Source organism: Verrucomicrobiota bacterium (assembly GCA_021413925.1).
Taxonomy (GTDB): domain Bacteria; phylum Verrucomicrobiota; class Verrucomicrobiia; order Chthoniobacterales; family UBA6821; genus UBA6821.
The window spans coordinates 1-42,301 of record JAIOPL010000027.1; the positions used below are offsets into that span (position 1 = coordinate 1).

General features: G+C 56.4%; 37 protein-coding genes and 1 tRNA gene. 19 read left to right on the forward strand and 19 right to left on the reverse strand.

Annotated elements, in window-relative coordinates; translation table 11 throughout:
* Positions 1-355 precede the first annotated feature (355 nt).
* On the reverse strand, positions 356-2,890 hold the full coding sequence (locus K8R57_10510) for an O-antigen ligase family protein (protein ID MCE9588728.1): 2,535 nt from the start codon (positions 2,888-2,890) through the stop codon (positions 356-358).
* Between the two features lie 269 nt (positions 2,891-3,159).
* On the opposite strand from K8R57_10510, the gene K8R57_10515 reads away from it, so the two are divergent.
* Positions 3,160-3,432: a hypothetical protein gene (locus tag K8R57_10515; GenBank protein MCE9588729.1), complete on the forward strand. Its 273-nt coding sequence runs from the start codon at positions 3,160-3,162 to the stop codon at positions 3,430-3,432.
* A gap of 92 nt (positions 3,433-3,524) precedes the next feature.
* A complete protein-coding gene (locus K8R57_10520) occupies positions 3,525-4,544 on the forward strand; it encodes a PEP-CTERM sorting domain-containing protein (GenBank protein ID MCE9588730.1) in 1,020 nt (339 codons plus the stop codon).
* A gap of 328 nt (positions 4,545-4,872) precedes the next feature.
* Here K8R57_10520 and K8R57_10525 read toward each other — a convergent pair.
* Positions 4,873-4,957: transfer RNA gene (locus K8R57_10525), tRNA-Leu, on the reverse strand.
* 112 nt (positions 4,958-5,069) lie between these two features.
* On the opposite strand from K8R57_10525, the gene K8R57_10530 reads away from it, so the two are divergent.
* On the forward strand, positions 5,070-5,450 hold the full coding sequence (locus K8R57_10530) for a rhodanese-like domain-containing protein (GenBank protein ID MCE9588731.1): 381 nt from the start codon (positions 5,070-5,072) through the stop codon (positions 5,448-5,450).
* A 560-nt stretch (positions 5,451-6,010) separates the two neighbouring features.
* Here K8R57_10530 and K8R57_10535 read toward each other — a convergent pair.
* From K8R57_10535 to K8R57_10560, 6 genes are read right to left on the reverse strand one after another with little or no spacing between them, the layout of a single operon-like run.
* Positions 6,011-6,802: an MlaD family protein gene (locus K8R57_10535; GenBank protein ID MCE9588732.1), complete on the reverse strand. Its 792-nt coding sequence runs from the start codon at positions 6,800-6,802 to the stop codon at positions 6,011-6,013.
* Between the two features lie 28 nt (positions 6,803-6,830).
* On the reverse strand, positions 6,831-7,589 hold the full coding sequence (locus tag K8R57_10540; protein MCE9588733.1) for an ABC transporter ATP-binding protein: 759 nt from the start codon (positions 7,587-7,589) through the stop codon (positions 6,831-6,833).
* On the reverse strand, positions 7,589-8,380 hold the full coding sequence (locus K8R57_10545) for an ABC transporter permease (protein ID MCE9588734.1): 792 nt from the start codon (positions 8,378-8,380) through the stop codon (positions 7,589-7,591). Before K8R57_10545 ends, K8R57_10540 begins: the two co-directional genes overlap by 1 nt.
* Before the next feature lie 25 nt (positions 8,381-8,405).
* The gene (rimO, locus tag K8R57_10550) at positions 8,406-9,800 is read right to left on the reverse strand and encodes a 30S ribosomal protein S12 methylthiotransferase RimO (protein MCE9588735.1); all 1,395 of its coding nucleotides are present in this window, start codon (positions 9,798-9,800) and stop codon (positions 8,406-8,408) included.
* 24 nt (positions 9,801-9,824) lie between these two features.
* Positions 9,825-10,304 carry a helix-turn-helix domain-containing protein gene (locus K8R57_10555; protein ID MCE9588736.1) on the reverse strand — a complete coding sequence of 160 codons (480 nt, stop codon included), beginning with the start codon at positions 10,302-10,304 and terminating at the stop codon, positions 9,825-9,827.
* Positions 10,305-10,334: 30 nt separating this feature from the next.
* Positions 10,335-12,836 (reverse strand): DNA translocase FtsK, encoded by a 2,502-nt coding sequence (locus tag K8R57_10560; protein ID MCE9588737.1) that lies wholly within the window; start codon positions 12,834-12,836, stop codon positions 10,335-10,337.
* 110 nt (positions 12,837-12,946) lie between these two features.
* Between K8R57_10560 and K8R57_10565 the strand changes: the two genes are divergently transcribed.
* The 6 genes from K8R57_10565 (at position 12,947) to K8R57_10590 (ending at position 22,543) form a co-directional block, all read left to right on the forward strand.
* Positions 12,947-13,864, forward strand: coding sequence for a class I mannose-6-phosphate isomerase (locus K8R57_10565; GenBank protein ID MCE9588738.1), 918 nt, complete (start codon positions 12,947-12,949; stop codon positions 13,862-13,864).
* Positions 13,865-14,012: 148 nt separating this feature from the next.
* Positions 14,013-17,240, forward strand: a complete 3,228-nt coding sequence (carB, locus tag K8R57_10570; GenBank protein MCE9588739.1) for a carbamoyl-phosphate synthase large subunit — start codon at positions 14,013-14,015, stop codon at positions 17,238-17,240.
* A gap of 108 nt (positions 17,241-17,348) precedes the next feature.
* A complete protein-coding gene (locus tag K8R57_10575; GenBank protein MCE9588740.1) occupies positions 17,349-17,618 on the forward strand; it encodes an antitoxin in 270 nt (89 codons plus the stop codon).
* Positions 17,615-18,043 (forward strand): PIN domain-containing protein, encoded by a 429-nt coding sequence (locus K8R57_10580; protein MCE9588741.1) that lies wholly within the window; start codon positions 17,615-17,617, stop codon positions 18,041-18,043. Before K8R57_10575 ends, K8R57_10580 begins: the two co-directional genes overlap by 4 nt.
* Positions 18,044-18,596: 553 nt before the next feature.
* Positions 18,597-19,253: an exopolysaccharide biosynthesis protein gene (locus K8R57_10585; protein ID MCE9588742.1), complete on the forward strand. Its 657-nt coding sequence runs from the start codon at positions 18,597-18,599 to the stop codon at positions 19,251-19,253.
* A 539-nt stretch (positions 19,254-19,792) separates the two neighbouring features.
* Positions 19,793-22,543 carry an HAD-IC family P-type ATPase gene (locus tag K8R57_10590; protein MCE9588743.1) on the forward strand — a complete coding sequence of 917 codons (2,751 nt, stop codon included), beginning with the start codon at positions 19,793-19,795 and terminating at the stop codon, positions 22,541-22,543.
* A gap of 266 nt (positions 22,544-22,809) precedes the next feature.
* Here K8R57_10590 and pgl read toward each other — a convergent pair whose 3' ends face one another.
* Together pgl and pgi are read right to left on the reverse strand one after the other, a co-directional pair.
* Complete coding sequence (pgl, locus tag K8R57_10595) at positions 22,810-23,526, reverse strand: 6-phosphogluconolactonase (GenBank protein ID MCE9588744.1); 717 nt, start codon at positions 23,524-23,526, stop codon at positions 22,810-22,812.
* A gap of 21 nt (positions 23,527-23,547) precedes the next feature.
* The gene (gene pgi, locus K8R57_10600) at positions 23,548-25,170 is read right to left on the reverse strand and encodes a glucose-6-phosphate isomerase (GenBank protein ID MCE9588745.1); all 1,623 of its coding nucleotides are present in this window, start codon (positions 25,168-25,170) and stop codon (positions 23,548-23,550) included.
* A 100-nt stretch (positions 25,171-25,270) separates the two neighbouring features.
* Here pgi and tsaE point away from each other — a divergent pair, with 100 nt between their 5' ends.
* From tsaE to mrdA, 3 genes are read left to right on the forward strand one after another with little or no spacing between them, the layout of a single operon-like run.
* Positions 25,271-25,726 carry a tRNA (adenosine(37)-N6)-threonylcarbamoyltransferase complex ATPase subunit type 1 TsaE gene (gene tsaE, locus K8R57_10605; protein MCE9588746.1) on the forward strand — a complete coding sequence of 152 codons (456 nt, stop codon included), beginning with the start codon at positions 25,271-25,273 and terminating at the stop codon, positions 25,724-25,726.
* 7 nt (positions 25,727-25,733) lie between these two features.
* Complete coding sequence (gene tsaB / locus K8R57_10610; GenBank protein MCE9588747.1) at positions 25,734-26,366, forward strand: tRNA (adenosine(37)-N6)-threonylcarbamoyltransferase complex dimerization subunit type 1 TsaB; 633 nt, start codon at positions 25,734-25,736, stop codon at positions 26,364-26,366.
* The gene (mrdA, locus tag K8R57_10615) at positions 26,363-28,288 is read left to right on the forward strand and encodes a penicillin-binding protein 2 (protein MCE9588748.1); all 1,926 of its coding nucleotides are present in this window, start codon (positions 26,363-26,365) and stop codon (positions 28,286-28,288) included. The genes tsaB and mrdA overlap by 4 nt, the downstream gene beginning before the upstream one ends.
* 216 nt (positions 28,289-28,504) lie before the next feature.
* Here the strand turns inward: mrdA and K8R57_10620 are convergent, their stop codons facing one another.
* The 8 genes from K8R57_10620 to K8R57_10655 all read right to left on the reverse strand — a co-directional run bounded on the left by K8R57_10620 (position 28,505) and on the right by K8R57_10655 (position 33,656).
* Entirely contained in the window at positions 28,505-28,699 is a 195-nt protein-coding gene (locus K8R57_10620) for a hypothetical protein (protein MCE9588749.1), read from the reverse strand.
* Between the two features lie 33 nt (positions 28,700-28,732).
* On the reverse strand, positions 28,733-29,368 hold the full coding sequence (lexA, locus tag K8R57_10625; protein MCE9588750.1) for a transcriptional repressor LexA: 636 nt from the start codon (positions 29,366-29,368) through the stop codon (positions 28,733-28,735).
* 145 nt (positions 29,369-29,513) lie between these two features.
* On the reverse strand, positions 29,514-29,870 hold the full coding sequence (locus K8R57_10630) for a PIN domain-containing protein (protein MCE9588751.1): 357 nt from the start codon (positions 29,868-29,870) through the stop codon (positions 29,514-29,516).
* Between the two features lie 27 nt (positions 29,871-29,897).
* On the reverse strand, positions 29,898-30,137 hold the full coding sequence (locus tag K8R57_10635; protein MCE9588752.1) for a ribbon-helix-helix protein, CopG family: 240 nt from the start codon (positions 30,135-30,137) through the stop codon (positions 29,898-29,900).
* Positions 30,138-30,410: 273 nt separating this feature from the next.
* Positions 30,411-31,337, reverse strand: a complete 927-nt coding sequence (gene lipA / locus K8R57_10640) for a lipoyl synthase (GenBank protein ID MCE9588753.1) — start codon at positions 31,335-31,337, stop codon at positions 30,411-30,413.
* A 61-nt stretch (positions 31,338-31,398) separates the two neighbouring features.
* Positions 31,399-31,950, reverse strand: coding sequence for a gamma subclass chorismate mutase AroQ (gene aroQ, locus K8R57_10645; GenBank protein MCE9588754.1), 552 nt, complete (start codon positions 31,948-31,950; stop codon positions 31,399-31,401).
* A gap of 17 nt (positions 31,951-31,967) precedes the next feature.
* Positions 31,968-32,603, reverse strand: coding sequence for a recombination mediator RecR (recR, locus tag K8R57_10650; protein ID MCE9588755.1), 636 nt, complete (start codon positions 32,601-32,603; stop codon positions 31,968-31,970).
* A 93-nt stretch (positions 32,604-32,696) separates the two neighbouring features.
* Complete coding sequence (locus tag K8R57_10655; protein ID MCE9588756.1) at positions 32,697-33,656, reverse strand: J domain-containing protein; 960 nt, start codon at positions 33,654-33,656, stop codon at positions 32,697-32,699.
* A 154-nt stretch (positions 33,657-33,810) separates the two neighbouring features.
* Here K8R57_10655 and K8R57_10660 point away from each other — a divergent pair, with 154 nt between their 5' ends.
* The 6 genes from K8R57_10660 to K8R57_10685 all read left to right on the forward strand — a co-directional run bounded on the left by K8R57_10660 (position 33,811) and on the right by K8R57_10685 (position 39,787).
* Complete coding sequence (locus K8R57_10660; GenBank protein MCE9588757.1) at positions 33,811-34,122, forward strand: twin-arginine translocase TatA/TatE family subunit; 312 nt, start codon at positions 33,811-33,813, stop codon at positions 34,120-34,122.
* A 52-nt stretch (positions 34,123-34,174) separates the two neighbouring features.
* The gene (locus K8R57_10665) at positions 34,175-35,119 is read left to right on the forward strand and encodes an endonuclease/exonuclease/phosphatase family protein (protein ID MCE9588758.1); all 945 of its coding nucleotides are present in this window, start codon (positions 34,175-34,177) and stop codon (positions 35,117-35,119) included.
* A complete protein-coding gene (locus K8R57_10670) occupies positions 35,116-36,186 on the forward strand; it encodes a TlpA family protein disulfide reductase (GenBank protein ID MCE9588759.1) in 1,071 nt (356 codons plus the stop codon). Before K8R57_10665 ends, K8R57_10670 begins: the two co-directional genes overlap by 4 nt.
* 123 nt (positions 36,187-36,309) lie before the next feature.
* On the forward strand, positions 36,310-37,770 hold the full coding sequence (locus K8R57_10675) for a circularly permuted type 2 ATP-grasp protein (protein MCE9588760.1): 1,461 nt from the start codon (positions 36,310-36,312) through the stop codon (positions 37,768-37,770).
* Positions 37,771-37,868: 98 nt separating this feature from the next.
* On the forward strand, positions 37,869-38,885 hold the full coding sequence (locus K8R57_10680; protein ID MCE9588761.1) for an alpha-E domain-containing protein: 1,017 nt from the start codon (positions 37,869-37,871) through the stop codon (positions 38,883-38,885).
* Positions 38,882-39,787: a transglutaminase family protein gene (locus K8R57_10685; protein MCE9588762.1), complete on the forward strand. Its 906-nt coding sequence runs from the start codon at positions 38,882-38,884 to the stop codon at positions 39,785-39,787. The genes K8R57_10680 and K8R57_10685 overlap by 4 nt, the downstream gene beginning before the upstream one ends.
* Positions 39,788-39,791: 4 nt before the next feature.
* Here the strand turns inward: K8R57_10685 and K8R57_10690 are convergent, their stop codons facing one another.
* Positions 39,792-40,916 carry a glycosyltransferase family 4 protein gene (locus tag K8R57_10690; GenBank protein ID MCE9588763.1) on the reverse strand — a complete coding sequence of 375 codons (1,125 nt, stop codon included), beginning with the start codon at positions 40,914-40,916 and terminating at the stop codon, positions 39,792-39,794.
* A 236-nt stretch (positions 40,917-41,152) separates the two neighbouring features.
* Between K8R57_10690 and K8R57_10695 the strand changes: the two genes are divergently transcribed.
* Positions 41,153-42,094 (forward strand): tyrosine recombinase XerC, encoded by a 942-nt coding sequence (locus K8R57_10695; protein MCE9588764.1) that lies wholly within the window; start codon positions 41,153-41,155, stop codon positions 42,092-42,094.
* Positions 42,095-42,301: the final 207 nt, after the last annotated feature.

The window sequence follows — 42,301 nt, forward strand, 5'->3', positions numbered from 1 at the left end:
CGCTCGAAGCGCAAACTCTGTTCTCTGGCTCATTAGGTCTAGGTGTTGCCACGGCATAGTCTCTTACCCTGCCAGTAAGAGCCCCATGGTGTTACCTATGTCCTGAACCTAAAGCGTTACCCATGTCCTGAACCTGTACCAGTAAGAGCCCCAAGGTGTTACCTATGTCCTGAACCTAAAGTGTTACCCATGTCTTGAACTTGTACCGGATGGGAAACCTGAACCAAGCTCCTGGGAAGGAGCGCGGTAGACTGTGAGCGTAGCGAACAGCCCTGAAAGGGCGGCACGGCTTTGCGGGAGCAAAGTGCCGTCAATGCCGAGGGTCAGCAGGAGCCCCAGAGCCCCAATTACTTCTTCACAACTCTCCCTTCGCATGCAGGTAGGCAAGGAGGTCGTTTAGAGCCGCCTTCCAATCCTCGCCACGCATCGCGAGCACGGCTCTGAGTCGGAGAGCCTCTGACCTATCCCCTCCCCTCATCGCCTCGGTCAAAAGCCGAAGCGCGGCGCGCTTATTACCCCGCTCGATATAGTAACGAGCAGCAGCCAGCGGGTCATCGGGAACGGAGTCATCGCCCCCGCGAATTCCCTGCGTTCCCTCAAGATCCAACTCAGGAACAGGAATACTGAAGGTATCGAGGAGGAGACCGCAAGCCCACTCCGGGGAACCTGTGGCAGCGGCGATCACTGCACGGGTGGCAGCCGCCGCCCGATCATACCGTGGATGATCACGCAGGAAGGCTGTGATCGTTGGCCAATCTCCCTTACTCCACCAAGCCTCAAAGAAGCGCCTCTGTTCTTTCGAGGACAATCGATCCAAGCAGTCGGGATGGGCATCCAGGAATGAGCCAATCCCCGCTTGATTGGCTTGCCTGCACCAGAGTTGGAGTACGATTGAGAGGTCTTTAGAGGTCAACGAATTCATCCAAGCCTCATCATTCACCGCGTCGTTGATTTGTTCGGCAGTGCAGAACCTTTGGGAAAGCCAGCTCAATCGCAGTTCCGATGACAGGATTAAAAGCCGGTACATTCCCTCCATGAGAGAGGGGTTCTTGGAGGCGATGGTGAGCATTGAGCCATAGAGATCCCGCGCGCGGGCACCGTTACAGTTCGGCGAATGATCAATTGCCAGTCGGCGTCGCAACGCTTCTTCCCAGTATCTCAATGTCGCTTCGCTGTCCAAGTTAGCCAGCGCGGATCCCGCACGGTAAGGAGACTCCGCATACCTGGGACGTAGTGCATTCTCGACATCAAAGCACGCCGCGGCTTCCGGTACCGGACGGCCAAGCGCCACCAGCATCATGCCCCGTAGATAGGAAAGCTCCCACGCCATCGGGTATTGAACCCGAAGGCTTTCGGAAAGATCGGCAGCCTCTTGAAAGCGAACGGATTGATTAAGCTCGGAAAGACGCTTTAGACCATTGTCCACAGCATAAGGAGGCATGGAAGCTCCCCCTCCCCACTGGCCGTAAATCAAGAAACCGCCAAGGAAGATGGAGAAGACTCCGGCAAGAATGAACAGGAATCGCTGAAAACGAAACCGACCTGCCGACTCACCCCGTCCTACCGCTAGGTTTACCGGCACCGTCGCCAGAAAAAGCATCCACCACCTGAGTTCGGGACTATGCGCCGGAACATCCACGAATCCGTGACAGACCTCGGCAAGAAAGGCGCTGAACATTCCCCATCTCAAGGGCCATGAGAGGGCCCCTCGCGACTGCCTGATTCCACCGATCAAGAGGGACAAGAATGCAAAAGCCCCCAAAAGGGCCAGCGGCCCGGCTTCTTCAAGGAGGGTCAACCAGTCGCTTTCGGCATGAGCGGCGGTATGCTCGGAGAGGCTTTTTTTGGCGTAAAACGGGTAAACATATTCATAGGTCCCCAGTCCACTCCCTGTCATCGGGTGATCGGCAACCATGCTCAGCGTATCGGCAAAGATCATGAGGCGACCATCCTGAAGGACTTGCGGGAGAGGTTCGGATGCCCCGTCGGCAGTGGGGCGTCCCCCGGCGAGGCTTTCAAAGATGCGATCCCTGGCCCCTTGAGGTGAGGCCAGGAAAAGAACTGCAGCCACCATTATGACTAATCCGAAAACAGGCAGGGCAAAGGCGAAGCGCTTCCGATCGAGGCCCAGGATCCAAATGACAATGCCCAAAACGAGAAAGAGAATACCACCCCGGGATGTCGAGAAAAACAAGACGCCGGAAGCAAGGATCGCCGCTGAAATACCGGCGATGGTTCCCGTGATAAAGCTCCTGGAAACAAAACTCTGCAAGACAAGAGCCACAGCCACGATCGTGGATGTCAGCATCAGGCTGGCCGTCTGATTTCTGCTTGGAAAAAAACCGAAGCACGACGGCACTGACGGATCACGATCGAAGAAAGGATAATTCCAACCCGTTAACCAAGCATACATTGCCACCACGGTATAGGCGGAGCAGCCGACCACGGCGATCAGGGCCAGAAATTGAAGCCCCCTGCCAGAGAGAGGTTGTGAGAGCGTGGCCAGGCCGATCAGGAGTGAGAGCGCCATGAGCACGATCCAGTAGGCTGTTTCCCTCGGCGATAAGGAGAAGAGGGATCCTGCATGAAAGGCCGGAAGCGCTTCCAGGGACTGGCGCCATGAGGTAGGCCCGAGGATCGATACCGGGAGCATTGCGAGGCAAAGCGACCCCAGAAACAGAATGGAGCAAACCCAGTAGGGCCAGGGGGGCGATACCCTAGGTTTACAGAGTAGCAAGCCTATTCCAGAGATCAGAAGGAAGGCACCGGAAGCCCCCTGACGGGGCCCACCCGCCAGGAAAAAGAAGAGCAAAACGGCACAAAGAAAAAAACCTGCAAAGGTGCGCCAGGACACCCCGCCACCACCCGATTCCTCTTTGAAAGCGGACATGAATCCCGAAGGCTCACTCGGCGACTTACTTGATGACTTACTTGACGAATTATCGATTTGGAAGGATGCGTCTTTACTCATATGAGGTCGATCAGGGGATCACAACGATGCAGTCAACTCTCACTTCTAGCCAACAAAAACTTGCAGAGAACCATTGTCGGGGAGACGAATGTTTCCGCGCAGATATTGGACAGGAGCAAAGAATCCAGCAGTTTCTTAAAAAAGCCTATTGACAATGGCTTTTGAGTAGAGGAAAATCAAAACAGAATATGAAAAACTGCATCCCCCGAGCACTGGCATTGAAAGCAGCTATGACACTGGTTGCACTACTCTCATTGACCGCTCCATCCCTCACCCAAGCCCAGAGCCGCCCCAGAGCAACCCCCCCGAAGTTTGTCATGCCAACTCCGTCGCCGACGCCAGCTCCGGCGCCGGCACCGGCACCCGTGACTCCCTCCAACGTCTACACGAATGCTACCACGGCCACCCCTGCACCTATTTCCACGAACCCTCAGACCAAGTTCACAACGACAAAGAAATAGGCCATAGCATCATCCCAAAAGGCCAATACTCCTCCCCGTTAATCCTACTCTGACTTAGTCAAACCCCTCCAACCATTCACCCCCCGAAAAAAATGAAACTACTCAGACTTGCCGTAGCAACATTGACTCTGACCGGACTCTCAGCACTTCATGCTCAGACCTACACGACGACAACCAATAACCTTTACAGCGTCGATTTCAATACAATGGACGCAGGTCCCATTATTAGTGGCACCACCATTACTAATAGCACCAATGGATGGGTGATGAATGTCCCCGACGTTTCACCGTACAATACAGTACCCGGACCAGCAGCCATCAACGCCTATCCCGTCATCTCCCAATACTACGGGAACGTTCTGAACCTTGGTGGTTTAGACGGGTACAGTGTAAAAACCAATACTGCGAACACCCTCCCTCACAACCAGTTCAACTATATCGCCCATCCTTTTACCTTCGATCAGACCGGGGGCAAGATCATCACCGGCGTCCAACTCCAGTCTCAATTTGCCATCTCACCCTCCTCGAATCAATATGCCGATTCGACCAGCAGCCGGATGGATAACTTTGGTTTCACCCTGCAGGATACGAACGGCAACTCCCCCATCAGTTTTGACCTGAATGCTTACAACAACTCCACTCTTTCGATGGGTTATACTGTGTCTGGAGCCAACTCAGGGAATGGCTCCTACACAATCGGAACTGGCAATCAGGCTTCAGATTTTTATGCCAACACGATTCCTGAGAATGAAATCCTATTTTGGAATTATAGTGATATCAACACCCTACAACTCACGTTCAGTGGACTCAATACTGATACAGTAAGCATGGATGTGACCATCAATGGGATTCAACTCTTCTCCAGCGCACTGAATGCAGATTTCCATGGCATTGACCTCACCTCCATCGCATCTGCTGCTCCAACATGGATCCTCTATGACGGTACGTCAGATCCTGATACGGGAGTCTACACGGGTTATGGCAATAACCAGATGGCTATGCTGAACTACTCGGTAAATCAACTGAGTGTTCCCGAGCCCCAGACATGGATACTTTTTGGACTTTCCGGTCTGATCATGGTGGTTGCTATCCGCCGCCGGGCTAATTCCTAAAAAATAGACTCTTCTCTCAAAGGCCGTATCGCATCAGCGATACGGCCTTTTTGTTGTTAAAAAGTGTCCGGAAGCAAGCCGCTATGCAAAGGCGTAATCAGATCGAGGCATTGAGTTCCTTCATCAGAGAGGCAAAACAACAAGCCCCGCGTTTCAACCCTTCAACCCTTCAACCCTTCAACCCTTCAACCCTTCAACCCTTCAACCCTTCAACCCTTCAACCCTTCCACCCTTCAACCCTTCAACCCTTCAACCCTTCAACCCTTCCCCTTCAACCCTTCAACCCTTCAACCCTTCAACCTTTCACCCTTTCAACCTTTTAAAAACCTACCGGCGGTCGGGTTCGAACCGACACATCTTTAGAGGATACCGGATTTTGAGTCCGGCGCGTCTGCCAATTCCGCCACGCCGGCGCGGAGGATAAGAATATGCAGCATCTTCATTCCTCTGCCAAGAGGATCTTCCCTGAATCAATTCAAAAATCTTTCCGATGGCGAAACCAAAAGTTTGGTTTACGTTTAACCCATGAAGAAGTTCCTCGCCTTACTCGCCATCTCCCTGTTCGCCATCAATGCCTTTGCGGGATCCTATCCCGACATCAGTCTGCCTGACCTGAAATCGGCGATCGCCGCCAAGAAGGTGACCCTGCTTGATGTGAACGGCCCCGTCTCCTATAGCAACGGCCATATTCCTGGTGCAATCGACTACACGGCCCACACTGCCGATCTGGCTAAATTCCTGCCAGCCGACAAGGGCTCTCTGATCGTCGCCTACTGCGGCAATGAACATTGCGGAGCCTATGCCCGTGCCGCAGAAGCCGCACAGAAACTCGGCTACACGAACGTCCAGCACTTCAAGCCAGGTATCGCAGGCTGGAAGGCGGCTAACGAGCCAACTGAGAAATAAAGAATGGCTCCTCGCTGTTTTCAGTGGGTAAGAGGGAAGACAGAGAGAAAATATGGAACTCAGGAACTCAGGAAAAGAAACCGACGAGGAAGTTTGCCACTGAGAGCAATCTGATGCTGAGTAATGGTGGACCGAAGGAAGCAGAACAATCCGTCGAGAATGCAAAGTGACGGGCCGGCCAGCCAATGCATCAAGGATCACGAGAACTTATCACATCCATAACTATTCAGCTTTTCTTCCTGAGTTCCTGAGTTCCATATTCAAAAAACCCTGTTTGGTTCTTCTAAATCCTTTTCAAAACCAAAGGCCTAGGCGCTGATTGTTTTCGATCCAGCAGATTCACCCATTCCAAACAGCGGAGAGCCTAAAGAATCAAGGGAAGGTCTCCCGCAGCCGTAACGGATGCGAAGCAACGGCCGGGCAAGCAAACGCTGAGAGCGCAGAGTTTTTTGGCTCCTCGCCCTTTTGAGAGTGCACAAGGGTTAGGATCGCTAGTTTTTTATGACGAAAAACCGGTCACTATTCTTTTCCTGACCCGAATGGCTTGGTTCAACCCTGAATTAAGGCTGCTTTTTGAGAGGCCCCGCTGATGAGCCTGCGCTATCCTTGTAGAAGATGATCCCGTGCTGGCGCAAGTTCGTTACAAAGGCTTTAAGATCCCCTGTCGCTCCCTGAACGGAGTCCATCGCGCTGTTTCCCTTCTTCAAGAAGACATTGGCCTTGGCCATCACTCCCTTAAGTTCCCCTGAAGAAGCCGCCATGGCGTCGCTGGTGGTGCGGAAGTTCGCGAGCGTCATCTGCAGGTTCTGGACACCCTGCTTATTGAAGACATCATCATGGAGCGACTTGCTCACGGAATCGATATTGTCCAAGGCCGAGCTAAGCTTAGGCAGGATCTCGTCGTGAAGTTGGCGCTGGAGCTCCGAGATGCTGGATTCACTCTGCCCGTTCTTGATCACGGTACCAGGAGCTATCGGCTGTGGATTGCGGTTATGGTCATCCATTGTCACGGTCACGAAGTGGTCCCCGAGAAGCCCGGAACTTCCAATAGAGAAGATGCTGCCCTCCGGGATCTGGACTGTCTCCTCGATCTTCAGAGGAACTGCAACACCTCGCATGTTGGGCAGCACCGTGGGTGGTGTCGCTACTTCTCCGATCTTCGCACCTGCCAGCATGACATCCGCCCCCTTCAGGATACCACTGGCATTCCGATACTCGACAGTCAGGGTGTAATATTTCTTCACTCCTTCGCCGAATCGTCCGAAGTAGATGACAAGTGATCCTATGCAGAGGAAGCCGAGGATCATGAAAAATCCTGCCCGGAGCTGATTGGAGGTGTTGGTGGTGTCCATAGTGGAATAATGGGAATGTCTTGGTCTCTTAGTCGATTTCGCGGGAACGTCCTTCGATGAAATCCGTAATCACGGGGTCCGTCGAGGCGTGAAGATCCGCAAGTGAGCCGTCGAAATGAATGCGTCCCTCGCGGAGAAGGGCTACTCGGTCGGCAATATAATCGGTGCTGATCATGTCGTGGGTCACGACGATGGATGTCACCTTGAGCTGGGATTGCATGCGTCTGATGAGCTTATTGATCGTGTCAGAAACAATGGGATCGAGGCCGGCTGTCGGCTCGTCATAGAGAATGCAGGCGGGCTCGGTGATGATGGCGCGGGCAAGAGCGGCGCGCTTGCGCATGCCTCCGCTGAGATTGGACGGCATCTTCTGATCCTGTCCCTCCAGTGAGACAAGCTCCAAGGATCTGGCAACCTTCTCCCGGATGATTTTTTCACTCCGCTCGCCGCGTTCACGCAGGGGAAAGGCCACATTCTCAAAAACTGTCATCGAGTCGAAGAGTGCCCCATCCTGAAAGAGCATCCCGATCTTCCGACGGATTGGCTCGAGCTGACGCTCGTCGAGATGGGCAATTTCCTCACCGTCGATCTTAATGGATCCCGAGAGGGGGCGGATCAGTCCGATGAGCTGCCTGAGAAAAACACTCTTCCCTCCGCCACTCTGGCCCAGAAGCACGGTGGTCTCACCCCGGGGAATGTCGAGGTTCACACCGCGCAGAATCTCCTGTCCAGAGAAGCTCTGGCTCAGGTTGTGGACCTCGATCAGGTTCTCGCCCGCGGAGATCATCACAACTTCCCTCCGGCTGGAAAGATGATGTTCAGCCCCATCGTCAGGAAGAAGTTAATCATCAGGATGGTCAGGGAACTGATGACTACTGCCTCGGTCGTGGAGCGTCCCACGCCGACGGCACCATTGCTGGTCGTGAGTCCCTGCTGACATCCGACAAAGACAACGATCAAGGCGAAGACAAACCCTTTGGTCAGCGCCATCACTATGTCCTTGGTGTGCGTGTAGAACCACATGTGCTGCAGAAAGAAGACGCTGTTCACGTTCAGGATCCGTGTGGCCACGTAGTAGCTGGCCGTTAGGGCGAAGAAAATGCATTCCCCCACGAGAAGGGGCATCGATATCATCATCGCCACGGCACGGGGCACCACGAGGTAATCGATCGGATTGACAGCCAGGGCACGGAGGGCGTCGATCTGCTGGGTTACCTTCATCGTGCCGATCTCGGCACAGATGGCGGCTCCGACGCGCCCCGCCACCATGAGTCCGGTAAGGACAGGTCCGAGTTCACGGCAGAGGGCTATGGATACGACCGGCCCGACTGCCGTACTCATGTTCAGGGCGTTGAATTGGAAAAAGATCTGCGCGGTGAACACGGCACCCGTGAAAATCCCAGTGATGATGACGACGGCCTGGGAGCCGAATCCTATCTCGACAATCTGGTTCAGAACGAGACGCCAGCGGATCCTTCCGCGGAAGATTGACGAGAAGCTCTCGCCGGCCAGGAAAGCAATCTGTCCCAGATAGACGCTAAATGCCCGTGTCAGAGGGAAGGAATACGAAAACTTCATCTTACAGGGACCTCAACTCGGCTTGCTAATCAATGAGCGGCTCCGCCTCAAGATCATAGCCACGCGTGCCGGTGATCCTGACACGGTGGAACTCCCCCGACTTGACGGGCCTAGTGAAGTGGACTCGGCAATCGACATCGGGGGCATCCCCTTCGGTGCGCCCAAATCCAGCAGTGTCCGCAAGGACGATCATCTCCCTACCCACCTGCTCCAGTGCGAGTTCGACGGCAATCTCTTGCTGGACGAGCATCGCCTCGCGGTGACGGCGCTTCTTGGTACCGCCATGGATCTGACCCGGAAGCTTCGCGGCGCGGGATTCCTCCTCGCGGGAATAGTTAAAGACACCCAGACGCTCAAAACGACGGGCATTCATGAATTCCAAGAGACTCTCGAAATGCTCCTCGGCTTCTCCGGGGAACCCGACAATGAAGGTTGTCCTGATCGTCAGTCCGGGAATGCCGGCGCGCATCCGGTCGATCAGGCGTTCGATATGTCCGCGGTCCGTTTCGCGGCGCATAGCATCCAGCATCACGTCATGGATGTGCTGGAGTGGCATATCGACATAGCGGGCTACCTTGGGATTGCGGGCGATAGCGGCGATCATGTCGTCGCTCCAGTGGGCCGGATGGGTGTAGAGAAGACGGATCCAGAACTCGCCTGGGATCGCCGCCAAGGCGTCGAGCAGGGCAGGAAGTCCGGGCCCTCTGTCTTCATCAACCGGCTGACGCGGTCCGGCCTTCTCCTCCCAGAGATCCATCCCGTAGTAGGTGGTGTCCTGGCTAATGAGGTTGATCTCCTTCACTCCGGATGCCACCAGTCCCTCGACTTCCTTCACCACGGACTCGATCGTGCGACTGCGATGGCGGCCTCGCATCCTCGGGATGACACAGAAGGAACAGGGGTGATTGCATCCTTCGGCGATTTTCACATAAGCGGTGTGTGAAGCCGTGAGACGGACACGCGGAGTGTCGTAGTCGGGAATGTAGGCGGCACGGCGCGAAACCTCGACCAAGGCCCCTGTCTCTTCACGCTCGTCGTCAAGAAGGCGGTCAAAGAACGAGCCTGCGCTCTTGATCTCATCCAACCCCATGAAGGCATCCACTTCGGGAAGCTGAATGGCGAGATCGCTCGAATAGCGTTGGGAAAGACACCCCCCCACGACAAGCTTCTGTCCCGGTTTTGCACCATGGAGACGGCGGCGGTTAGCCTCCAGGATCGCATTGATACTCTCCTCCTTCGCCGGATCGATGAATCCGCAGGTATTGACAAGGACAACATCGGCCTCGTCGGTCTCGTTCGTGAGTTCGTAGCCGTGGAGCTTGGCATCTCCAAGCAGGATTTCGGCATCGACGAGGTTCTTGGCACAGCCAAGGCTTATCAAGCCGATCTTGCGGGTTTCAGTAATCTGGGTCGTGCTCATCGGTTGGAAATTATCGGCTAGAAATTATCGGTTGGAAAAGGCAGAGAGGCTGGCGTTGCTGGTGATCCAGGGAATAGATCGGACGCGCGATAGTTGGCGCATCACGCCCCAGGTACTCAGGAGTGTGGTCACCAGCAGAATATAAACGGCAGCACGACCCAGGGGAGCTAAAGGAGCCAGCAGTTCCAGACTCCATTCGAAGGGAGGTTTCAGAGGGCGTGCGTAATTGGAGAGATACTGACAGTTCTTAGGTGCCAGCTCCGGCATGGAGGGAAGGGAGTCGCGGATGGAAAGAGGATCCAAACCCAGGGCTCTCGCATAGGTCACGGCATGGATGCGGGCGACTTCGGGATTCAGGGATCCCCCCTCCTCCATCAGTTCGATCTCCTGTTCGGAAATTCTTGCTAACTGTGACGCCTCTCCAAGGCTCAGACCCAGATCCTGTCTCGCCTCACGGAGAAGAGGACCAAGCGGCCTGGCTGATGATGTCGGTTGAAAAAACATAAATGATGAAGGTCAGAAGGGATGGTCTGCTCAGTCGTCCAGACCATCCAGGTCGACTAGAATCTCGCGGTCCTTCGCCCCGTCCTTGGGTCCCAGAATGCCACGTTGCTCGAGAATGTCGACAATACGGGCAGCACGGGTGTAACCCAGCCGTAGACGACGCTGGAGCATGGAGGTGGAAGCCTTTTTCTCCTGACGGATGATCTCGAGGCACCTGTCGACAAGATCCTCCTCCTCGTCGGTGATCTCATCCTCCGGCATGGTGTTCGAGGCGAGCTTGGCCGAGATGCTCGGCTCGAAGACAGGCTTGGCCTGAGTGGCGAGATTGGCCACGACTCGGTGGATCTCCTCATCAGTGACTAGGACACCCTGAGCACGCGTGAGCTTCGCGCTCCCGGGTGGCAGATAAAGCATGTCCCCTTTACCGAGGAGCTTTTCCGCACCGTTCATGTCCAGGATCACCCGACTATCGAGACCCGAGGCCACCTGGAAGGCGATGCGGGAGGGAATATTCGCCTTGATGACTCCGGTGACGACGCTTGAGCGGGGCGTCTGTGTCGCCACGATCATGTGGATTCCGGCGGCACGCGCCTTCTGCGTAATACGGGCGATTGCCCCCTCGACATCGGCAGGAGCTGTCTGCATGAGATCGGCCAACTCGTCGACGATCACGACGATAAAAGGCATCTGGTCCGGAATGATCATGTCGTCGCCGGGCTTGAGCGGAAGTTCCGACACCGCTGGTTCCTCCTGATCCTCCAGATTGGCAACCGTGGTCGAAGCGAAGGGATCATGAGCGATCTCGCTCACTTCGGCAGTTTCCTCCCCTTCGGAGGAGCCATCCAGAACCACAGGCAAGGGAGCTTTCTCGGGCTTGGGGCGACTGTTGAAGCCGCTGATATTCTTGACTCCCACCTTGGCGAAGATGCCATAGCGCTTCTCCATCTCGTCGACCACCCAGCGCAATGCCAGCAGGACCTTCTTCGGATCCGTCACCACCGGAGTCACCAGATGGGGGAGATCATTGTAGACCTGCATCTCCACGACCTTCGGATCAATCATGATGAATCGGAGGGTCTCGGGCGTGTGCTTGAAGATCAGGCTCGTGATGATGGAGTTGATGCAGACGCTCTTGCCGCTACCTGTAGCACCCGCCACAAGGAGGTGGGGCATCGCGGCGAGATCGGCGATGATGGCATGTCCGTAGACATCCTTGCCGAGAGCAAGGGGCAAAGCGGCCTTGGTTGAGTGCCAAGCCTCGCTCTCAAAAAGCTCGCGGATGCTCACCTTCACCTTGCTGGAGTTGGCAATCTCGATGCCGACGGTGTCCTTCCCGGGAATAGGAGCAAGAATATTGATCCGTTCCGCACATGTGGCACGGGCAAGGTTTTTTTCCAGCGCCGAGATGCGCTCCACACGCACGCCGGTGGCGGGATAGACCTCGTAACGTGTGATTGTCGGACCCTTGGTGATGTCTCCGGGAGAAGCCTCAATGTCGAATTGGGCAAGCGTCTCCAGAATGATCTTCTGCACTCCTTGAAGCTCGGCCGGATCAGCGGGCTTGTGCCCCTCATCATCGTAGGTCTCCAGAAGATCAAAGCCGGGCAAGGTATATTCCTCCAAACTCAACTCGCCAAGGGCGCCGGCAGCAGGAAGCGAATCACTCTGCTTAGAGTTGGATTTGCCCTTCATTACTTCGGCCAGTGTCGGCTTGCGAGCCGGCGCTGGAACGCTGGCATCGATGATCTTGGGTGAAGGGAGATCCATAGGAAGAGGCGTTCCGAGGGAAACACCTTCATCCGACAATCCCTCGACCTTGGTTTCCGCGGTGGGAGATTTACGACGATTGCCCGTGCGGTAGCGTGGCGGCTCAACCTCCTCCGGCACCTCGGATTCCTTTTTCCGGTTGGCAAGATGCTTTTTGATAAACCCGATCAGGAACCCCGCGAATGTTCCCGTGATGGAAATGATTAAGGCAAAAACCCGGCGCATTGCCAGAATCGGATGGAATCCTGTTGCCAGGATCAGGCTTACCAGGGCGAGGGCCATGAAGATCAATCCCGAGCCGAGCGTGCCAAGTACATGTCGCCCGAGCACCAGATCAATCTGGTGTCCGAACCATCCTCCGGGCCCCGGAATGTTGAATTTCTCTTTCCAATCACCCAGGATTAAATGCTGCAAATCAAGCAGGGTCGACCAACTCAGGACAAAAACGAACGACCATCCAAGGCGGATACCGAGTCGGAAGTCCGGGGTCGTGAACTTGGCGATTCCGAGCCCCACCAAGGCTACTGCGGCAAAGTAGGAGGCGCCGCCGAAGAGAAAGTAAAACAGTCCGGCGATATCCGCTCCCACGCGACCGATAAAGTTCACCGGATATTCCGAGGAATGGGCGTGCTTTGCATAGGGCAACCAGGGGGAAACATCCCTTGTCTCGAAGGAGCAGAGCGCGAGAAAGAGCAGGATTCCCCCAAAAAGCAGAAGAACCCCCGTTATTTCATCCAAGGAACGTTTACGTCGTGTCGAGACCATCCCGGTTATCTTGCAGGATATCGTGTGGTCTTGGCAATCGCAGGCATCTTGGGAATACTAGTTGATCGCACATGAATCTATCATCTCCGATCACTTTCGAGCCCCTGGCCATGGAACGCGTCTGGGGGGGGCGCCGCTTCGAGACCCTTCTGGGTAAAACACTGCCCCACGCGGTTCCGGTCGGGGAACTCTGGGAAATGGTGGACCGACCGGAGGCCCAGAGCGTGGTGCATGAAGGCTCCCTGAAGGGAAAGACGCTTCACGACCTATGGATTGGACACCGTGAGGAAGTCTTCGGATCCCTGCATGCCTCCAACCCTTCCCCCCGTTTCCCCCTACTGATCAAGCTTCTTGATGCCCGTGAGCGCCTCTCTGTCCAAGTCCATCCCCCGGTTGAGACCGCCACAGCCATGAACGGGGAACCGAAGACGGAATGCTGGTATTTTCTCCATGCCTCCAAAGGAGCCTCCGTCTATGCCGGACTCAAGAAGGGTGTCTCCCGTAAGGACTTCGAGCAGGCTCTCCAGGATGGCACGCTGGAAGAGACTCTTCACAGTGTGAGGGCTCACACCGGGGAGAGCATCTTCATTCCAAGTGGCAGACTGCATGCTATCGGTGAGGGGTTGGTGATCGTCGAGGTGCAGCAGAACAGCGACACCACCTACCGCGTCTTCGATTGGAATCGGCGGGGTCTCGACGGGAATCCTCGTGATCTTCACATCCAGGAATCGCTCGCCTCCATCGATTTCAACGATTTCGAGCCACCTCTAACTCCCGCCTCTCAAACCGTAGTTGCCGACTGCCCCTATTTTCATGTCGAGAAGATCCCCCTCCCCTGCCCTGGGAATATCGCCACCAAGGGGGACTTCTCCATCGTCACGTGCCTGACAGGTGAGGTGGAGTGCTCTGGAACGACCATTCGACCCGGCGGGTTCATGCTGATTCCCTCCTTACTGGAAGAGGCTATCCTGATCCCCATCACTGGGGACACGACCATTCTAGTCACGCGTCTGCCAAGTCTCATCTGATCCGGCGGCGGGGGAAAAGTAAGGGTAAGTTCGTTTTTGACTTATTCCCCACAGGGCTTCGGGTTATAAGAAAAGGCAAATCGACCCGCAGCTTCGGGAAAATACTTCTCCCGATTTACACAACCGGCACTACTTTTAAGATTTCACCATGCCCAAAGACACCTCAATTAAGAAAATCCTCCTGATTGGAGCCGGCCCCATCGTTATCGGACAGGGATGCGAGTTCGACTATTCGGGAGTGCAGGCCTGCAAAGCCCTCGCCGAAGAGGGATACGAGGTGGTTCTAGTGAACTCCAATCCGGCCACGATCATGACCGATCCGGAGTTTGCCAACCGGACCTACATCGAGCCGATCACCCCGGAGATGATCGAGAAGATCATCGAGCGGGAGAAGCCGGACGCCCTCCTGCCTACCCTCGGCGGTCAGACTGCTCTGAATGCCGCCATGGAGCTCGTGCATAGCGGAGTTCTCGAGAAACACGGAGTCCGTCTCATCGGGGCAAATGCCGAGGCAATCAATCGGGGAGAGGACCGCACGCTCTTCAAGAAAATCATGCTCGAGATCGGCCTGGAGGTCGCGAACTCAGGCGCCGCGCATACGATCGACGAGGTCTTTATGATCGCGAAGCAGATCGGTACCTACCCGCTGATCATCCGTCCCGCATTCACGCTCGGAGGCGCTGGCGGAGGCATCGCCTATAATCGCGAGGAACTCGAGACCATCGCCCGTCGGGGACTCGACATGTCCCCCACCACCGAGGTCCTGATCGAGGAGTCCCTGCTTGGATGGAAAGAGTTTGAGGTCGAGGTCATCCGCGACACAGCTGACAACTGCATTGTCATCTGCTCGATCGAGAACTTCGACCCGATGGGTGTTCATACCGGTGACTCGATCACCGTTGCCCCGATCCAGACGCTGACCGACAAGGAATACCAGAAGATGCGTGATGATTCCTTCGCCGTCATCCGGGCCATCGGCGTCGAGACCGGAGGGTCCAATATCCAGTTCGCTGTGAATCCGAAGGATGGTCGCCAGATCGTCATCGAGATGAACCCCCGGGTCTCGCGCTCCTCGGCACTCGCCTCCAAAGCCACCGGTTATCCGATCGCAAAGATCGCCGCGAAACTTGCCGTCGGCTACCGCCTGGACGAACTCAAGAACGACATCACCAAGACCACGACCGCCTGCTTCGAGCCTGCGATCGACTACTGCGTGGTGAAGATCCCCCGCTTCACCTTCGAGAAGTTCCCGAAGGCTGATCCCACCCTCACCAGTCAGATGAAAAGCGTAGGCGAGGCGATGGCCATCGGTCGCACCTTCAAGCAGGCCCTGCAGAAGGCCCTCCGTTCGCTCGAGACGGGACGCTTCGGACTCGGCTGTGACGCGAAGGATATCGAACCCCGCAAGGCTGACGGGTCCTGGGACACCGAACAGATCGAGAAGCTCCTACGCATTCCGAATGCCGAGCGTATTTTCGCCGTCCGTCATGCCTTCCTCGCGGGATTCAGCGCGGAGAAGATCCACTCGATCAGCGCCATCGACCCCTGGTTCCTCGACAACATCCAGGAGATCGTCGAAGAGGAACTCTCCTTCCGAAAGGATCCCTCCAATATTAACCTGCGCAGGGCCAAACAGCTTGGCTTCTCCGATCGCCAGCTGGCACAGATCGCCGGAATAACTGAGGATGCCATCCGAGCAAAGCGCAAGACCGAGAAGGTCGAGCCGACCTACCGACTCGTTGACACCTGCGCCGCCGAGTTTGAAGCCGCAACCCCTTATTTCTACTCCACCTACGGGGACGAGGATGAGACCCGTCAGGGAACCAAGAAAAAGGTGATGATCCTTGGCGGCGGTCCCAACCGCATCGGCCAGGGCATCGAGTTCGACTACTGCTGTGTCCACGCCGCCTTCGCACTGAAGGAAGAGGGTTATGAGACCATCATGGTGAACTCGAACCCCGAGACTGTCTCCACAGACTACGACACCAGCGACAAGCTCTTCTTCGAGCCCCTCACCCTTGAGGATGTGCTCAATATCTACGAGCGGGAGAAGTGCGACGCCGTTGTCGTCCAGTTCGGCGGCCAGACTCCGCTGAACCTTGCCGCCCCGCTTCAGGCCCGTGGGGTTACGATCATCGGCACTCAGCCCAAGAGCATCGAGATGGCTGAGGATCGGAAGCATTTCTCGGCAATGATCGACAAGCTTGGTCTGCGCCAGACTACGGGAGCCACAGCCATTGACGAATCGGAAGCCGTCGCTGTCGCTAATAAGGTCGGCTACCCCGTTCTTGTGCGCCCCTCCTTCGTCCTGGGAGGACGGGCCATGGAGATTGTTTATACCGAAGAGGATCTCCGTCGCTATATCCGCACCGCTGTGGAAGTCAGCCCCGAGCGCCCGATCCTAGTGGACCGCTTCCTGGAAGATGCCACCGAGGTCGATGTCGACTGCCTGGCGGACGGCACGGATTGCGTCATCGGCGGTATCATGGAGCATATCGAAGAGGCTGGCATCCATAGCGGTGACAGCGCCTGTGTGCTTCCATCCGTCTCACTCTCTCCGAATGTTCTCGAGACCATCCGCTCCGCCACCAAGGCCATGGCCCTGGAGCTCGATGTCCGCGGACTCATGAACGTCCAGTACGCAGTCAAGGATGAGGAGGTCTACGTGCTCGAAGTGAATCCCCGTGCTTCTCGCACCTCTCCCTTTGTCAGTAAGGCGATCGGCGTACCCCTAGCCAAGCTAGCAGCAAAGATCATGGCAGGCAGGACGCTCAAGGATCTTGGCTTCACGGAAGAAGTCATTCCCAAGCACTACTCCGTTAAGGAAGCCGTCTTCCCCTTCATCAAGTTCCCGGGTATCGACATCACCCTCGGACCCGAAATGCGCTCCACCGGTGAGGTAATGGGCATCGATACCGACTTCCCGCGCGCCTATGCGAAGGCCCAGATGGCCGCCGCTCCGGGGCTCCCCAGCAAGGGTAACCTCTTTGTCAGCGTCAAGGACTCCGACAAGAAGGCCATCGTTCCTATCGTGAAAGATTTCGCTGATCTTGGCTTCACGATCCATGCGACAGACGGCACTGCTGCTCTTCTTAAGGCCTCCGGCATCACCGTAACCCGGCTCAACAAGCTGGCCCAGGGACGCCCGAATGTCGTCGATATGATCAAGAACGGTGAGATGCACTTCATCATCAACACCCCGGCCGGCAAACAACCCCGTGCTGACGAAGTAGTGATCCGGAGCACCGCCGTCGCGAACCGCATCCCGATCATGACCACCCTACGGGCCGCCGCGGCCAGCGCCTCAGCGATCAAGTCGATGGCAGAGGCACCGCTGACGGTGAAGTCCCTTCAGGAACACCACGCTACGGCTTAAGCCGTAGCATGAGGCTTTTGGTTCCCTGGTTCCTAAACATATCACCATGAAGGGCTTTAGTTGCAGTGCATCTTGACAGCATTTGTTTTTGATGCGTTGATGCTTCTTATGAGAACCACAGTGACCCTTGATTCCGACGTGGAACGGATCCTGCGAGAGGAAATCCATCTCTCAAGAAAAAGCTTCAAGGAAATCCTCAACGAGGCCGTTAGGACGGCCCTCAAGCCGAAACCCCGGCAACTTCCAAAACTCCTGCCCCCAGTTTCCATGGGAGTCATCACCGGCATCGATCCGGCCAGATTCACCAATCTGGCTGATGAACTGGAGGTGAATGCCTATCGGAAGCTGCCGCCCGCTCGGAAAGGAAAAGCGCGGTGATTCTCCCCGATGCCAATCTTCTGCTCCACGCGCTTAATGTGGACAGCGTTGATCATGCCGCATCACGGAAGTGGTGGAGAGCACTTCTGGAGACGGGAAAGGAAGTCGGCCTCTGCTCGGTGGTGGTCTTTGCCTTTATAAGAATCAGCACTCACCGGATGGCTTTTCCCCATCCCCTGTCCGTGGAAGCTGCCTTCGACCATGTGGAGAATTGGCTCTCCTTTCCCTCAGTCTCTTGGATTGATTCCAGCAAGGAGGACATTGTTGTGTCACGTGATCTCCTCCAGGCGGCAGGAACCGGCGGCAATCTCGTCACCGATGCCCAGATTGCAGCGATCGCGCTCCGACTGGGGGCGACCATCCACACAGCCGATACCGACTTCGGCCGTTTTCCAAAGATCCGCTGGAAAAATCCTCTAATCTGAAATTGGCTTTAAATCCATGGCGGAGGCACCGCTGACGGTGAAATCCCTTCAGGAACACCACGCTACGGCTTAAGCCGTAGCGTGCGACTGTTAGAGCGGTTTCGGTTTTATTTGACGCATGTAAAAGGGAAGAAATCTCGCGCAAAGACGCAAAGACGCAGAGTTTTTATGACTCATGGCAACGTATCTTTGGAGACATCGGTGACAGTCTTCTCCGGACCCAATCCTTTGTCTTTTCCTCCGCGCCTTTGCGCCTTTGCGCCTTTGCGCGAGTCCTGTTATTTATCGACGGTCAAGCTGATCGCCCAAAGAACGACAGATTAAACGCAAGATGCTCTAGCCATTTATACTAAACCAAGCTCCTAGGAACGAGCGCGGAAGACAACGCCGGAGTCGTTGCCCGAAGATTGGCACCGTCCGCCGGGAGGCGGATGCCATCAATGCAGTTGGGTCATTTTCATTTCTGGGTGTCAACAGGATCCGCTTGATCCGATATTCCCTCCTTGATTTCCCTTCGGGAGGGATGAGTGTTAGGCTCTCAAAAGTACTGAATATGACGCCGACTCCTGTTGATCAAGAACGAGATCCGTTTGAACCGCGGCGCCTCTCGGTGGAGTTGCAGATCCTCTCGGATTCGGCAGAGCACTCCGATCTGACCATGGGTGACTTGGTTGATCGGCTCGAAGGGCGCGTCTACACCCTGTTACTGGTGATTCTTGCCCTTCCCTTCTGCCAACCGATCATGCTTCCCGGTCTCTCCACGCCCTTCGGCATGGTGATCGCCCTGCTGGGACTGCGATTTGCGTTGCGCCAGCATCCATGGCTTCCGCAGCGCCTGCTCAGGACCCATCTTTCAGGAAAATACCTTCCCAAGATCCTTCACGGGAGCGCCCGGGTCCTCGGGGGAATTGAGAAACTCCTTCACCCCCGCCTCTCGTTCCTTTTTGAGTATCGCCTCACCCAGTTCCTTGCAGGCATGGCTGTTTTCCTCAGCGGCCTGATGCTCCTTCTTCCGCTGCCCATCCCCTTCAGCAACATGCTTCCCTCACTGACAGTCGTGCTTGTGGCATCCTCCTTCTCGGAACGCGACGGCGCGACCCTGGGTGCGGGGCTGATCCTCTTCCTGATCTCCCTTGGATTTATCGGAGCGATCCTCTTTGGAGGGACCGAGGCGATCACCTGGATCTTCAACGGATGCGCTCACAGATAACGGAGTGACTCGCTAGAGCATTATCTAATTAATTTGTCGTTCCCGGTAAAATCATCAGAGTCGTTGAAAATACAAAGGTTCACGCGGAGGCGCGGAGAACGCAGAGTTTTTTCTAATGAAATTGGATAGTGATGATTAGCCTCCACTCATTCACTGAAATCAGACGTAATGATTTCATCTCTATCCACCGCGTTCTCCGCGCCTCCGCGTGAAACATTTCTGTCTTACTGCAAATGCGTCAGAATAAATCAAAAATGCCCTAGACACCTACGACTGGCGAGTTGAGGTAGGAATGGTAAAGACAGCCTCTTTAGGGATGCATAATCCTGGTTTATTTCGGCGTACCATCTGGAAAAATGGAAAAAGTAAGCCTTTTCACTATGCGAAGGGTGTGGAGTGGCCATCCTTTTCACATGGTAGATTGGGTTCATGGGAAAGCTTTCAACCGCCAAGGGGAAAGACCGGATCGCCGATGCCTTGAAAATATCACTGACTTTTCCGAGTCTGTGTTTGTGAGGGTGTAAGAAAAACTCCATCCCATGACCCCCGCCTTTCCGATCGCACGGCAGGATGTGGGATCATCATGGCATTCCCTGGATTCGGAAGCTGTCAGTAGGGTGCTTCGGGTCGATCCCGAAAGGGGATTGGAGAACAGCGAGGTGACGGGGAGGCGCGAGGAGTCCGGCTGGAACACACTTCCGGAGGCACGTACCCGACCGCTTGCGATGCTCTTTCTCGGACAATTCGCCAGCCCCCTGATCTACCTCCTGCTCGCGGCCGCGATCATAGCCTTGGTGATGGGGGATCGGCGTGATGCGATCGTGATCCTGGGTGTTTTGATCATGAATTCCCTGATCGGCACCTTCCAGGAAGGAAGGGCCGAACGAACCATGGACGCCCTCAGGAGGCTTACCCTGGCAAGAGCACGGGTTATCAGGAACGGGATCGAGCAGGAAATCACAGCCCGGGAACTGCTTCCGGGTGATCTGCTCCTTCTCTCCGCCGGGGACCGGCTCGGGGCAGACGCACGCGTGATCCAGTCGGCCTCCCTGAGCACCGACGAGTCGGCCTTGACTGGGGAGTCTCTTCCCGTTTTCAAACAGGCCGATAGCCTTCCGCCGGCGACCTCCCTGGCGGAGAGGCACAATATGCTCTACTCGGGGACGCATGTCACCACGGGGCGTGGACGAGCTCTCATCGTCGCGACAGGGATGAAGTCGGAGTTGGGTAAGATTGCGGCCCTTGCCACATCCACGATCGAACCCAAGACACCGCTGGAGGTGCGGATCACCCTGTTCGGCGGTTCTCTTGCCCTGGCTTCCGCCCTGATCTTTCTCGTGATTCTCGGCTTTGGAATGGCCCGGGGTCTTCCTTTTCAGGAGATCCTGATGGTGGCACTCAGCCAATTGGTCTCCGTGGTTCCGGAAGGACTCCCGGTCGCCATGACCATCGCTTTGGCGGTGGGCATGCAGCGGATGGCCCTTCGAGGAGCTGTCGTGCGGCGCCTCGGAGCGATCGAGACCCTGGGATCGACCAGCGTCATCTGCAGTGACAAGACCGGAACCCTGACAAGAAACGAGATGACCGTCGCCCGGCTCTGGCTTCCCGACACCGGAATGATGGAGGTGAGCGGCGAGGGATATGCCCCCGAAGGGGTGATCACCCAGGGCGGGCTTCCGATCAATGAAGCGATGAGACGATCCCTCCATCCACTCGCCGAGGCCCTGCTTCTCTGCAACGACGCCCGCCTTCTCCCACCCGACGCGCGGCATCCACGATGGCACATTCTGGGGGATCCCACCGAGGCGGCCCTGCTGACACTTGCCGGCAAGCTTGGCTCGGGCATGGAAGAAGTCAGGGGACGATGGCAGCGCGTCTCCGAGATGCCATTTCACCCTTCCTCGAAAATCATGGCGACCCTGGATCGCAACGGCGACTCCCTCTTCAGGATCTCGCTCAAGGGAGCCCCAGAAGTGATCATCCCCCTCTGTGCCTGGGCAGGCTCGGCAGGGGGCGTCATGCCACTGGATTTGTCGCTGAAAGCGAAGGCTCTCGGAATTGCCGGAGAGATGTCAGGTCAGGCACTTCGCTGCCTTGCGGTGGCCGCGTGGGATCATCCCCGACTTCTTGAGCAAGACGGAGCAGAACAGTTTATCGGAAAGCTCACCCTGCTCGGCCTGGTAGGACAGATGGATGCTCCCCGCGAGGAAGTTGCCCGGGCGCTGGAGTCGAGTGCATCGGCCGGAATCCGCACGATCATGCTCACCGGTGATCACAAGGCAACGGGTCTCGCCATTGCACGAAAGCTCGGGATCGCGAAGGAGGAGGACATCGCCATGGAGGGATCGGAATTGGAATCCCTTCCGGATGATGCTCTACCGGACGCCCTTCGCCGCATCTCTGTCTTCGCGAGGGTTTACCCCGAGCAGAAGCTCAGGATCGTCAAAGCCCTTCAGTCCAGCGGCGAGATTGTCGCAATGACAGGAGACGGAGTGAACGATGCACCTGCGCTGGCAAGGGCGGATGTCGGAGTGGCCATGGGCAGTGGGACGGAGGTCGCCAAGAGCGCGTCGAGGATCGTCCTCACGGATAACAACTTCGCAACACTCATCGCCGCCATCCGCGAAGGGCGCATCGTGTACCGGAATATTAAGAAAGTGATCCTTTTTCTTTTTGCGACCTCTCTCGACGAGGTGATGGTCCTCCTGCTGGCGCTCTTTTCCGGTTACCCCCTCCCCTTGGCGGCAGTTCAGATTCTCTGGATCAATGTGGTCACCGAGAGTGTCGCCACGGTGAACCTTGTGATGGAAGGAGCTGAGGGTGATGAGATGCGGCACCCCCCAGTTCCCCCGGATGATCCCCTCCTCGATCGGGAGATGATGAAGCGTCTCCTCGTGATGGTCTCTTCCTCCGTGCTGGTAGTGTTCGGATTCTACCTGTGGCGTCTCTCCACGGGGGTTCCCTTTGTGCTGGTGCAGAGCGAGACCTTCACGCTGATGGCCGTGACACAGTGGTTCAATGTGCTTAACTGCAGAAACCGGATCCGATCCGCCGTGGATTCCAGGGTATTCAGTAACGTCTGGCTCACGGGCGGACTCCTCTGCGGCATTCTCCTCCAGTTGCTGGTCATCTACAGCGAAGCGCTGAACCGCTACTTCCACACCACCCCGATCCCCCTGCGGGATCTCCTGCTAATCATCGCGCTTGGCAGTCTCGTCCTCGTGCCCGAGGAGATCCGGAAATTCCTCAAACGAAGGAAACTCCGAAAGGGGCGCGAAGGAGAAGCTTGATGATGAAGGTTCTCCGCAGTCGTCAGCGGAAGGAAATCTGAAAACAGGAAAACAAGAATCAGGTCAAAGGCTTGGAAGTTTGGATGCAAGGCCAGACGCCCCAAGTGTCAGCCGTAGAAAAGGCGCGTGGGAACGCGGCTTAGTCATTTGAGGCTTAGGCCGAGAAGTCCGAAGCTCAGCAGAGCAAGGATGCCTGATCGGGGACGATCGGCAGACAAATCCTACGGCAAGTGCAGGGCGGCCGCTATTCGCCAACTCTCACAATACTACAACCCTGAAGCGGCGGCGGTGTCGGTGAGTAGTAGCGCGTTGTCCTGACTGATCCTTCCTCCAGGGATGGAGGGGTCTGCTGCCCGTAGCTTCACGATCATCGGAATCTTCGCAGCCCCCGTGGCGAGCCACATGATCTTTCTGGAGCGGTTGATCATCGGGTAGGTCAGAGTCATCCGGCGGCGGTTCTGGTAGAGATTCACCGGATCGGTCAGCGCCACATCGCGGTCAGTGACCTCCAGAACTGGATCATTCGGAGTCAACGAGGCCGTGTGGCCGTCGGGTCCAAGGCCAAGATGAGCCATATCGAGAATCGGGGGATTCCCGCAGATTTCCTGAAGGACCTTCTCGTACTCCTTGGCTCCCTCGACAGGATCAGCTGCATTCACCGGCATTGCGTGGATATTCTCTTTCGGGATGGGGGCACCATTTTCACCTTGATCAAGGAGTGACTCATGCAGGTGGGTCAGGTTTCGGTCGGGGTCTCCCTCGGGAGCGATGCGCTCATCGATCTGGAAGACATGGACTTGGGACCAAGGCACCTCTTCAGAGGCAAGATCCCGCAGCATGGCCCAGGGAGTCTTGCCGCCACTGACGGCAAGGGTGAAGACTCCACGAGCAGCTACTGCCTGGCGGGCGGCATCTGCAATTACTCCTGCGGCGGCCTTCGCCACCGCATCATCATCAGCTAGGACTTCGATCTTAAGAGCCATGACTTGATAGTGGTTAGATGGCTACTTCTTCGCCCTGTAGCGGCGGATGAGGGCGTTCGTGGAGCTGTCGTGCTTGAGCTCGGGCTCGGTCGGCGCCTCCAACTCGGGAATGATGTGCTGGGCAAGCTGCTTACCGAGCTCTACGCCCCACTGGTCGAAGGAGTTGATCCCCCAGACAACACCCTGTGTGAAGACGCTATGCTCATAGAGAGCGACCAGAACGCCGAGGGTATGCGGATCGAGCTTGTCGGCCATGATGACATTCGAGGGACGGTTTCCCTCGAAGACGCGGTGAGGATTCAGCCAATCGGGCGTCCCTTCGGCCTTCACCTGCTCGGGAGTCTTGCCGAAGGCGAGCGCCTCGGCCTGCGCGAAGATATTCGAGATGAGATAATTGTGGTGGTGACCCAGCTCGTTGATTGCCTTGTTGAATCCGATGAAGTCGCACGGGATGAGGCGTGTTCCTTGGTGGATCAGCTGGTAGAAGGAGTGCTGGCCGTTCGTGCCGGGCTCGCCCCAGTAGATCGGACCGGTGTCGAAGGTGACATGGGTGCCGTCGAGGCGGACCGACTTGCCGTTACTCTCCATCGTGAGCTGCTGGAGGTAGGCGGGGAAGCGCTTGAGGTACTGCTCGTAGGGAAGCACGGCGATGCTCTGGGCTCCGAAGAAGTCGTTGTACCAGACGGCAAGCAGACCGAGAAGAACGGGAAGATTCTTGTCGAGCGGGGCCGTGCGGAAGTGCTCGTCCATGGCGTGGAAGCCGGCGAGGAGGTCTGAGAAGTTCTTCGGACCAATGGCGATCATGGTCGAGAGACCGATCGCGGAGTCCATCGAGTAGCGGCCGCCAACCCAATCCCAGAATCCGAACATATTCGCGGTATCGATGCCAAACTCGGAGACCTTGGCGGCGTTTGTGGAGACAGCGACGAAGTGTTTGGCGACAGCTGAGGCATCATTGCCAAAGCCAGCAAGCGACCATTCGCGGGCGCTGTTGGCATTGGTCATGGTCTCGAGTGTGGTGAAGGTCTTCGAGGAGACGATGAAGAGGGTCTCGGTGGGATCGAGATCACGAACGGCCTCGGAGAAATCGGTGCCGTCGACATTGGAGACAAAGCGGAAGGTCATGTCACGGTCGCTGTAGGCCTTGAGCGCCTCGTAGGCCATGACCGGACCCAGATCGGAGCCGCCGATGCCGATATTGATCACGTTCTTGATGCGCTTGCCGGTGTGGCCCTTCCACTCGCCGGAGCGGATGCGATCGGCAAAGGAACCCATGGCCTCCAGGACCTTGTGGACCTCTGGGACAACATCGATACCGTCGACCTTGATCACCGCATTCTTAGGGGCTCGGAGAGCAACATGGAGAACGGCGCGGTCCTCGGTGATGTTGATCTTCTCCCCGGCGAACATCTTGTCGCGGTGAGCTTCAAGACCGACTTCCTTCGCAAGCTGGACGAGGTCCTTGAGGGTCTCGTCGTTGACGCGGTTCTTCGAGTAGTCAAGGTAGAGGCCGCAAGCCTCGGCAGTCAGGCGTTCGCCACGCTTCGGGTCGGCGGCGAAGAGATCCTTGAGTGACGTCTTGGCGATCTGGTTGCGATTGGCTTCGAGTGCCTTCCAGGCAGGGAGTTGGGTCGGGTTGGACATAGTAATTAGGAGATGGGTAATAGGGAATTGGGAATGGGGTTGTTCCGTGGGTGGACAGTAGTATTGCTAGCGCTAATTACCCAACTAGAATGGCTCAGAAATGGCAACCGACAATCCTGTCACACATCAACTGGGAGAACATACTGCCCGGAGCGTTCAGGAAACGGACGCCATTGCCGCAGAACTTCTGCCGCTGATGCTGAAGTCGGGTGTAGTCAGTCTGGAGGGGCCGCTCGGTGCCGGAAAAACCCACTTCGTCAAAGCAACAGCCCTCGCCATGGGGATTACCGAAGATGTGACCAGTCCGACCTTCACTCTGCTTCAGAGCTATGGTTTCGGAGAAAACCGCCTGCATCACTCGGACTGGTACAGGTTGGAATCCGAATCCGAGGTGCTAGCCCTAGGATTGGAAGATTACTATAATGACGGGCTGATGTTCATCGAATGGGGAGACAGGTTTGCCGGCATCCTTCCTCCCGGGACGCTGAGGATCCGGATTGAGCCACAGCTTGTGGGCACGGAAGAGATCCGCACGTTCCGCTGGGAAATGCTCTAAAATGACGATGAAGATCCTTTCCCTCGACTCCTCATCACCGGTCGCCTCGGTTGCCTTCGTTTCCTTCAATAAAGGAACACCGGAGGTTCTCTTTGAAAAGCAGACCCCCCATGCGCGATCCGACTCCTCGGCTCTCTTCGAGGGGCTGAGGAATGCCGTGGAGACATGCGGCCTGCCCGATGCACTCTGCGTGGGACTTGGTCCTGGATCGTATAATGGCCTGCGTGCAGGAATTGCAGCCGCCAGAGGGTTCGCCACGGCGCGGAATCTCCCGCTCTATGCCATTCCCTCCCCCTTGGCACTGCATGGTCCGGATGAGGGGTTCTGGGCTGTCGGGGATGCACGGGGAGGCCATTACTGGATAGCGCGGATTCAACTGGGGGTATTCGTGGAGGAACCTCGGCTACTTTCTCCCGCAGAGACACTGAGTCATCTGAGCTCGTATGCCGATCTGCCCATACTCGGGTCGGCGTCATTGCCGGAAATCGAGAGCCTGGTGAGGGCCACCCCACGTGCCGTACGACTTGCAATCCTTGCAGAAAAGAACGATCCCTCTTTTCTCGTATCGGTAACTCCCGAGCCAATCTACCTGAAGCCTCCCCACATCACCCCGCCAAGAGCCATAGCCACCGTATCATGAGCCTACGGATCCTTCTTCTTACCCAGCTTTGGTCTCTTTCTCTCGTCTTCCCGGCACTGGCACAGATGAACAATGGGACGAATGCACCCGTCGATGAGAATCCCAAACCCACATGGGAGACCCAGAAGCAGGCGCGAACCTTCCAGCTTGGAATTCCTGCCCCGAGAGGCCAGATCACCGATAGGAACGGCTACCCGCTTGCCCAGACTCGTCTCAGTTACAACCTAGCGCTTCAGTTCCCCACCCCGCTCGACTGGAACGAAGCCAAGGTCCTGGCTTTTGCCCGCCAACACATCACGTTCGCCAAGGGGTTCCTTGGACGCCAGATCTTGCTGCGCGATCAGGCTATCCTGAATCATTACCGCAACCGTGGGCTCCTACCGCTGACTCTGCTCGAGGATCTGCAGCCTGAGGAACTGGCCGCCGCCAGACGTGGCCTCACGAGTGCCCTGGTGCTCCAGCAGGTCTACGCGCGCATTTATCCCAATGGGCAATTTGCCTCCCACATCATCGGCTATACCGGCAAGGAAGCTCCGCTCTCCATCCGTCCGATCGAGAACAAGGACCTCATCTTCACAGAAAGCGAGGGGCGCGAGGGGATCGAGCAAACCTTCGACTATCAGCTGAAAGGACACCCCGGCAGCATCCATGTCACCTACGATGCGGAGGGGCGCAAGACCTCGGAGAGGATCGCCAAGCCTCCCGTTCCCGGCGACAACGTGATCACAACCATTGATCAGAATCTTCAGCGCATCTGCGAGAAGGTCCTGAGTGAGAATTGCAAGCGCGGTGCCATCGTGGTGATCGATCCCTGGACGGGTGAAATTCATGCCATGGCCTCCTGGCCGGAATACAATCCGAACCACTTCGTTCCTATCCTGAATCCTGAGATCTACAGACAGCTCAGCGAAGATCCTTCCACGCCGTTGCTGCCCCGAGCTTATCGCTCCGCTTACCCCCCCGGCTCCACCTTCAAGACCTTTGTCGCACTCTCCGGGTTCCAGTCCGGCAAGCTCGCTGCCAACGATATCTATAGCGGCCCCACTGCGATCGATATCGGCAACTTCACCTTTCACAACTGGAAGAAGACCAATGCGGGTCGCCTGAATTTTGTCGAGGCACTCACCCAGTCATGTAACACATGGTTCATTCAGGCCGGCATCAAGATCGGGGCACAAAATATCATCACTTGGACCGAACGTCTGGGACTCGGAAAGAAGACAGGCATCCCGCTCAAAGCCGAATCAGGCGGCATCATTCCTACCGATGAATACATGATCCGCACCCAGAAGCGGAAGATCCTCAAGGGCGATGTCGCCAACATGAGCATCGGACAAGGTGCCATCGTCATCACCCCTCTCCAGATGGCCCAGGCTTACGGGGCAATCGCCTCGGGTGGACAATTCCACCAGACACGGCTCGTGAAGCAGATCCAAGGCATCGATAATAAAGTTGTCTCCGCCTACCCGGACCGCCTCCGGGATGACCTCCAGATCAAGCCCGAGGATATGGAGACGCTAAAAAAAGGTCTCGTGGCCGTGACCGAAGATGGACAGGGGACGGCCCATCACGCGCAGGTGAAGGGATACCATGTCGCCGGAAAGACCGGTACTGCCCAATGGGGTGGCGGAGGGAACAAGGAGAAGCAGCGCACCGCCGCATGGTTTGCGGGATTTGTTCCCGCTGAGAATCCCCAGTATGCCTTTGCCGCCGTCTATGAGGGAGAACCTGGCGATAACAACATCCATGGAGGCAGTCACGCCGCACCGCTTATCGGCAAAGTCCTCCAGGAGGTCTACGGCTCGAAAGAGGAAAAAGAATCGAAATCCACCGACTCTTCCGACCAGACCGATAAGAATAAGGCAGAGAAGTCCGATAAGTCTAAGGATCAGGATCAGCCCACGACGGATCAGTCAAACTAGCCATGCCACGGAAGTGACAGGGAGGGGTTTAGGCTGTAGGTATTTGGACTGTTAGGAAAGAAGAAGAAAATATCCCGCAGTGGCGCTGAGCACGCAGTGAAAGAATCTTTTATTGATCAGGGATAAGCGGACTTAAAATGTCTAACTCGACAGCATGAAAAATCATCATGTCTTTTTCATATCCTCTCAGCGCCTCTGCGCCCCCGCGGGAAAAAATCACCTCCGCGACCGGCCGGTAACTCGCAGAAGTTCGTAGAGACAGTTCAGGATCCCCTGGGCCATCTGGGAAGAGTGACGGGTCAGGGCACGAGCTGCGGAGGGTTTCGGGGAATGCAAGGATGTCCTCTTTAGGGCAGCCCATTGCCAGAGCTCATCGGTGGATCGGATGGGGGACTTGGTGGCGGTCTTCATGGTGTTGGTTGGTGATGGGTATTTGGTATTGGGTTAACGTGGAAGATGGGTACGGATCAGCGCTCGGAAGACTCCTTGGATCAGGAGTTCCCGAGCAGGAATGAGATCGGGATAGAGTGGGTTCTCAGCACGAAGGAAGGGAACACCTCCCTCCACGAGATAGCGCTTCAGCGTGACCTCGCCGTCGATCAGGGCGGCAACAATATCGCGGTTCCGAGGTTCGGTATGCTCCAGGATCACGACATCGCGGTCCAGGATCCCGGCACCGATCATTGAGTCTCCCCTCACCTCAAGGGCGAAAGTCTTCGCATTCCGGGGAATCTTGATCGTCTCCGGATCGACGGTGATGCAGCGATCTACCTCCTGCTCTTGACCCTCGGGGATACCGGCAGGAATCATTCCGTAAAGTGGTACTTCGAGAAGTTCCGGACGGGACTTCCGGAGCTCACGATCGGGCAGAATGATATTCCTCGAACGCCCTGCCTCGCGACGAATGGCCCCCTTCTTTTCCATGAGATCCAGATGACTCGCCACGGTGGCCGGAGAGCTGAATCCAAAACGGGCCATGATCTCACGCACCGAGGGAATACCTCCCCTCTCCTCCGCGCAGTCGCGGATGAAAGAGAGGATTTCACTCTGTCGTGAGGTGAGATTCATGCTGAGATTCATATACCGTTCATTTGTTCGGTATATGAATCCAAAAGAGTCCGCAAGGAGTTTTTACAAAAAAACCTCACTGCAGGTAGGCCCCCAACGCAAAACTACTCCGACGGATGCACAACCCTAAGTCCTTGAAACCGCGCAAATCCACGGTTTAACCCGAACTCCGAAGATGAAAGAGATGCGTTGGCGTAAGATGGTGGCCGATAGGAGTTGCGGAGATTTCGAGGGCGTATCGATTGATACAGGCGAGAATCGACAAGACTTCTTTGCGGTCAATAGGTTGCGTCAAATCGCTCTGCTCAACTTTGGAGCTCGGGTTTAAAGTCACCCATTCGCACCCTGTCTCTATGGCCAGCGCGGCGTGGTAGGCATCGGGAACAAGATTTCCACGGGCATCGCTGGCACGGCACAGACTGGCAAAGATAGCCCAGTGCTTTTCACCGGGAGCCAGGATTTTCACGCCTTCCAGTCCACGGAGCAACTCCACGAATTCTAGAGCCAGCAGCAAGGGTGTAGGCTGTTTGAAGACCTACGGCTAGGAATCCATCACCTCGAGCAGCTCGGCCCAGGAGTCCAGTCGCACACCTTCTCTCAGGCAAGTGCCATTATAGGTTAGCAGCACGGGGCGTTTCGCCATCACGGAGGATTTAGATCGAGGAACCAGCGTCGCCCGGAGGGCCTCTTCGATCACCTCTCCGAGGGTCGAACGCCTCTCCCTTGAGAGCTTCTTGGCCAAATCGAGCAGCGAGTCCGAAATAGAAACAGTCGTCCTCATGCATCAAGTCATCAAATGAAACCATGAGGATGTCAAACCCTCCAAATCCTCGAAACTAAAAAGGCTCGGAAGATCAGATGAAGAGCAAGGAGGTCAAGGGAACCAAGCCTCTCGAATGAGGCGCAGAGAAGTTGCCGAAGGCAAAACTGAAAGGAGGCACAGCTTTGCGAGGGCAAGGTGCCGTTCAAGCCGTAGTAGTCCTACGGCGAGCGATCAACACCGCAGTTGTTCCGATACCAGGCCGTAGGAGCGAGCGAGGCGATATCCTAAGCCTTACCTGTTCAGGCCTGCTTGCTCGGCCAAACCCTCAATCGGATTAAAATCCGATGCATGGTACGAACTCCGCACCAAGGGACCGCTAGCCACATGAGTGAATCCCTTCTTCCTGGCGATCTCGCCGTAGAGGTTGAATGTCTCCGGGGTGATGTACTCAACTACCGGAAGATGCTGTGGGCTGGGTCGGAGATACTGTCCCATGGTGAGGACGCTGACATTGGCCTCACGCAGGTCATCCATCGCCTGAAAGATCTCGTTCTCCTGCTCGCCGAGTCCGAGCATGATGCCGCTCTTGGTCACCATTTTCTGATCGCGTGCATCGGCAAGAGCGCGGGCGCGCTTCAGGAAATCCAGCGAGAGGCGGTACTTTGCCCGGGAACGAACCATCGGCGTGAGACGCTCCACGGTCTCAAGGTTATGATTGAAGATATGAGGGGCAGCATCGACGACAATCTGCAAGGAAGAGTCCTTGCCGTTGAAGTCAGGAGTCAGGATCTCAATAATGACCGAGGCATCCATGTCACGGATTGCCTGGATCGTGCGGGCGAAATGCTCCGCGCCGCCATCGGGAATGTCATCGCGGGCAACGGCGGTGACAACCACGTGCTTGAGCTTCATCCGACGGACCGCCTCAGCGACCCGCTCAGGTTCATCCTCCTCCAGGGCAAAGGGCTTGGCCGTATCGACTGCACAGAATCCGCAGGCCCGGGTGCAGCGATCTCCGGCGATCATCATGGTGGCGGTGCCCCCGCTCCAGCACTCCCAGCGGTTCGGGCATTGGGCGCTCTCGCAGACCGTATGAAGGCGGAGATCGGCGATCATCGCCTTGGTCGAGAAAAAGACAGGATTCGACGGAAGACGTACCTTGATCCAGTCGGGCTTACGCTCTTGATGGAGAGCTGGATCGATCTTTGGAGTGGCCATGGATTGAAAGGTTAAAGAAGTTAAAAAGGTTAAAAAGTTAAAACGTACAAAAGATTGGGAATCACCGAGCGACCTGAGGATCAAGTGGTCGGGCAGCGATCTTGGCGACATCGGGTGAGATTCCCCGATCCCGGAGCATCCGCTCCGCCTCTTCGCGGTCCGCCCAGTCTAGGTGAGTATGACAGACTACCTCCCACTGACGGAGCATTTCTCGGTTCAGTTTGTCCAACCGCGGCCTGATTTCAGTGGCAAGATCGAGTGGCTTAATCTTGGGTACATCGATACATGAACGCCATCCGGCGATCAGTTCCTCCTGATAGCGGCGCGAGGCGGCGATCTGGGGAATGAACAATCTGGTCACCTCTTCGGAAGTTAGTCCCTCCTTCCTTCCGGCGACCTTCAGATCGGTCAGCATCCGTGCCTCCCGTATGGGATCGGCGACAGGAATCCCAGCCTGGCATTTGCTCCAGGCAACCTCACGTGACAACTGGAGCCTCTGGATCATGAGGGTCACCAGCGGATTGAGACGCTCATCAACGGCAGCTATCCCGCTGGTGGGAAAAGCCGCAAGCAAAAGGCAGACGCAGAGCAGGAGTAACCGGGGCAAAATCATGAATACTTAAGGAAATCTTAAGGAAATGACTTATTGCTCCCATTGCTTCCGTAAGCACCGCGATTTGCGAGGGCACGGTGGAGCGTAATCTGATCGGCCTGATCGACACCCCCGCCAGCGGGTAATCCCTGGGCGATCCGGGTTACGTGGACGCCGGTCGGTGCAATCATCTCGGCCAGATAATGGGAGGTGGCCTCACCCTCGACATCGACACCCAGAGCCAAGATCACTTCGGAGGGACGCTCATCTCCGATGCGCTCAAGCAACTCACCGATACGTAGCTGCTCAGGCCCGATGCCATCCAGAGGTGAGAGTTTCCCACCGAGGGCATGATAACGCCCGCGAAAGACCCCAGTTCGCTCCAACGGCAGGATATCGGTCGCCGTCTCCACAATGCAGAGTTCGCGTCCCGCACGAGCCTCGTCCCGGCAGAGAGAACACTCTTCCGACTCGGCGAAGAATCCGCAGAGTCGGCAGGTTTTCAGACTCTCGCGGGCCTTGGAAACTGCCGAGATCAGCTGCTCGGACTTGGCGTCGGGGGAACGCATCATCCAGAGGGCGATCCGCTCGGCGCTCCGGGGACCGATCCCGGGAAGCCTACGGAACTGGCGGACCAGTTCGCGAAAGGATTCGGGATAATCGAGATGGGACACGAGTGGAGAAAGTTAAAAAGTTAAAGGTGAAAAGGTTACAGGCTCATGAATCCTTAATTCACTTCCACAACGACCTCATTCAACTCTGTTTTGTCAGCCGAGTTTGGAGAGTTTCTCCCAAAGCTCTTTCTGGTCAGGTGTCAACGATTCGGGAATTGAAATCTCAATCACCGCGTAGAAATCCCCACGAGCCTCCTTGCCCGGAAGCCCTCTCCCCGGAATTCGGAACTGGCGGCCGTTCTGAGTGCCTGCAGGGATCTTAAGCTTAGCTCTCCCATCAGGTGTCGGGATGGTGAGTTCACCACCGAGCACCGCCTGCCAGGGAGGAACATCGGCCTCGTGATAGATGTCAGAGCCCTCGAAGCGGTAATCGGGATGCTGCTGGAGCTTAACCCGGAGGTAGAGATCACCGGCCTCGCCGCGCGAACCTCCCGATCCACCCTGACCGGCAAGACGGATACGCTGCCCCTCGCGGACACCCTTCGGGATCTTAACGGTATAAGTCTGAATGTCCGGAGAGTTCCCCTTGCGGAAAGAGATCTGACGGGTAGCCCCGTGCAGCACCTCCTCTAGCGTCACCAGGATATCGGCCTCGACATCGCGACCACGCTGAGGAGTCTCCTCGAAATCGACTCCTCCACCGCCGCCGCTGAATCCCCTGCCTCGCCGTGTGCCGAAGAACTGCTCAAAGAAATCGCTGTAACCCGTCCCTCCAAAGTGAAACTCCGAGGCATCGCCTCCGCCTCCATAATTTCCTCCAAATCCACCTGCGCCTGCACCTCCACGCCCACCCCCACCACCGGGAGGGAACCCGTTGCCGGCATGCTGCCAGTTGGCGCCATATTCATCGTACTTCTTGCGCTTCTCGGGGTCGCCGAGGACCTCGTAGGCCTCGTTGATCTCCTTGAACTTCTCCTCAGCGGCCTTCTTGTCCTTTGCCAGATCGGGGTGATGCTTGCGGGCAAGTTTGCGGAAGGCACTCTTGATCTCGTCGGCGGAGGATGTCTTTGCGACTCCTAGGGTTTCGTAATAATCGCGGAACTGGGCTGCCATGGTCAGATCTATTCCTAATCCCAATTCGGCCGCCTGACAATCTCGCCGAAAAATTGATCGTATCCGCAAGCCGCTAACTCAATAAAGGATGGGACTTTTTGTTGCATGGATCGCAGGGAGTGTTAGGAGATAGATTATGCAGATGATCGCACAAATGCTCGGCATCCACCCTATCCTGGCCTTTGGTATCCCGAGTGGCCCAGACCTGATCATTCTGCTGGTGATCGTCCTGGTTCTCTTCGGCGCAAAGCGTCTGCCGGAACTCGCCCGTGGTTTAGGCCAGAGCGTGAATGAATTCAAGAAGGCAAAGGATGAGTTCGACAAGGAAGTGTCAAAACCATCCATATCTCCTGCGACTCCAGCCTCTCCAGCCACTCCCACGATCGCCGCCTCCACTCCCGTCGTCTCCGCGGAATCCCATCCAGCCACCCCGGCTCCTACCAAGGACGAGCAGAAGCCTGCCTGAAGATCGAATCGTCAGAATCGTCAGCATCGATAAAGATATCTAAGACCGGTTCATGAAGACGATCTCTGCGCTAGGGATCGTCTTTTGTTTTTTAAGCTATATAGGTTCGCTCCATGCCGAGGGGACGAATGGATTTCGAATCGCTTCTTACAATGTGGAGAACTACATCACCATGCCGCGTCGGATCGACGGCAAGCTTCGAGCTAAGGCTGGCAAGCCGGAATCCGAGCGGGATGCGGTAGTGCGGATGATCGGATCGATCAGGCCCGATGTTCTGGGCCTGGAAGAGATGGGGGAGCCTGGGCAATTCTTAGACCTGCAAAGGCGTCTCCGCAAAGCAGGTCTCGACTTCCCCTACAGCGAGTATCTGCAGGCAGGCGACACCAGTCGTCATATCGCCTTGCTCAGCCGCACCCCGATCGTGGAGCATCATTCGCAGAATGATTTGCCGCTCAGGGTGAATGGGGTGACCTTGCGCAGTCCTCGCGGTATTCTGGATGTCACGGTGGAACCCGTCCGAGGAGAGAGGATTCGTATTCTTTGCGTCCATCTGAAGGCCAAGTTGGAAGTTGCGGAATATGATCAGGCAGACCTACGCCTAGCCGAGTCGCAGTATCTCAGGCGTTATGTGAGGGACATCCTGCGAACGGATCCCTCGGCACGTCTTGTCCTGATGGGGGACTTCAATGACACGAAGAATGAAAAAGCGATCTGGCAGATCATGGGCAAACCGGAGTGGCCAGATAGCCTAAAGGCCCTGCCCCTTGCGGACGACCGCGGGGAATTCTGGACGGAATTCTGGCCATACGCCGATGTCTACTCGCGCATTGACTACATCATGGTCTCCAAGAAACTGGAGGGAGAGGTTGATTCCGGTCAGTCAGGCATTGCCCGTCCGTCATTCTGGAACGAGGCGAGCGATCATTGCCCCGTCTATCTCACACTAAGGAATCCCCCGACGACGTCTCCCTCCATAACTACCCCAACCATTCCATGACGATACCCTACAAACGAGTACTCCTGCTGTTGATCGGTCTACTCACTCTACCCATTCTACAAATTGACAGCTTGCGTGCTGACTGGTCACGGGTGACCGATCTCGACCAACCGGTGACGCGACTCTCACCCGATCCCAGGAAGGCAAAACTGGCCATGAAGGCGCACTTCGAGGCGCAGATTGCAGCAAATGAAGCCTTCCTCAAGGAGTCCAAGGAGTCCAAGGAGGTCAAAGCATCATCCAAGGATCCCCATGCCTACGAAGCCAAAGTACGACTCGCCGTGGCCCAGGCTAAGCTGGCGTCGCTGGACAGCAACCCTCCCGCAGTCACCGAAGCACTCGAGAAACTGAAAATCCTGGAAAAGCAGGCTCCGGATGATTCCCAACATGCCGAGACGATGTTTCGCCGTCTCTCCCTCCAGTGGCAGAATCTCGGCGACACAGCAGACCAGCGTCGCGAGAACGCGACCACCTACGCGCGCCTGTTTGCGACGGAATTTCCCCAGGATCGACGGGCCCCACGCCTTCTGGCAGAGGCAGCCGCGCTCTGCGACAACCATCCGGAAGAGAAAGCCAAGCTCATCGAGCAGGCTCTAACCCTGAGCAGGGAGGAGAGCCTCACACAGCGCCTTCAGGATGACAGGAAACGACTTACCCAGCTGGGTAAGCCATTGGATCTTAGTTTCACCACCACGGAGGGGGAGCAGTTTGACCTCTCCAAGGAAAAGGGACATGTCGTTGCCCTGATCTTCTGGTCGGCGGAATCAGCCCCCTGCCTGGTCTGGATGCAGTATTTCTCACGGTATGCAGCCGAGATTCCGGCACTGAAAGTCGTGACAATAAGCCTCGACCGGGATCGCACCGATCTGCGCTCCGCAATGCAGTCCTTGAATGTCACCTGGCCCACTTTCTTTGACGGCAAGGGATGGGATAACACGATCGCCCGACGCTTCGGAATCAACACCATCCCCACACTCTGGCTGATCGATCGCAAGGGATGCCTTCAGGCGCTCAATGCCCGTAATGATTACCAACTAAAGATCAGCAGCTTACTTCAGCAGAAATAATCCTCAGATCACCTCTTTTTCTTGGCCCGATAGTTGCTTTTCTCAGTTATCCCTTCTTCCCCTGAGGAACTGGGAACTGACTTCCATCCCCATCATGCGGCATTATCCTACACAAACTCTCCCATGCTCCTGAACAACTATCAAACGGAAGACTTTTTTGACGAAATGTTCACGGAGGGGGGGCATGGTGTCCGACCCCACTATCAGCGCGTCGCTGATCGGCTCCAGCACCTAGATAGCGGGGAGCATCGGCGCAAGCAGACTGCAGTCGATCTCGCCTTCATGCGCAGCGGGGTAACCTTCACGGTCTACAACGACGATCAGGGGACCGAGCGGATCTTTCCCTTCGATCTCGTGCCCAGGGTCATCCCCGATACCGAGTGGCAGCGGATCGAGAAGGGACTGATCCAGCGGATCACCGCCCTGAATCTCTTCCTGCACGACATCTATCACGACCAGAAGATCCTCAAGGACCGGATCATTCCCCCTCACTACATCCTTGGAGCAAAGCATTTCCGCCGTGAGTTCATGGGATTCAATGTCCCGAAAGATATCTATGTCCACGTCTGCGGCACCGATCTGATCCGCGACCGCGATGGGAATTACCTCGTTCTGGAGGATAATCTCCGCTGCCCCTCGGGTGCCAGCTACATGCTCGAGAACCGCGCTGCTCTCAAGCGCGCCTTCCCCGATCTCTACCGCAATGCCCGCGTACAGCCAGTGGACAACTACGCAGCCGACCTTCGCAAGGTCCTCCAGTATATTTCTCCCCCGTCGCTCGGGAGTGCACAACCGAACGTCGTTCTGATGACACCGGGCGTCTTCAACAGCGCCTACTTCGAGCATGCCTTCCTGGCTCGCCAGATGGGCATTCCCATCGTCGAGGGACGCGATTTGCTCGTCCGGGATGCACGCGTTTACATGCGTACGACCTCGGGACTCGTTCCCGTCGATGTCATCTACCGCAGGATCGACGACGACTTCCTTGATCCCACTGTCTTCCGGCCCGACTCTCTCTTGGGAGTTCCCGGCCTTGTCCATGCCTACCGCTCAGGCAATGTCAGCCTTGCGAATAGCATCGGCACCGGCGTGGCCGACGACAAGGTGGTCTACTACTTCGTCCCGAAAATCATCAAATATTACCTCGGCGAGGAGGCGATCCTGCCGAATGTCGACACCTACCTGGCAAGCGAATCGCAGGATCGGGGCTTCATCTTGGAGAACCTTGCGAAGCTCGTGGTCAAGTCGGCCAACGAAGCGGGTGGCTACGGCATGCTCATGGGCCCCTGGGCCAGCAAGGAGGAGATCGAGAGTTTCCGAGAGCAGATCCAAGCCAATCCCCGCAACTTCATCGCCCAGCACCCGATCTCCCTCTCACGTCATCCCACCTGGTGCAACACTGAGACGGGAGGTGCTTTCGAAGGGCGCCATGTCGATTTGCGTCCTTACATCCTCTATGGGGAAAAGATCACCGTCACTCCCGGGGGCCTCACCCGCGTGGCGCTCCGCAAGGGCTCGCTGGTCGTGAATTCGTCGCAGGGCGGCGGCTCCAAGGATACCTGGGTACTCCATGGTGATTCCTAATTAAACAATCCTTTCCACAGCACTCTCTTTTCCTCATGAGCGAACCTCTTATCCCCGCGCCCCAGAAGCCGATTTCGAACCGGCGCGACAGCCTCGTCATGCTCTCCCGCGTGGCCAATTCCCTCTACTGGATGAGCCGCTATATCGAGCGCTCAGAGAATGTCGCCCGCCTGCTCGACGTGAACCTCCAACTGATGCTCGATTTTGCGGACTTTGATGACGATAAGCTCGAGAAACACTGGCTCCCCATCCTCTGCTCAGCCGGCAATGAAAAGACCTTCTTCCAGCTCTACGAGAAAGCTGATAGCGAAAGCGTCACCGAGTTCCTGACCTTCAGGGAAGAGAATCCCAACTCCATCATCTCATGCCTCTTCTCCGCACGTGAGAATGCGCGTCAGGTCCGTGATCAGATCTCGCTGGAGATGTTCGAGACGCTCAATGAATGCTACCTCTTCCTGAAGTCGAGTAACGCCCGCGAGGTCTGGCAGACGGGAGCCCATGAATTTTACGAGCAGATCAAGAGATACTCCCACCTCTTCCAGGGACTGACCGGATCGACCTTCACCCGCAACGAGGGGTACGAGTTCATCAATCTCGGCAAGTTCCTGGAGCGCGCCGACAAGACCTCGCGCATCCTTGACCTGAAATACCATATCCTGCTGCCAAGCGTAGCGGATGTGGGAGGAGCCGTGGATGCGGCCCAGTGGCAAGCGATACTGCGCTCGGCCAGCGCCCTGGAGGCCTACCGCCGCTTCCACGTCGAGGACATCCTTCCGAAGAAGGTGGCAGAGTTTCTGATTTTCTCGACCACTTTCCCTCGCTCGATCCGTGCCTGCATGCAGCATCTCGACGAGGATCTCCACCGCCTGAGCGGCAAGGAACGGCGCGAATACAAGAGCCCGGAGGAACGGGCCTTCGGAAAGCTTCTCTCCGACATGAATTTCATGACCATCGAGGAGATCCTTGATACCGGTCTCCATCAGTTTCTCGAGCTCATCCAGACCACGCTCGACCAACTCGACGACCACATCTACCGAGAATACATGCACCATCCGCCTGTGGACAACCAGGCGGAGATCCTCCTTCATCAGCAGCAGATGCAGCAACAGCAATGATTTCCCAATCTTCCAGTACAACGGAGAGCAAGGGTGCAAAGGTTCCATGGACGGAGCCGATCCTTCTCTCGATCTCCCATCTCACTCGTTACACCTACGAGGGGGCGGTCCAGGATAGCTTCAACGAGGCACGCTTGCAGCCGATCACCGACACGCTTCAGCAATGCCGGAATTTTCGCTTTAAGATCGATCCTGCCTCCTCCGTGCGTGACTATCCCGATTTCTACGCCAACTGCGTTCATTACTTCGATGTCCCCCAACCCCATGAATCACTCGAGGTCTTGGCGGAATCGGAGGTTCAGACTATCCCAGAGACGCGAGGCCCCATTCCCGAAGCGGGAGTAAAGAGCCTGGAAGAACCCTCGGTGAGGGAGCAGAACTTCGACTTCCTGCACGCCTCGGAATTCGTCTCCCTGGAGGCCGATGTCTGGAGGGAAGCCATTGACGCACTGCCCGGTGGAGTGAGCGATGTCTGGAATGACACCGCGACAATCGGCGAATATATCCATCGCAACTACAAGTACACCCCGCTTTCCACCAACGTGAACACCCGCGCCACCGAGGTGATCAAGAAAAAGCAGGGCGTCTGCCAGGACTTTGCCCACCTGATGCTGGGAATCTGCCGGACTCACGGCATTCCAGCCCGCTATGTCAGTGGCTATTTCCTCAACCAGCACAAGCTCCCCGGAGAGATCGAGGCCAGCCATGCGTGGCTCGAAGTCTTCATCCCTGATTACGGATGGAAGGGATATGATCCGACCCATCGACGAGAGGCTGATACCCGCTATGTGAAGCTGGCGGTGGGACGTGACTACGGTGACATTCGTCCTGTGGGAGGAACCTTCCGTGGGAAGGGAACGCGCAAGATGGTTGTCGAAGTCTCCGTCCAGCGGATTTCCTGACGGGTCACTCCCGTTCCGCGATCACCTCGCGGATGACTGCAAGAGTCTCCTTCAAGTTTCGCTCCAGCGTAAACTCTGAGGCGAGAGCGGCGCATGCGTTGCGTGCTTGATCGGCCTGAACCGGGTCACTGAGAATCCCAAGCCACTTGTGAAGGGCGGTGACGAGAGCTGCACTATCAGAAGACTCGGCGATTACTTCGCCATGCACTCCCGGAGTCATAATTTCCGAAACTCCATTTGCAGCTGTGGTGATCACCGGAAGACCCGCGCTCAAGGCCTCCAGCGTAGCCAGCGGGAAGGGATCGAAGATCGTCGGGAAGAGAATAATATCGGCCGCATAATAGATCGTCGCCATCTGACTGACACTTCCAAGGAAACGCACGGAGGGAGACGCATAGCGCTTCTCATTCCCCTTTCCTGCCACGAACAGTTTCACCATAGGATCCCTCAACGATTCAACCGCATCGATGGCGAATCTGAGTCCCTTGCGCTCCCAACCGGTGCCGACAAAGAGAACAACCTTTTCATCCGCCGGAATCCCGAGTTTTCGGCGGGCGATTTCCCTTTCCTCATGAGTGGTTGCCTCACGACTCGGCACACCGTTCCGGATCAAGGTGATTTGCTCCTCCGGATAACCATAGAGAGCGCTGATCTCGCCGCTGATCTTGTGAGATAGGGAGATCACTCGCCTAGTTTTTTCCGGAGTGAAGAGTTGCCTTTCAAGGCGGAGCTTCTCTCGGTGCTTCGGACTGATTTTTTGAAAGAACCGGGCCCAGAGTCCGATATGTCGGGAGCGCTGTTCAATCCATGCCGCATGAAGACCCTCATCAGTCCGGTAGAGGTCGCAACCCGGAACTTTCTCCACGGAAAGAATCAAATCAAACCGGTTGTCAGGAGAGGCCTTTTGCCTTGTTACCTCGGCACTGTACTGGGAGAGGCTACCTCCCTTGCAGCGAATGATCTCTCCACCCGGCCATTCAGCCTTAGGCCATTCCGAGGTTCCCAGCAGAACGACCCGATGCCCCTCCCCTCTCAATCCTTCGGCTAATCCCTTGAGATAAGCCTCAACTCCACCAGTCGGGGAATATCCGCGTCGCAGGAAACCGATGGTTAATTGGGAATCGGCCATTGGGTATAGGGCATCGGGGATAGGGAATACAAAGGCATCATTCTCAAACTAACCGCCCTGATCAACTCCTCCCTATCACCTATTACCAATTTGTACTCGCTTGATTCCCACAAGGTACGCCCTACGGGTCCATCTTCGTGACGATAACTCTCCTTTCCCAAAGGCTGTTTTCCGATAACCCATCACCAATTCCCCATAACCTATTTTGGACTCTTCTCGCTATTCCATGACATACTATGACTACCGAGATGAGCCCTCTCAGCGTAAATAAAAAATCTCTTCATGATCGGGAAGAGTCCGATCCCCTCTCCGAGGAGTTCTTCGACTACCTAGACAACGGGAAGAACTACTCTCCTCAGACGCTCCGATCATACAGGCAGGCACTCGGTCAGTTCCGAGCCTTTCGTCCCTCTCTGGCATGGACTGAGGCAACGGCGGAGGACTTCAGAGCCTATCTCTTCGACCTGATGAAGCGGGATCGTTCCCGTGCTACGATCAGGCTCTCTTTTGCCGCCTTGCGCAGTTTTTTCAACCACCTCTCCGACCGGAACATCATTCCTACAAATATACTGAAACTGGTTTCGCTTCCGAAATTGGAGAAAAAACTCCCGCAGTTCCTCACCATCCCCCAAGTGACGACACTGATGGAAAAACCCGCCGCTGGTTTGAAATCAAAACAGGCCCCCGAGTGGATGGCAGCTCGTGATGCGGCGATTCTGGAGCTCTTCTACTCTTCAGGTCTACGACTTGCCGAATTGGCTGAACTGGACGTGCGAGACCTCGATCCGATCGGGGAGACCGTTAGGGTGATGGGCAAGGGATCTCGGGAGCGGATCGTGCCAGTGGGAGGACTGGCTCTTAAAGCCCTCTCTCACTACCGCCATCAGGCAAAGGTTGAGGGCGGCCCTCTCTTCCTCAACAAGAGCCGGAAGCGCCTCGGTCACCGCTCCATCTGGCTACTGCTCAAGAAGTATGTGCGCGAGGCAGGACTCCCAGCCACCCTCAGTCCCCACAAGCTGCGCCACTCATTTGCCACGCACTTACTGGACAACGGGGCGGACCTGCGCAGCGTGCAGTCACTTCTGGGGCATGCCAGCCTGACCACCACACAAATCTACACTCATGTCACGACGGAGCGTCTCAAGCGTTCCTATGATGCCGCTCATCCCCGCGCGTAGTGCGGAGATAGGTAATCGGGGATGGGTTATAGGATCTAGGGAATAGGAGATTGGTTATCCGGGACGGGCACGGGTCAGGACATAGGTAACACATTTGGTTCAGGACATGGGTAACACATGACGTGAGTGTTTGGTAATGGTGTTGGTGTTTTGGTTGTTGGTCAATGGCAGGGAGATTGGGGTAGCAGGCAACGGAGCGGAAGGGGC

Excerpts from the sequence above, each read along its gene's own strand:
- K8R57_10510 (MCE9588728.1), bottom strand. The coding sequence starts at position 2,890 with ATGTCCGCTTTCAAAGAGGAATCGGGTGGTGGCGGGGTGTCCTGGCGC.
- K8R57_10515 (MCE9588729.1), top strand. The coding sequence starts at position 3,160 with ATGAAAAACTGCATCCCCCGAGCACTGGCATTGAAAGCAGCTATGACA.
- K8R57_10520 (MCE9588730.1), top strand. The coding sequence starts at position 3,525 with ATGAAACTACTCAGACTTGCCGTAGCAACATTGACTCTGACCGGACTC.
- K8R57_10530 (MCE9588731.1), top strand. The coding sequence starts at position 5,070 with ATGAAGAAGTTCCTCGCCTTACTCGCCATCTCCCTGTTCGCCATCAAT.
- K8R57_10535 (MCE9588732.1), bottom strand. The coding sequence starts at position 6,802 with ATGGACACCACCAACACCTCCAATCAGCTCCGGGCAGGATTTTTCATG.
- K8R57_10540 (MCE9588733.1), bottom strand. The coding sequence starts at position 7,589 with ATGATCTCCGCGGGCGAGAACCTGATCGAGGTCCACAACCTGAGCCAG.
- K8R57_10545 (MCE9588734.1), bottom strand. The coding sequence starts at position 8,380 with ATGAAGTTTTCGTATTCCTTCCCTCTGACACGGGCATTTAGCGTCTAT.
- rimO (MCE9588735.1), bottom strand. The coding sequence starts at position 9,800 with ATGAGCACGACCCAGATTACTGAAACCCGCAAGATCGGCTTGATAAGC.
- K8R57_10555 (MCE9588736.1), bottom strand. The coding sequence starts at position 10,304 with ATGTTTTTTCAACCGACATCATCAGCCAGGCCGCTTGGTCCTCTTCTC.
- K8R57_10560 (MCE9588737.1), bottom strand. The coding sequence starts at position 12,836 with ATGGTCTCGACACGACGTAAACGTTCCTTGGATGAAATAACGGGGGTT.
- K8R57_10565 (MCE9588738.1), top strand. The coding sequence starts at position 12,947 with ATGGAACGCGTCTGGGGGGGGCGCCGCTTCGAGACCCTTCTGGGTAAA.
- carB (MCE9588739.1), top strand. The coding sequence starts at position 14,013 with ATGCCCAAAGACACCTCAATTAAGAAAATCCTCCTGATTGGAGCCGGC.
- K8R57_10575 (MCE9588740.1), top strand. The coding sequence starts at position 17,349 with ATGAGAACCACAGTGACCCTTGATTCCGACGTGGAACGGATCCTGCGA.
- K8R57_10585 (MCE9588742.1), top strand. The coding sequence starts at position 18,597 with ATGACGCCGACTCCTGTTGATCAAGAACGAGATCCGTTTGAACCGCGG.
- K8R57_10590 (MCE9588743.1), top strand. The coding sequence starts at position 19,793 with ATGACCCCCGCCTTTCCGATCGCACGGCAGGATGTGGGATCATCATGG.
- pgl (MCE9588744.1), bottom strand. The coding sequence starts at position 23,526 with ATGGCTCTTAAGATCGAAGTCCTAGCTGATGATGATGCGGTGGCGAAG.
- pgi (MCE9588745.1), bottom strand. The coding sequence starts at position 25,170 with ATGTCCAACCCGACCCAACTCCCTGCCTGGAAGGCACTCGAAGCCAAT.
- tsaE (MCE9588746.1), top strand. The coding sequence starts at position 25,271 with ATGGCAACCGACAATCCTGTCACACATCAACTGGGAGAACATACTGCC.
- tsaB (MCE9588747.1), top strand. The coding sequence starts at position 25,734 with ATGAAGATCCTTTCCCTCGACTCCTCATCACCGGTCGCCTCGGTTGCC.
- mrdA (MCE9588748.1), top strand. The coding sequence starts at position 26,363 with ATGAGCCTACGGATCCTTCTTCTTACCCAGCTTTGGTCTCTTTCTCTC.
- K8R57_10620 (MCE9588749.1), bottom strand. The coding sequence starts at position 28,699 with ATGAAGACCGCCACCAAGTCCCCCATCCGATCCACCGATGAGCTCTGG.
- lexA (MCE9588750.1), bottom strand. The coding sequence starts at position 29,368 with ATGAATCTCAGCATGAATCTCACCTCACGACAGAGTGAAATCCTCTCT.
- K8R57_10635 (MCE9588752.1), bottom strand. The coding sequence starts at position 30,137 with ATGAGGACGACTGTTTCTATTTCGGACTCGCTGCTCGATTTGGCCAAG.
- lipA (MCE9588753.1), bottom strand. The coding sequence starts at position 31,337 with ATGGCCACTCCAAAGATCGATCCAGCTCTCCATCAAGAGCGTAAGCCC.
- aroQ (MCE9588754.1), bottom strand. The coding sequence starts at position 31,950 with ATGATTTTGCCCCGGTTACTCCTGCTCTGCGTCTGCCTTTTGCTTGCG.
- K8R57_10655 (MCE9588756.1), bottom strand. The coding sequence starts at position 33,656 with ATGGCAGCCCAGTTCCGCGATTATTACGAAACCCTAGGAGTCGCAAAG.
- K8R57_10660 (MCE9588757.1), top strand. The coding sequence starts at position 33,811 with ATGCTCGGCATCCACCCTATCCTGGCCTTTGGTATCCCGAGTGGCCCA.
- K8R57_10665 (MCE9588758.1), top strand. The coding sequence starts at position 34,175 with ATGAAGACGATCTCTGCGCTAGGGATCGTCTTTTGTTTTTTAAGCTAT.
- K8R57_10670 (MCE9588759.1), top strand. The coding sequence starts at position 35,116 with ATGACGATACCCTACAAACGAGTACTCCTGCTGTTGATCGGTCTACTC.
- K8R57_10675 (MCE9588760.1), top strand. The coding sequence starts at position 36,310 with ATGCTCCTGAACAACTATCAAACGGAAGACTTTTTTGACGAAATGTTC.
- K8R57_10680 (MCE9588761.1), top strand. The coding sequence starts at position 37,869 with ATGCTCTCCCGCGTGGCCAATTCCCTCTACTGGATGAGCCGCTATATC.
- K8R57_10685 (MCE9588762.1), top strand. The coding sequence starts at position 38,882 with ATGATTTCCCAATCTTCCAGTACAACGGAGAGCAAGGGTGCAAAGGTT.
- K8R57_10690 (MCE9588763.1), bottom strand. The coding sequence starts at position 40,916 with ATGGCCGATTCCCAATTAACCATCGGTTTCCTGCGACGCGGATATTCC.
- K8R57_10695 (MCE9588764.1), top strand. The coding sequence starts at position 41,153 with ATGACTACCGAGATGAGCCCTCTCAGCGTAAATAAAAAATCTCTTCAT.